Below are 44,675 nucleotides of genomic sequence, written 5' to 3' on the forward strand. Positions count from 1 at the left end.
CAATCAGCGTGATGCCAATGGCGATGCCAATCCCCATCGACATGCCGAGATAGCGCATGGTCAGGCCATAGTTGATATTACCGATACCCCACATGGCGCCGAACAGAAAGACCGGCAGCAGCGTGGAGGCGTTAAAGGAGCGGTAGTAGGCCCAGAAATCGGGTAACAGCGTGGCGCTGATTGCCCAGGGCAGGATCAGCCAGGAGACGATCCCCCCGACCGACCACATGGTTTCCCACGACCAGTGTTTTACTTTCTTGAACGGGGCATAGAAACAGGCGGCACTGGCGGCCCCTATCAAATGCCAAAAAATACCCATCGTAATCGCGTGGTTCATTGATTTTATCCTCATCTTTTTTTATCGGAGACGGCGGCTTCCGATGCGATGAGTGTAAAAATTAGCCGCTTTGGCCGCCTTCAGGACGTTGCCACAGGATGGCGAACTCTGGCAACCATGGGCTTAATTAGTTGTTCTACATCACAAAACGGCGGGTATTTCTTCTGGTTATATCCATATGAAAAATACGGCATTGATAAGCATTTTCAATACCATTTAATTAACTATAATGGACAAACTGCTTACGCGGCGTTAACACTTGAGCCGCTCGACAATAATGGAGATGATTATGAGCTATACCCTGCCATCCCTGCCGTACGCTTACGATGCTCTGGAACCGCACTTCGACAAGCAGACGATGGAGATCCATCACACCAAACACCATCAGACCTACGTGAACAATGCCAACGCCGCGCTGGAAAGCCTGCCGGAGTTCGCTAACCTGTCCGCTGAAGAGCTGATCACCAAGCTGGATCAACTGCCGGCTGACAAAAAAACCGTACTGCGTAACAACGCCGGCGGCCACGCGAACCACAGCCTGTTCTGGAAAGGCCTGAAAACCGGTACAACCCTGCAGGGCGACCTGAAAGCGGCTATCGAGCGCGATTTCGGCTCTGTGGACAACTTCAAAGCGGAATTTGAAAAAGCCGCTGCTACCCGTTTCGGTTCCGGCTGGGCGTGGCTGGTCCTGAAAGGTGACAAACTGGCCGTTGTCTCCACCGCTAACCAGGATTCCCCGCTGATGGGCGAAGCCATTTCCGGCGCTTCCGGCTTCCCGATCCTGGGTCTGGACGTGTGGGAACACGCTTACTACCTGAAATTCCAGAACCGTCGCCCGGACTACATCAAAGCCTTCTGGGATGTGGTGAACTGGGACGAAGCTGCAGCGCGTTTTGCCGCCAAAAAATAAGGTTGCAATGTGCTAAGAGAGAAGCGAGTCTGATGGCTCGCTTTTTTTATATCGGTAGCAAGGAGAGCAGAGATGCATTATCCGGTGAATGTCTTTGTTGGCAAAATCAGGGACTACACGGGCAGTCGTCCCAGCGCGATCGGCAAAATCCAGGTTGACGGCGAGTTGCAGCTCGGCGATCTCGGTCTCGAAGGGGATGAGCAGGCGGAGAAGAAAATCCACGGCGGGCCGGACCGCGCGCTGTGTCACTATCCGCGCGAACACTATGCCGACTGGATCCGTGAATTCCCCCAGCAGGCCGATCGGTTCTGCGCCCCGGCGTTCGGCGAAAACCTCTCCACCACCGGGCTCACCGAACAAAACGTCTACATTGGCGATATCTTTCGCTGGGGCGAGGCGCTGATCCAGGTCACCCAGCCGCGCTCTCCGTGCTTCAAGCTCAACTTTCATTTTTCGATCAATGACATGGCTCAGCTGATGCAAAACAGCGGGAAGACCGGCTGGTTGTATCGGGTGATCGCCGGGGGGAAAGCCTCCAGCGATGCGCCGCTCGAGCTGGTCTCTCGCCTGAGTGAGGTCAGCGTCCATGAGGCCGGGGCGATTGCCTGGCATATGCCGTTTGATGACGATCAGTACCACCGCTTATTGTCGGCCGCGGGCCTGTCGGTGAGCTGGAGCAGAACCATGCAGAAGCGCCGTTTAAGCGGTAAGATCGAGGATAGTTCGCGGAGATTATGGGGGAAATAATTCCCCCATATTGAGTATTTCCGGGGATGCTCCCGGCTTAGCGTAGCGCAAGCCGGGATAGCATCAGGTGCGCTTATACAGCGGCAGCCAGAGGGTTAAGCGCAGACCGCCCAGCGGGCTGTCGTCGGCCTTCACCCAGCCACGGTGCTGCTGAATAGCGGTTTCGACAATCGCCAGCCCCAGGCCGGTGCCGCCGGACTCGCGGTCGCGCGCCTCGTCGGTCCGGTAGAATGGCCGGAAAATCTGCTCGCGATCCTCCGGACTGACTCCCGGGCCGTCGTCATCGACGTTAACCGTAATCCCGTCTTTATCCACCGAGAAGCTGACGGAAATCTTCGTGTGCGAGTAGCGCAGGGCGTTGCGGACGATGTTCTCCAGCGCGCTTTCCAGCGCATTGGGGTTACCGTACAGCGGCCACGGGCCCGGAGGATACTCAACGGTGAAGGATTTACCCATCTGCTCGGCTTCAAACGCCGCGTTGTCCAGCACTTCACTCCACAGCTGATTGGCTTTGACCGTCTCGCTCACCAGGGCATTTTTCGCCTGATTGCGCGACATCACCAGCAGGTCGTTGATCATGCTGTCCAGCCGGTGCGCTTCAGTTTCGATTCGCTCCAGCTCTTTGCTCTCACCGCTGCGGCGGCGCAGCAGGGCGGTGCCCAGCTGCAGGCGCGTAAGCGGCGTGCGCAGCTCGTGCGAGATATCGGACAGTAGCCGTTGCTGGCTGGTCATCATCCGCTCCAGGGCCGTCACCATTTGGTTAAAGCTGGCGCCGGCGGCTAAAAACTCCTGCGGTCCAGCTTCCAGCTCCGGATGCTGCCGCAGGTTGCCCTGGGCGACCTCGTCGGCGGCATTTTTCAGCTTACGCGCTGGTTTCGCCAGGCTCCACGCCAGCCACAGCAGCAGCGGGGCGCTAACCAGCATTGTGACGATCAGCAGCAGCAGCGGCCGGTCAAACAGCAGGTTGATAAAGTCGGATTGTGAGGTGCTGGCGGGACGGATCAGATACAGCTGATAGTTATCCTCCCCATCCCTGACGGAGAACGGGCCCACCATTTCCAGGCGGCCATAGCGTTTTTTCTGCGGATGATCGGCGTTATCGGCCTGGCCGATAAAGTTGCGAATGATCTGCATCTCGTTGCGTTCTGCGCCGATCACGCGGCCTTCGCTGGTCACCAGCAGCAGGCGTTGCCCAGGAGGCGCCCATTTATCGATGGCGCGAAACAGACGACGCCACCACATCAGGTCGTTCGGCGGATCGTTGGCCAGCTCGGCCTCAACGTGCTGCTCGATCATGATGCCTTGACGCTGCTCGCTTTCCAGCAGCTCGGTCATCTGCCGGGAGTCCAGTTTGGGCAACATCAGCACCAGCATCAACACCAGCGCCAGCGTGAGCCAGAAGATGGCGAAGATGCGTGCAGTCAAACTTCCAATCATGAAGCGGAAACCATCAGATACCCGCGGCCACGCAGCGTTTTAAACCACGGATGGCCATCTTTGCGCTCCGGCAGCTTACGCCGCAGGTTGGAAATATGCATATCGATAGCGCGGTCGAACGGCGTCAGGCGCTTGCCTAACACTTCCTGGCTTAAATGTTCGCGTGACACCACCTGGCCGAGATGCTGCGCTAACAGATAGAGCAGGGTGAACTCGGTGCCGGTGAGCTCCAGCGTCTGGCCATCGAAATTGGCTTCCTGACGGCCCGGATTGAGGCTTAAGGCATCCACTTCCAGGGTCGGCGAACCGGCTTCGGTCGTCTGCTGCTGTTCGCTCCAGTGGGAACGGCGCAGAATCGCGCGTATACGCGCCACCAGTTCACGATCGTTGAACGGCTTAGGCAAATAGTCATCTGCGCCCAGCTCGAGGCCGAGAACGCGATCCAGCTCGCTCCCGCGCGCTGTTAGCATGATAACCGGTGTCTGGTGTGTCTGACGCAGCTCTTTCAGCGTATCGATACCGTTTTTCTTCGGCATCATTACGTCGAGCAGCAATAAATCAATGCTGTCGTCCAGAAGGGCCAGCGCCTGTTCCCCATCATGGGCCACCAGCACGTTAAAACCTTCCATATCGAGCAGCTCTTTTAACAGGGAGGTGAGCTCCCGGTCATCATCAACTAACAGGATTTTATTCATTGTTTAAATACCTCCGAGGCAGAAATTACGTCATCAAGGCCCGCTAATCCATGACTTTACGTTGTTTTACACCCCCTGACGCATGTTTGCAGCCTGAATCGTAGACTGTCTCTCGTTGAATCGCGACACAAACGTTTTGGGAGTATGTGATGCGCAATGTTATCGCTGCCGTCATGGCCTCAACGCTGGCGCTAAGTGCAATTAGCCAGGCCGCTGAAGTCGTTACCAGCGTTAACTGGCTCCCCGGAGACGAAGGGGGACAGCGCGGTAGCCAGAGCCATATGTTTGACGGCATAAGTTTAACCGAGCAGCAACGTCAGCAGTTACGGGATCTTATGCAACGGGCACGCCACGACAGGCTCCCCGTTAATGTTAGCGAAATGGAGACAATGCATCGCCTTGTCACCGCAGAAAATTTTGATGAAAACGCTGTGCGCGCTCAGGCAGAAAAGATGGCGCAGGAACAGGTTGCTCGCCAGGTCGAGATGGCTAAGGTCCGCAACCAGATGTACCACCTGCTTACGCCAGAGCAGCAAGCGGTTTTAAATGCTAAGCACCAGCAACGTATGGATCAGTTGCGTGAGGTTGCAAGGATGCAGAAAGGCTCAGCGATGATGCTTTCGAGTAGTAGCAACACCCTGCAACCCCAGTAACAAACCCTGTTTTCCTTGCCATAGACACCATCCCTGTCTTCCCCCCTCATGATGAGGGGGTTTTTTTTGCCCTTTTTTCGGCAAATCAACTTCTTCGCCTTTCCCGTGAGCGTCACAAGTTCAGGTTATACTAAGCGCAGTGCAGGAGAAGGAGCCTATATGAATCAATCTTATGGCCGGTTGGTCAGCCGCGCCGCTATCGCTGCGACAGCGATGGCCTCTGCGTTACTTTTGATCAAAATTTTTGCGTGGTGGTATACCGGTTCAGTCAGTATTCTGGCTGCGCTGGTGGATTCGCTGGTGGATATTGCCGCCTCGCTGACCAACCTGCTGGTGGTTCGCTATTCGCTGCAACCGGCTGATGAAGAACACACCTTTGGCCACGGCAAAGCGGAGTCGCTGGCGGCGCTGGCGCAAAGCATGTTTATCTCCGGCTCGGCGCTGTTCCTGTTTCTCACCGGTATTCAGCACCTGGTGCGTCCGGAGCCGCTGCAGGCCGCCGGCGTCGGGGTCGTTGTGACGCTGATCGCTCTCGTCAGCACGCTGGCGCTGGTGACTTTCCAGCGCTGGGTGGTGCGAAAAACCCAGAGCCAGGCGGTGCGGGCGGATATGCTTCATTATCAGTCTGATGTTATGATGAACGGCGCCATTCTGGTGGCGCTGGGCCTATCCTGGTACGGCTGGCATCGCGCCGATGCGTTGTTTGCCTTAGGAATTGGCATCTATATTTTATATAGCGCGCTGCGGATGGGCTATGAGGCGGTTCAGTCGTTACTCGACCGCGCTTTGCCTGACGAGGAGCGTCAGGACATTATCACCATCGTGACCGCATGGCCCGGCATCCGCGGGGCGCACGATCTACGAACGCGGCAGTCAGGGCCGACCCGCTTTATTCAGATTCATTTGGAAATGGAAGATAACCTCCCGCTGGTGCAAGCCCACGTGATTGCAGACCAAGTGGAGCAGGCGATTCTGCGCCGTTTCCCGGGATCCGATGTCATTATCCATCAGGATCCCAGTTCTGTGGTGCCAGCGGCGCAGCAGGGCTTTTTTGAGCGTTAGGTTATAGTCTGTAAATTCGATGTAAAAATGTGGGTCAGCTCGGCATTTTTGTATAAATTACCGCCGTTTGGTCTGACCTGAATCAATTCAGCTTGAGGCGTTTGATATACTATTGTCATTAGCGTCGTGCACTCCTGGTGAGGGAGCGCTTCAGGCAACAGAATTATTTTTTGCTTCCTAAGTTCAGAGGTAGTCATGATTAAGAAAATCGGTGTGTTGACAAGTGGCGGTGATGCGCCGGGCATGAACGCAGCAATTCGTGGCGTTGTGCGCGCGGCATTAACGGAAGGTCTGGAAGTTTTTGGAATCTATGACGGTTACCTCGGCTTGTACGAAGACCGTATGGTTCAGCTCGACCGTTACAGCGTTTCCGACATGATCAACCGCGGCGGCACCTTCCTGGGCTCCGCTCGCTTCCCGGAATTCCGCGAAGAACACATCCGCGCTGTGGCTATCGAAAACATGAAGAAGCGCGGCCTGGACGCGCTGGTGGTTATCGGTGGTGACGGGTCCTATATGGGGGCGATGCGCCTGACCGAGATGGGCTTCCCGTGCATCGGCCTGCCGGGCACCATCGACAACGATATCAAAGGCACTGACTACACCATCGGCTTCTTCACCGCTCTGAGCACCGTGGTGGAAGCGATTGACCGTCTGCGCGACACCTCCTCTTCGCACCAGCGTATCTCCGTGGTGGAAGTGATGGGCCGTTACTGCGGCGACCTGACTCTGGCGGCGGCGATTGCTGGCGGCTGTGAGTTCATCATGGTGCCGGAAGTGGAATATACCCGCGACGATCTGGTGGCTGAAATCAAAGCCGGCATCGCGAAAGGGAAAAAACACGCTATCGTGGCGATCACCGAGCACATGTGCGACGTTGACGAGCTGGCAAGCTACATCGAGAAAGAGACCGGCCGTGAAACCCGCGCCACCGTCCTCGGCCACATTCAGCGCGGTGGTTCCCCGGTTCCTTACGACCGTATCCTGGCTTCCCGCATGGGCGCCTATGCGATTGAGCTGCTGCTGCAGGGCCATGGCGGCCGTTGCGTCGGCATCCAGAACGAGAAGCTGGTGCACCACGACATCATCGATGCCATCGAGAACATGAAGCGTCCGTTCAAGAACGACTGGCTGGATTGCGCGAAGAAACTGTACTAAGTTACGCGCCGGATAAACAAAAGGCCTTCTCATGGAGAAGGCCTTTTTTATGGCGCAAGGTTTATTCGATATCCAGCGGGTCTTCCGACAGGATCATCCCGGTGTTATCGGCATACAGATGGTCGCCGCTGAAGAAGGTCACGCCGCCGAAATTGACGCGCACGTCGCTTTCGCCGATGCCTTCGCCAGCCGCGCCGACCGGAATGGCCGCCAGCGCCTGGATGCCGATATCCAGTTCCTCAAGGTCGTCAACCTGGCGCACCGCGCCATAGACCACCAACCCTTCCCATTCATTCTGTACGGCCAGACGCGCCAGGTCAGCGTCAATTAACGCGCGTCGTACTGAGCCGCCGCCGTCGATCAGGAGAATATGACCACGGCCATTCTGCTCGAGCAGATCGTAGAGCAACCCGTTATCCTCGAAACATTTTACCGTAATGATCTGTCCACCAAACGACGACCGTCCTCCAAAGTTAGAGAACAGCGGTTCCACGACGTTGACATCTTCCTGGTAGATGTCACAAAGCTCGGAAGTATCGTATTTCATAGGCTTAACGTTCAGTTGCTGCGAGAGTTTTTAGTATATCCCGCGAATCGCATTGTTGGCAAAATCATCAATTGTTAATTGATATTTGTCAGTTAAGCAGCCAGCTTACTGGCAATAATCCCGATAACAAACAGCAGGTTGGTCAGTAAAGCCCCTTTGACCGTCTTTTCGAGCATCGGCCGCATCGCCAGCGGATCGGATTCGCGCAGGACGTAACGCGCCTGTTTGACCAGCAGCGGCGTGGCGAGAATAAACAGCCAGCCCCAGGCTGAATGCAGCGCCAGCAGGTTAAACAGCGCCAGACACAGCAGGGCGCCGAGCAGCAGGCAGGCATGATAGCGGCGGGCATTCACCGGCCCCAGGCGCACGGCGAGGGTGTTCTTCCCGTTCTGCCGGTCGCTGTCGATATCACGCAGGTTATTGATATTCAGCACGGCGGTCGCCAGCAGACCGCAGGCCGTTGCCGGCAGAAAGATGGCCGCTTCCACATTATGCGCTTGCAGATACCAGCTGCCGAGGACGCTCAGCCAGCCGAAGAAAACGAGTACCGAAATATCACCAAGGCCGATATAACCATACGGGCGGGTGCCCACCGTGTAGGTGATGGCGGCCACGATCGACAAGCCACCCAGCGCGAGGAAGCCGATGAAATCGCCGACGCTCTGCCAGGCGACGCACAGCAGCGCCAGACCAAACAGACAGATCAGCGCGACGGTGACAATCAGGGCGCGCTTCATCTGCTGGGGGGTAATCACCCCTTTCTGCATCCCGCGCAGCGGCCCGATGCGGTCCGGTTTATCGCTCCCCTTGACCGCGTCGCCGTAGTCATTGGCGAGGTTGGAAAGAATTTGCAGCAAGCCGGCGGTGATCAGAGCCAGCAGGGCGACCCAGGGATCAAAATGTCCCTGCTCCCAGGCAAGGACGGTGCCAACAATAATCGCGGCAAATGCCAGCGGTAACGTTTTAGGACGCAGGCTTTCCAGCCACGCCTGAGAACGGCTGATATCAGTCATAGTTATTCTAGCCAATAAAAATGGGGGCGATAGCCCCCATCAACAGTGATGAAAATGCATTGCACCGGATTATAGGATAAAACGGCTCAGATCTTCATCTGCCACCAGAACATCCAGGTGCTTACTCACATATTCGGCATCGATAGTGACGGTCTGGCCGTTCATCTCGCTGGCATCATAGGAGATATCTTCCACCAGGCGCTCCAGCACGGTGTGCAGACGGCGCGCACCGATGTTCTCGGTGGTTTCGTTTACCTGCCATGCGGCCTGAGCGATACGCTTGATACCGTCTTCGGTAAATTCGATATTCACCCCTTCGGTCGCCATCAGCGCCTTGTACTGCACGGTGATGGAGGCGTTCGGTTCAGTCAGGATGCGCTCAAAGTCGTGGGTGGTCAGCGCCTTCAACTCAACGCGGATCGGCAGACGCCCCTGCAGTTCCGGGATCAGATCGGACGGGCTGGCCACCTGGAACGCGCCCGAGGCGATGAACAGGATGTGGTCGGTCTTGACCATCCCGTGCTTAGTGGAGACGGTGCAGCCTTCCACCAGCGGCAGCAGGTCGCGCTGTACGCCTTCACGGGAGACGTCCGGGCCGGAGGTGTTGCCGCCGCGCTTACAGATTTTGTCGATTTCGTCGATAAAGACGATACCGTGCTGCTCTACAGCGTCGATGGCCTCCTGCTTCAGCTCTTCCGGATTGACCAGTTTGGCCGCTTCTTCTTCAATCAGCAGCTTCATTGCGTCTTTGATTTTCAGCTTACGCGGTTTCTGCTTCTGGCCGCCGAGGTTCTGGAACATGGACTGCAGCTGGCTGGTCATCTCTTCCATGCCCGGAGGGGACATGATTTCAACGCCCATCGGCGCCGCGGCGAGATCGATTTCAATCTCTTTATCGTCCAGCTGGCCTTCACGCAGTTTCTTACGGAACGCCTGGCGCGCCGCAGACGGTTCCTGCGACGGCTCAGTCTGGCCCCAGTTGTTCTTCGCCGGTGGGATCAGCACGTCAAGTACGCGCTCTTCAGCCAGCTCTTCCGCGCGGTAACGGTTCTTTTCAATGGACTGCATACGAACCATTTTGATCGCCGCATCGGTCAGATCGCGGATGATAGAATCCACTTCTTTACCGACATAGCCCACTTCGGTGAACTTCGTCGCTTCAACTTTAATAAACGGCGCGTTGGCCAGTTTCGCCAGACGACGAGCGATTTCGGTTTTACCGACGCCGGTTGGGCCGATCATCAGAATGTTTTTCGGCGTGACTTCATGACGCAGCTCTTCGTTAAGCTGCATCCGGCGCCAGCGGTTACGCAGGGCGATAGCAACAGAACGCTTGGCGGCGTCCTGGCCGATAATGTGTTTGTCCAGTTCGCTGACAATTTCGCGTGGGGTCATTTCAGACATGGGAGATCCTTACGCTTTAGAAGGTAATTCTTCGATGGTGTGGAAATGGTTGGTATAGATGCAGATATCACCTGCAATATCCAACGCTTTCTCGGCGATATCGCGCGCGCCCATATCGGTGTTTTCCAGCAGCGCGCGGGCCGCGGCCTGGGCGTAAGGACCGCCGGAGCCGATAGCAATCAAATCGTTTTCCGGCTGTACCACATCACCGTTACCGGTGATGATAAGCGACGCGTTTTCGTCCGCGACGGCCAGCAGCGCTTCCAGCTTGCGCAACATCCGATCGGTTCGCCAGTCTTTAGCCAGCTCAACGGCGGCCTTCACCAGATGGCCCTGGTGCATTTCCAGTTTACGTTCAAACAGTTCGAACAGCGTGAAGGCGTCGGCGGTGCCACCAGCGAAACCGGCAATCACTTTGTCGTTGTACAGACGACGCACTTTTTTCACGTTGCCCTTCATTACGGTGTTGCCCAGCGTGGCCTGGCCATCACCGGCAATAACAACATGGCCGTTACGGCGAACACTTACAATTGTAGTCACGAGCAGACCCCTTGGTTGCAAAAGCGGAACAGGGGCCCCGCGCTGTCCGCGGGGCCGAATGCAATTATAGATGGGGGGGTTTTTGAGGGTTTCAACCCCTGGCGGCGAGACGAATGCAGTTCGCGTGTCCAGCCATCTTCAGGCGGGTGATCATCTCGTTGGCGCTTTCTTTGCCTTTCAGCGGGCCAATGACCACGCGGTTCCAGCCGTTGTTGGTGGTGATGTGCGAAGCAAACCCTTCGAAAGCCAGCTGAGCGCGGACGGTTTCGGCCTGCTCGGCGCCTTTAAAGGAGCCGCACTGGATCATCCAGCTACGATCGTCTTTCTTCTCGGCGGTGGTTTTCGGCGCTTCTTCCACCCGAGTTACCGGCGCCGCGGCCTGGGTACGCGGCTGCGTGGTATTGGTATGCGCTGGCGTCTGCAGCAGATCCTGGTACGGCTGCTGGTTTGACGCGGTCTGCTTCGGCTGTTGCTGCTGGACCGGCTTCGGCTGCTGAACGCGCGGCGGCTGCTGCACGGTCTGCGGCTGAGTTTGCGCCCACTGTTGCTGTTGCGCCTGCTGCTGTTGCTGCGCTAAACGCTGGCGCTGTAGCGTCTGCTGGCGCTGGGCCGGCGTTTGTTCGTTCCACGGCACTTCGGTCAGCTGAGTCGGCTGTTGACGCATATCGGCCTGCATCTGGGCCAGCAGCTGGCGCTGTTCGTCAGTCAGCTGCTCCGGTTTCATCACTTCGCCGCCGGCGGTCGGTTCGGTCGGCGCGCGAACGCCCGGCTGTCGGCTTTCCAGCTCTTTAATATAGCGCCAACGCTCTTCCGGTTTTGGCGGCAAGCCGTTGCCGGCGGCCTGGCGATTTTGCATCGCTTCCGCTTCTTCTTTCTTATGGTGCGTAATGAAATAGAGTCCACCGATAAAGGCCACCAGCACAGCCGCCGCGATCGCCACCATAGCCGGTGAAATTGCCGGAAGGCTGCTTTGCTTATTCCTTGAGCTTCGGGTAGTGCTCTTTTTGCGCCGCGAAGAAGCCGGTTGGCTGCGGCGTACATAATCTCGTTGTGCCACTATCGTTTCGCTGTCTTATATTCGTTCGTCAGCCCGCCATGTTACTTAAGCGGCGGGCCTTTGACCAGAAGAGCAGGCCCGAAAGCCTGATGGTTATCGTCTGATTTTTTGCGTACTGCCGCGAACTATCAGTTCGCAATCGAGCAGGCGCGAGCCGCTGTTCACGTTATGACCCTGCATTTGCTCAAGTAATAGCAGCATTCCTTCACGGCCGATATCAAAACGCGGCTGTGACACGGTGGTCAATGGCGGATCGCAAAATTCAGACAACGCGATGTTATCGAAGCCGACAATCGACAGGTCGTCCGGCACTTTCAGACCGCGGCGTTTCGCCAGCGATAAGGCGCCCAGCGCCATCACATCGCTATGGCAAAAGACCGCGGTGGGCGGTACCGGCTGCGACAGCAGCTGCTCCAGCGCATTGGCGCCAGCTTCGAAGGTAAAGTTGCCGCGAGCGATATAGTGCGGATCAACGGTGATACCGCTGCGGCGCAGCGCCTGCACGTAACCCTGCAGGCGATAATGGCACAGCGGCATATCTTCCGGGCCGGCGATGCAGCCGATACGCTGGTGTCCCAGCTCGTGAAGGTAGTTTACCGCGTTAAAGGCCGCCGTCAGGTTATCGATGTGGACGGTGGGCAGCTCCAGCTCCGGCGCGAACTCGTTCGACATGACCATCGGTGGCAAATTGCGCTGCTCTTCCACGCTGGCGTCAAACGGCAGGCGCGAGCTGAGCAGCACCATGCCGTCAATCTGCTTGGTGATGATAAGGTCGATAAAGGTTTTTTCTTTCTGATTCTGGTGGGCGCAATCGCCGATTAACACCAGATATCCATGCTCGGCGGCAGTGACTTCAATACCGCGGATCACTTCGCTAAAAAAGGGATCGCAGATATCCGGAACGATCACGAGGATCGTCCGCGATTCGTTGCGCTTCATATTGCGTCCGAGCGACTGCGGTAAATAGCCGACTTCCAGCGCCGCCTGCTCGACCCGGTTACGGGTGGCTTGCGACACCTTATCAGGGTTCATCAACGCTCGGGACACGGTTGCCGTGGAAACGTTTGCCTTTAAGGCGACGTCTTTCATGGTGGCGGCAACCACTTGTTTTTTGGGCTTCACCTGGTTTCTCCTCGCTGAATGGCGCTGGCATTTCCCTTGCGCGCTAACTGCTGCATCTTTTTTATCAGATAGTCGCGGCAGTGAGTTACAGAATTTTCATGAAAAACGTGATGCTTGTTGAATTTTTCGATCCGGCTCGCAAGAGAAGGCTTACCCTTCAATAGGATCGACATCCAGCACCCACTTCACTTTTTTCGCCTCCGGCAGCGTATTGATCAGCGCCAGCGTACCGCTGACGATATGCTGCAGGCGCACCCGCGAAGGATGCTGCAGCAATATCTGCCACCGCCAGCGGCCGCCGCGCTTCGGCGCCAGCGCCGGAACCGGACCGAGCACCCATAGCTTGTCGTCGGCCAGCGGACTGGCCTGCAGCAGATTGCGCAGCTGCTGTAAAAACAGCGGCGCCTGCTGGTTGTTATGGTCTTCCGCACGAATCAGCACATGGCTGGTCCACGGCGGTAGCTGCATTGTCTGCCGCTCTGCCAGCGCCTGTTCGGCGAAAGCGTCGTAGCCTTTATACAGCAGGGTCTGCAGCAGAGGGTGTTCCGGATGGTGGGTTTGCAGGATCACTTCGCCCTGTTTTCCTGCCCGCCCCGCTCGCCCGGAGACCTGGGTATAGAGCTGAGCGAAACGCTCGGCGGAGCGGAAATCCGCGGAAAACAGCGCCCCGTCGACGTCCAGCAGGGAGACGAGGGTGACGTCCGGAAAGTGGTGGCCTTTGGCCAGCATCTGGGTGCCAATTAAAATACGCGCCCCACCGCGATGGACGGCGGCGAGATGCTCTTCCAGCGCCCCTTTGCGGCTGGTGGTATCGCGGTCGATACGCGAAATAGGCACGTCAGGAAACAGCGGCGCCAGGGCCTGCTCCAGCTGTTCGGTGCCGATACCCACCGGCACCAGGTGCGTGGAGCCGCAGGAGGGGCACTGGCGCGGGATAGGGCGCTGACTGTCGCAATGGTGGCAGCGCAGATGGTGCTGCGCCTGGTGCAACGTATAGTAGCTGTCGCAGCGCGGACATTCCGCTATCCAGCCGCAGTCGTGGCACAGCAGCGCTGGCGCAAAGCCGCGGCGGTTAAGAAACAGGATCACCTGGTTATCCGCCTGCAGATGCTGACGCATACGGCCAATCAGCGCGGGAGACAGACCCGCCTGCAGCGGTTGCCCTTTGAGATCGAGCACGTGCTGCTGGGCAGGGCGCGCATTGCCCGCGCGTTTGCTTAAGGTTAACTGGCGGTATTTGCCCTGGCGGACGTTATGCAGGGTCTCCAGCGCCGGCGTCGCCGAGCCGAGAATTATCGGGATCTGTTCGCTGTGGGCGCGCCATACCGCCAGGTCGCGGGCATGGTAGCGCCAGCCCTCCTGCTGCTTGTAGGAGCTGTCATGCTCTTCGTCGATGACGATGACGCCGAGGTCTTTAAACGGGGTAAACAGCGAGGAGCGGGTGCCGATCACAATGGCCGCTTCGCCGTTTTTCGCCTTCAGCCAGGCCGAGAGACGTTCGCTGTCATTGAGCCCGGAGTGCAGGACTTCCACCGGCGCGTTAAAGCGCTGGCGAAAACGGGCGATGGTTTGCGGCGTCAGGCCGATCTCTGGCACCATCACCAGCGCCTGGCGCCCCTGCGCCAGCACATTCTCCAGCACGCTCAAATACACTTCCGTTTTCCCGGAGCCGGTAATACCCGCCAGCAGCCAGGCGGAGAAGCGATCGGCGGCGCTGTGGATCGCGCCGACGGCGGTGGCCTGCTCGGTATTAAGACGCAGGCGTTCGCCAGCCACCGAATACGCGCTGCGCCAGTCGGTGAGGGTGGGCGCTTCGCAGGCCAGCTCCGCCAGCCCTTTGCCGCGCAGCGCCTGCAGCGCCGCTTCATTAAATTCCAGTTCGCCGACCTGATGACGCCAGATTTTGCCCTGGCGCAGCGCCGCCAGCGCCTGCTGCTGCTTCGGCGAGCGTTTCAGACCGTTAAGATCGACGGCCTGCCCCTGCTCGGTGGCGAACCAGTACCACAGCGGCGTAGCGCTGGCGGGTTTACCCTGGCGCAGCAGAATGGGCAACGCATGGAACAGCACATCGCCGATCGGGTGATGGTAGTACTCAGCCGCCCACATCAGCAACCGCCAGACGGTACCGGAGAAGACCGGTTCGTCGTCCAGCGCTTCCGCGACCGGTTTTAGCTCGTCCAGCGGCAGCTCGCTGCGCTCGCTGACCGCCGCGACAATGCCGATCCGCTCCTGTTTGCCGAACGGCACCCGCACCCGACAGCCCGCTTTGACCGCCATGCCGTCAGGCAGCAGATAGTCAAAGGTGCGCGGTAGCGGAACGGGTAGGGCAACGTGGGCGACGGGCATGTCATCTTCCTGACTTGAAATCTGGCGGGATAGTATACACATTACGATAAGGCGGCGCGGATCAGTTTGCATATGCTGGTCAAATTCTGTATGATTCGCCGCCTTTGATGCGCTTTATATCGCATTGAAGATTGACCATTACCGTGTGCTTCACGCTGTCAGCAGCGTAGAGGGCGACGGGAAATTACTAATATCGCGTGGTGTCTGGCGTTAGGGCTGGAAGAGCGACGCGGCCTTAACTGAGGTTCTCCCATGAAAAAAGGTATTCACCCAAATTACGACGAAATTACTGCTACCTGTTCTTGCGGTAATGTCATGAAAATCCGCTCCACTGTAGGTCATGACCTGAACCTCGACGTGTGCGGCAAATGCCACCCGTTCTTCACCGGCAAACAGCGTGATGTTGCTACCGGTGGCCGTGTTGACCGCTTCAACAAGCGCTTCAGCATCCCGGGCAGCAAGTAAGTTGCCAGAAGAAGCCGCCTCAGGGCGGCTTTTTTGTGTCTCTCGCCTGCCTGGGCGAGAAAGAAAAAGGGCGGAAGAGTGCTTCCGCCCTTTTTATTGTCTCAGTATTCCCACGTATCCGGGTCGATACCCAGTTCACGCATAATCGCTTTCGCCGCTTCCGGGATCTCATCGCTGCGCTCTTTACGCAGGTCTTCATCGTTAGGCAACGGTTGTCCGGTAAAGGCGTGCAGGAACGCTTCGCACAGCAGCTCGCTGTTGGTCGCGTGACGCAGGTTATTCACCTGACGACGCGTACGTTCATCGGTGAGGATTTTTAACACCTTCAGAGGAATGGAAACCGTAATTTTCTTTACTTGCTCACTCTTCTTACCGTGCTCAGCGTATGGGCTGATATATTCGCCGCTCCATTCAGCCATGAGATACCTTAATCCTCTGTTTATTAGTGAAGGGCCAGAATATTCCGCCCGGGCTATAATTGCGCGTAGTTTACCGTAAGCGCAGGCTTTCTGACATGAGATAAGCCGCCGCCGACGTGCGCTAATGCATATAATTTTAACGGCTATTTGCACTTTGCTCAATCTATACGCAAAGAAGTTTAGATGTCCAGATGTATTGACGTCTATTGTGACAATGATTACTCTGGAGCCTGACTTTTCACCGATTCAGCCCAGGAACTTCCCAACATGACGCGTAAACAGGCCACCATCGCAGTGCGTAGCGGTTTAAATGACGACGAGCAGTACGGTTGCGTTGTCCCGCCGATCCACCTCTCCAGTACCTATAACTTCACCGACTTTAATGAACCTCGCGCTCACGACTACTCCCGCCGCGGCAACCCGACGCGTGATGTGGTGCAGCGTGCCTTAGCGGAGCTGGAGGGCGGCGCTGGCGCGGTGCTGACCAATACCGGTATGTCGGCGATCCTGCTGGTGACGACGGTGTTCCTTAAGCCTGGCGATCTGCTGGTGGCGCCGCATGACTGCTACGGCGGCAGCTACCGTCTGTTCGATAGCCTGGCGAAGCGCGGCTGCTATCGCGTTCAGTTCGTCGATCAAAACGATGAGCAGGCGCTGCGGGCGGCGCTGGCGGAAAAACCGAAGCTGGTGCTGGTCGAAAGCCCAAGTAATCCATTGCTGCGGGTAGTGGATATTGCGAAAATCTGTGGTCTGGCGCGCGAAGCCGGGGCGATCAGCGTGGTCGATAACACCTTCCTGAGTCCGGCGCTGCAAAACCCGCTGGCGCTGGGCGCCGATCTGGTGTTGCACTCCTGTACTAAATACCTTAATGGTCACTCTGATGTGGTGGCCGGGGTGGTGATTGCCAACGATCCGGCGACTGTCACCGAACTGGCATGGTGGGCGAATAATATTGGCGTCACCGGCAGCGCCTTCGACAGCTATCTGCTGTTGCGCGGGCTGCGGACGCTTTCTCCACGCATGGAAGTGGCGCAGCGTAATGCCCTGGCGATTGTCGAGTATCTGAAAACCCAGCCACTGGTGAAAAAGCTGTATCATCCGTCGCTGCCGGAAAACCAGGGGCATGAAATTGCGGCGCGTCAGCAAAAAGGTTTTGGCGCAATGTTAAGCTTCGAGCTGGACGGTGACGAGCAGACGCTGCGCCGTTTCCTGAGCGGGCTGTCGCTGTTTACACTGGCGGAATCGCTGGGGGGCGTTGAAAGCCTGATTTCCCATGCGGCAACGATGACGCATGCCGGCATGGCGCCTGAAGCGCGTGCCGCCGCCGGAATTTCAGAAACGCTCCTGCGTATTTCGACCGGTATTGAAGATGGTGAAGATTTAATTGCCGACCTGGAAAATGGCTTCCGGGCAGCAAACGAGGAATAAAGATGAGTGTGATTGCGCAGGCAGGGGCGAAGGGTCGTCAGCTGCACAAATTTGGTGGGAGTAGTTTAGCGGATGCGAAATGTTACCTGCGCGTCGCGGGGATCATGAAGGAGTATTCGCAGGCGGGGGACATGATGGTCGTCTCCGCCGCTGGCAGCACCACCAACCAGCTGATCAGCTGGCTTAAGCTTAGCCAGAGCGATCGCCTTGCTGCGCATCAGGTTCAGCAGTCGCTTCGCCGCTATCACACCGAACTGATTGGTGGTCTGGTGGAGCCTGCGGCGGCGGATACGCTGATAGCCGCCTTTATCCACGACCTTGAGCGTCTGGCTGGTCTGCTGGACGGCGGGGTTTCCGAAGCGGTCTATGCGGAAGTGGTCGGCCATGGGGAAGTGTGGTCCGCGCGCCTGATGGCGGCGGTTCTCAACCAGCTGGGAATGGAAGCCGCCTGGCTTGACGCGCGCGCGTTCCTGCGCGCGGAACGTGCCGCGCAGCCGCAGGTGGATGAAGGATTATCCTATCCACTGCTGCAGCAGCTGATGGCGCAGCATCCTAACAAACGTCTGGTGGTGACCGGCTTTATCTCCCGCAACCAGGCCGGTGAAACCGTCCTGCTGGGCCGTAACGGGTCTGACTACTCCGCCACCCAGATCGGCGCGCTGGCGGGCGCTTCCCGCGTCACTATCTGGAGCGACGTCGCCGGGGTGTACAGCGCGGATCCGCGCAAGGTGAAAGACGCCTGTCTGCTGCCGCTGCTGCGTCTGGACGAAGCCAGCGAGCTGGCGCGTCTGGCCGCGCCGGTGCTCCATGCCCGCACGCTACAGCCGGTTTCCGCCAGCGATATCGATCTGCAGTTACGCTGCAGCTATACGCCGGAACAGGGTTCCACGCGCATTGAGCGCGTGCTGGCCTCCGGTACTGGCGCCCGGATTGTCACCAGCCATGACGACGTCTGCCTGGTGGAGTTCCAGGTGCCGGGCGGTCACGATTTCAAACTGGCGCATAAAGAGCTGGACGCCCTGCTCAAACGCGCCCAGCTGCGCCCGTTAGCCGTTGGCGTCCATGCCGACCGCAAGCTGCTGCAATTTTGCTATACCTCCGAGGTGGCCGACAGCGCGCTGAAGCTGCTCGATGAAGCGGGTCTGCCGGGCGAGCTGCGTCTGCGTCAGAAGCTGGCGCTGGTGGCGATGGTGGGCGCTGGCGTCACCCGTAACCCCCTGCACTGCCACCGTTTCTGGCAGCAGCTGAAAGGGCAGCCAGTGGAGTTCACCTGGCAGTCGGAAGAAGGAATCAGCCTGGTGGCCGTACTGCGCGCCGGGCCGACGGAAAGCCTGATCCAGGGGCTGCACCAGTCCTTGTTTCGTGCCGAAAAGCGTATTGGCCTGATGCTGTTCGGCAAAGGAAACATCGGTTCCCGCTGGCTGGAGCTGTTCGCCCGTGAACAAACCACGCTCTCGGCGCGCACCGGCTTTGAGTTTGTTCTCGCCGGCGTGGTCGACAGTAAACGCAGTCTGCTGAACTATGACGGGCTGGACGCCAGCCGGGCGCTAGCTTTCTTCAACGATGAAGCGGTGGAGCAGGATGAAGAGTCGCTGTTCCTGTGGATGCGCGCGCACCCGTACGATGATTTAGTGGTGCTGGACGTCACCGCCAGCGAACAGCTGGCCGACCAGTATCTTGATTTCGCCAGCCATGGCTTCCACGTGATCAGCGCCAACAAGCTGGCGGGGGCCAGCAGCAGCGATAAGTATCGCCAGATCCACGACGCGTTTGAGAAGACGGGGCGCCACTGGCTGTATAACGCCACCGTGGGCGCCGGCTTGCCGGTGAACCATACGGTGCGCGACCTGATCGACAGCGGCGATACCATCCTCGGCCTGAGCGGTATCTTCTCGGGAACGCTCTCCTGGCTGTTCCTGCAGTTCGATGGCACCGTGCCGTTCACCGACCTGGTGGATCAGGCGTGGCAGCAGGGGCTGACCGAGCCGGATCCGCGCGTCGATCTGTCCGGTAAAGATGTGATGCGCAAGCTGGTGATCCTCGCGCGGGAAGCGGGCTATGACATCGAACCGGATCAGGTGCGCGTGGAATCACTGGTCCCGGCGCACTGTGAAGAGGGTTCGGTTGATCACTTCTTTGAGAATGGCGAAGAGCTGAACGAGCAGATGCTGCAGCGCCTGGAGGCGGCCCGCGAGATGGGGCTGGTGCTCCGCTACGTGGCGCGCTTTGATGCCAACGGCAAAGCTCGCGTCGGCGTGGAAGCGGTACGCGAAGAGCACCCGCTGGCGGCGCTGCTGCCGTGCGATAACGTGTTTGCTATCGAAAGCCGCTGGTATCGTGATAATCCGTTGGTGATCCGCGGGCCCGGCGCCGGGCGTGACGTGACCGCCGGGGCGATCCAGTCGGATATTAACCGTCTGGCGCAGCTGCTGTAATCCCGAGAAAAAGACCAGGCCAGGCCTGGTCTTTTTTGTTAGTGCGCCGCAAAAACCGCTTTAGCGGCAAACAGGCCGTTTAGCGCCGCCGGGAATCCGGCGTAGACCGCCATCTGCATGATCACTTCCGTAATTTCCTCTTGCGTCAGACCAACATTTAATCCCGCGGCAATATGCACTTTCAGCTGCGGCTCGGCGTTACCCAGCGCGGTGAGCGCGGCGATGGTGGCGATTTCCCGGCTGCGCAAATCAAGCCCTGGCCGGGCGTAAATATCGCCGAAGGGGAACTCAATCAGATAGCGGGCGAAGTCGGGGGCGATATCCCGCAGGCTGTCGACGACGGCTTCCCCGCCGTGACCGTCCACGCGCTGAAGCATTTCCTGACCGGTGATATAACGTTCGCTGGACATCGTTTTTTCCTCTCTGTGATGAAGCGTTGAGAGGAAGGGTAGGGAAGTTTGCCGGACTTGAGTAATACCCTTTTCGTGATACCTTTTCAGTATGACAACTTCGCGATTGCATTCTCTCGATATCCGCCTGCTGCGCGCCTTTGCGGTGGTGGCGGAGGAAAATAACATCAGCCGGGCGGCGCAGCGGTTATTTATCTCGCAGCCGCCGCTGAGTCGCCATATACGCCATCTGGAAGCGCAGCTGGGGGTGACGCTGTTTCAGCGCCATAGCAAAGGCCTGATCCTTACCGACGCGGGCAGAGAGGTGCTGGCGATGATTCGGCCCATGCTGGCGCTCCAGGAACGCACGCTGGCGGCATTGAGTGAGCTCTCCGTTCACTCACCGCCGTCTCTGCGTCTGGGCATGACTACCGCCTTCGAACAAGGCATTTTCGCCGCTGTTGAATCTGCGCTGAGCGAACATACCCGCGCGTTGCATATCACCCGCCACGCTTCACCGGGGCTGGCTCAGCAGGTGCGCAAAGGCAAACTCGATGCGGCGCTGGTTGCGCTGCCGCTCAATACTGAAGGGCTGCACCTGCACCCATTGCCGTATCAGGAGCCGCTCATCGCGGCAGTGCCAGCCTCCTGGCCGGAAGCCGCCACACCAGCGTTAACGCTAAGCGCGCTCAATCACCGGCCGCTGTTCTGGTTTAAACGTGAGCGTAACCCCGATTTCTTTGACTACACGCGACGCATTTTCGACCGGGCTGGCTATACCCCCGCTTATGTGGAAGAGCCTGCCGAACATGATGTGCTGCTGGCGAGAATTGCGCGTGGGGAAGGCATGATCCTCCTGCCGGCGTCCTTTTCCGCAATCCAGCGTCAGGGGGTGGTGTTCTGTCCTGTCGCTGAAGGCGACAGCATGCCGTTAAGCCTTGGGGTGATCTATGCGCCTCACCAGGCAGAATCCGTGCAGCAATGGCTCTCACTGCTGGATGAGCACCTGACGACTGGCTAGCCTCAGGCTGACTCTCGAGCCACCAGCTGTCCGGAAAGGGTAATGCGCTGGGTCGGCAGGGCAGGTTCTTTGATTTTGCGGATAATGAGCGAGGCTACCTGACGTCCTGTCTCTTCGCTGGCGGAAGAGACATAAGTGAAGGATGGCGAGGTCAAATTCACGTGCATCATGTCTTCAAAACCCACCAGCGCCACCTGTTGAGTGAGAAAGACATCTTTTCCCACCGTGCGTCCAACCTGATGAATGCCGCTGAGGCAGCCAATCATTGCATCCGGTGAGTGGCACAGCAGGGCGGTAATGGCATTATTTTTTTCCAGCAACTGGCGGGTAGCGATACTGGCAGCCTGCGTATTGTCGCTGCAGGCAGGAGCAAATTCCTCCCGTACGGTCATGCCGTTTTTCTCCAGCGTACTGTATAAGCCAAGCAGCCGCTGCTGACGAATCAGGTCATTATCCTGTCCGCCAATATAGGCGATGTAGCGATGGCCGCGTTCAATCAAATAGCGGGCGGCGATACTGGCGGCCTGGCGATTATCGCGGACCACCTGGTCATGATGGCCGGCGAGCGGCGTTTGCGAGACGGCGACCAGCGGCAGAGGACATGCTTGTAACGCCGCAGGCAGCGCATTGCTGGTGGTATCGGCATCCAGATATATCACGCCGGCGACGCCCTGCTGTTTAAACGACAGCAGGCAGCGGGCCAGATAGTCATGATCGTCGCGCGGCTGGCCGAGGATCACCATATAGCCTTGCTTCTCCAGCTCCTGGACGATATTCGCCATCACTTTAATGGAAAAACTGTCGTTGAAGTCGCGCAGGATCAGGCCGATCAAATTGGTGGTATTGGCGCGAAGGTTAGCGGCGGCGACGTTATGTACATAGCCAAGTTCCTGGATGGCCGCGTTGACTTTTTCGATGGTGGCGTCGGAGATCTTTCCTTTCTGGCGTAATACCAGCGACACCGTCGAAACGGAGACGCCGGCCAGTTTCGCCACATCTATAATGCTGACTTTCTTCAAAATCGCTCCATGACAACGCGTGTATTACCGTCAGATCGCAGACATAGGCTTACCCACGGTAAGCCTACTTCCACACCATAACACCTTCTTGTTATTTGCCAATCATCCCCGACATGGTTTGCGCGATAAATTGCGCCCTGGCGCCAAAAATAATCTGGATGCCGTTATCGCCGACGAAGACCACCCCGCGTGCGCCGATGCCGTTGAGGCCATCTTTATCAACCGCATCGCGCTCAGCCACTTCCAGGCGCAAGCGGGTGATACAAGCCCCGACGGAATCGATATTTTGTGCACCACCGAGAAGATTGACGATCTCCGTTGCCAGCTCCGCGTCGGTTTTATCATCGGCGGTGACAGTGATATCGGTACGGCCTGGTGTTTTCACATCAAAGCGACGGATAACGAACCGGAAGGTGAAATAATAAATCAGCCCCATCGGCACGCCAACGATAACCGCGTTGAGGAAGTGGGTTTGATAGCCGTTCAGCGACGGCAGAATACCGAAGGAGATATAGTCAATAAGCCCCGCCGAGAAGGATTTAGCGATATGCGCATGCAGCAGATACATTGTCATGTACGAGAGCCCCGCCATGATGGCGTTGAAGACGTACAGGATCGGCGCCACGAAGATAAAGGTAAATTCTACGGGTTCGGTAATGCCGGTCAGGAAGCAGGTCAGCGCGGCAGAGAAGAGAATACCGGCCGCGATTTTTTTATTCTTAGTATGCGCTTCGTGATACATCGCCAGACAGGCAGCTGGAAGCGCGAACAGCATAAGCGGGAATTCCCCCTGCATAAACTTCCCAGCGTTTTGGTAGCTATCGGAGCTAAAAGATTTCACCCCTTCTTCCAGCATTTTAAACCAGATGGTCTGGTCGCCGTGGATCACCTGGCCTGCCTGAGTGGTGTAATCGCCGAAAGAGTACCAGAAGGAGGGATACCATATGTGGTGCAGTCCCAGTGGGATCAGCGCCCGTTCAACGAGGCCGAAAATAAAGGTCGATGCGGCCTGGTTGTCGCCGTTTACCACCATCGACAGTGAGTCAATACCAGCCTGGATATGTTGCCAGACATAAGGCAACAGCAGGCCGAGGATAAATGAGAGAAATGCTGTGGCGATCGCCACGAAACGCTTACCCGAGAAGAAGCCAAGGAACTCAGGCAACTGCATCGCATGGAAGCGGTTATAGCACCACGCCGCGAGAATACCGCAGATGAGACCGCCAAAAACCCCCATCTGCAGCGTCGGGATGCCGACGACCATGGCATATTTTCCGCCCTGAGAGGCCATCTCCGGCGTAATGCCGAGCACAGTGCTAATGGTGATATTAGTGATGAAGACGGAGACGGCTGCCGACAGCGCAGCGATACCCGATTCTGATGCCAGCCCCACGGCTGAACCAATTGCAAACAGCATTGGCAGGTTATCAAAAATGATACCGCCGGCGTTCATCATCAAGGGCATATGGAATTTATCCCCGAAGGCCAACAGTAAGCCGGCGGCCGGGAGGAGCGAAATCGGCAGCATCAAGGCGCGGCCGATCATCGACAGTTTTGATAATGATTTTATGAACCCTGACCACAGACTCATGGTGATATCCCCGAATAGATTTTATAAGCATTATTGCGTAAGTAGAACGTTCTAGTAGAACGTTCTACTTACTCTGAACCAAGCGATAAGCGGCTGCAATAACAATCGCTACGGCCAACATGGGGAGATGCTGGTTTTTTGAACTGCTTCAAATTTCATCGGATCGAATTCTTCCTGCGCGGCATCCATTCTGGCCGGAAGATGAATTTTTTTCATATTGGCGGCCTTTTCCTCACTCTTTACGCAGATTTTTCTATTGACGCCCGCGCGCTTTTCCGTCATTTTTACATCTGGACGTCTAAACGTATAGAAGTTCGCAATACAACAGCCATTACATGCGATTGATGAGGTAAGGTATGAGCTTTTTTCACGCCAATCAGCGGGAAGCCCTGAATCAGAGCCTGGCGGAAGTCCAGGGCCAGATTAATGTGTCCTTTGAATTCTTTCCGCCGCGCACCAGTGAAATGGAGCAAACCCTGTGGAAATCCATCGATCGCCTGAGCAGTCTGAAACCGAAGTTTGTCTCGGTGACCTATGGCGCGAACTCCGGCGAGCGCGATCGCACCCACAGCATCATCAAGGGCATTAAAGAGCGAACCGGTCTGGAAGCGGCGCCGCACCTGACCTGTATCGATGCGACTCGCGATGAGCTGCGCACTATCGCCCAGGATTACTGGAACAACGGCATCCGCCATATCGTCGCGCTGCGCGGCGACCTGCCGCCGGGCAGCGGTAAACCGGAGATGTATGCCGCCGATCTGGTCAGCCTGCTGAAAGAGGTGGGGGATTTCGATATCTCTGTTGCCGCGTATCCGGAAGTGCATCCGGAAGCGAAAAGCGCGCAGGCGGATTTACTCAACCTGAAACGCAAAGTCGAGGCAGGCGCCAACCGCGCGATCACCCAGTTCTTCTTCGATGTGGAAAGCTACCTGCGTTTTCGCGATCGCTGCGTCTCAGCGGGCATCGACGTGGAAATTATTCCGGGTATCCTGCCGGTATCCAACTTTAAACAGGCGAAAAAGTTTGCGGATATGACCAACGTTCGTATCCCGGTGTGGATGTCGAAAATGTTCGAAGGTCTGGATAACGATGCCGAAACCCGTCAGCTGGTGGGGGCTAACATCGCTATGGACATGGTGAAGATTTTAAGTCGGGAAGGGGTAAAAGATTTCCACTTCTACACCCTGAACCGCGCCGAAATGAGCTACGCCATCTGCCATACGCTGGGCGTGCGTCCGGCCTGAGTGCTTGCCGTTTCCGCCGCCAGTGGGCGACACGTCCGGCAGATAAACATAAAAAACACCCGGCTGACGCCGGGTGTTTTATTTTGCTCTGGATTATTCCCATTCCTGCAGGAAGCGCTGGCCATATTGGTCGGCGACCAGCAGCGCGGCGTAGACCTGGTCGGAGTTAACCCCGCCCGGCATATTGTGAATGGTTTCGCCTTCAGCGCAGGCGGCTTCCGCCACCAGGCGCATCTTGGTCGGGATGTCGCCTTTGATATCCAGCTGCGCCAGGGTGATCGGCAGCCCAACGCTGTGACATAGCGCGGCGACGGTCTCGATCTCTTCCACCGGCGCGTTTTCCAGCACCAGCTGCGTCAGGGTGCCGAACGCCACTTTTTCACCGTGATAATAGTGGTGAGCGTCAGGGATGGCCGTCATGCCGTTATGAATTGCGTGGGCTGCCGCCAGGCCACCGCTTTCAAAACCGACGCCGCTCAGATAGGTGTTGGCTTCCACCACCCGCTCCAGCGCCGGAGTGACCACGTGCTGTTCGGCGGCCAGCATCGCTTTTTCACCCTCTTCGAGTAAGGTGTTGTAGCACAGCTCGGCCAGCGCCAGCGCCGCCTGGGTGCATTTCCCGCCCGCCATGGTGGTGGCGCCGCTGCGTGAGCAGGCGCGGGCTTCGAACCAGGTGGCCAGCGCATCGCCAATTCCGGCTGCCAGCAGGCGAGCCGGCGCGCCGGCAACGATCTGCGTATCGACAATGACCATGTTAGGGTTATGCGGCAGCATCAGATAGCTGTCGAACTCCCCTTCGTCGGTGTAAATCACCGACAGCGCGCTGCACGGCGCATCGGTGGAGGCGATGGTAGGGGCGATCGCCACCGGCACCTTCATAAAATGGGCCAGCGCTTTCGCGGTATCCAGGGTTTTACCACCGCCGATCCCCAGCACGGCGGTGCATTTCGCACTGCCGGCGATATCGCGCAGGCGATTGATTTCATTATGCGAACATTCACCGCCAAACGGCGCGATTTCCGCCGCCAGGCCGGCATCGGCCAGGCTTTTGCGTAGCATCTCTTCCGCGAATCCCAGCACGAATTTATCGCCAACGACCAGCCAGCGTTCGGCCAGCGGTTTCAGATAGTCGCCAAGGCGCTTGATGGCGCCTGCGCCCTGAATGTATTTGCCTGGTGATTGAATAATGCGATCCATTACGATTCCTCCTCGATGACCGTGATGCCGCCCACAGGCGGCGCGCGGGTCCGGTTACAGGTTCAGCGTGCCAAAGGCGTTATTCCAGTCCTGTTCAAACTTCTCTATGGCTGACTCTACCGCAGGGGTGCCGAGCATTTGTTGCGCTACATCTAGTGGAAGGGTGATTGCTTCGCAGCCAGCCAGCAGGCAATCCAGCGCCTGACGGGGCGTTTTGAAGCTTGCCGCCAGCACTTTGCTTTCGGGCGCATGCATTTCCAGCAGGGATTGCAGTTCCTGCACCATGCGGATGCCGTCTCCGCCCTGAGCGTCGACGCGGTTAACGTAAGGCGCGACGTACTTTGCGCCGGCCAGCGCGGCCAGCAGACCCTGTGAAGCGCTGTAGACGGCGGTGCCAAGGGTCGGGATGCCTTCTTTCTTCAGCAGCTTGATAGCGGCGAGGCCTTCGGCGGTGACCGGGATTTTGACCACGATGCCCGGCACGGCGTTGCTCAGGCGTTTGGCTTCTGCCACCATGCCCTGCGCATCGCGGCTCATGGTCTGTGCGAACAGAATTCCTTCCGGGCCAACGGCTTTTTGCAGGCGCGGCAGTACATCCCAGACCGGGGTTTTACCGGCGGCGATAATGCTCGGGTTGGTGGTCACCCCGGCCAGCGGGTAGATGCGGGCCAGGCGTTCCACTTCGGCGACGTTGGCGGTATCCAGATAGAGTTCCATAATGTTTTCCTCAATGCTTAATTCGGTGCTGTCGTTGAGGTAAGCATACGGCTTTCGTTCGAAGGATCGCCAGATGACAAATTTGCCAAAAACTGGATAAATGTACGCATCGCGATTAAGGATGATTTAGATCACATTTATCGACGCTGGCTGGGATGGCAGGAAACTATAGCGCGCACAAAAGTCAGGTTTAACACACAAAAATCTAGTTTTTTGCCGCGGACGATTTTTCCGTCAGCTGGCTATGGTACTGACGGCGGTATTCAGACGGCGAGCGTTCCGTGGTTTTGCGGAACAGGCGGCAGAAGTAGTTGCTGTCGGCGAAGCCGCAGGCGTGGGCGATGTCTTTCACTTTCATATCGTGGCCCTTCAGCAGCATACGGGCCTGTTCGAGACGAATGTGGTTTAGATATTCATTGAAGCCCATTGGCCCACATTTCTGGAACAGATGGGAAAGATAGTTGGGAGAGAGATAGAACGCCTGGGCGACCGATTCCCGGCTCAGCGGCTCCGCGTAATGGACCTCGATGTACTGACGGATTGCCTCGAACAGCGCCTGGCTGCGCGAGGAGGTTTGCGCCTGGCTGCCGAGAAGATCATGGCAGTGGCTGAGCAGGCTGATGACGATGCTGCGGGCGGTTTGCTGCTCCTGCGGCTGCATCCGGATCTCGTTGAGCGCCTGCAGCAGGAAGGAACCGACGCGCGGCCCTCGACGCAGCGCCTGTAGCTTTTCAACAACGGCGATCGTCTTGCCATTCCAGCGCTGCAGCGAGCACTCCAGCTGCTGCTTAGCGAACAGGATGCTTAACAGCAGGCAGGGCGCCTGCCACTGTGGGCAGTTCCAGCTATCGCCAGGAATATAGAGCACGTCATGGGCCTCCAGGAGCGGGGCGTTATTGCCGAGCGCCTGGTCGCGCAGCTGCCCATTGAGGAGGATATTCAGACGGGGAAAATCAACCTGCACCACCGGTTTAGCAGGCGAGCGCGTCTCGCCGGCGAAATAAACCCGTCCGAGGCTGGTCTGCTTTTTTAGCAATGCATCAATAAGTTGATTGATATCGTTGTCCATCATTGTTCCGCCCCGCGCATCACCCTTTTCATCATACCGGACATTATTCCAGCGGTAAAAGCGCCAGCCTGTCGCTATTGCTTCTCAGTTACGATATGTTATATCGTAACAATTTGTCACCATTGATAGCAAACTCAGGAGAGAGTAATGACCAGAAAGATCCCCCTGCTGGCCTTGGGACTCGGCATGGCGCTAGCCAGCGCCCAGGCGTTCGCCCACGGCAACCATAGCCATGGGCCGGCGCTAACCGAAGTGGAGCGTCAGGCCAGCGAAGGCATTTTTGCGGATAAAGATGTGCAGGACCGCGCGCTGAGCGACTGGGAGGGCGTCTGGCAGTCGGTGAACCCGTATCTGCTCAACGGCGATCTCGATCCGGTGCTGGAGCAGAAGGCGAAAAAGCCCGGCGGCAAGAGCGTGGAGGAGTATCGCGCCTATTATAAGAAGGGCTACGCCACCGATGTGGAACAGATTGGCATTGAAGATGACGTGATTGAGTTCCACGTCGGCGAGACCGTCAACAGCTGCAAATACCGCTATTCAGGCTACAAAATTCTGCATTACGCCTCCGGTAAGAAGGGCGTACGTTATCTGTTCGAGTGCCAGCAGGGCGATGCCAACGCGCCAAAATATGTCCAGTTCAGCGACCATATCATTGGTCCGCGTAAATCGCAGCATTTCCATATTTTCATGGGCAATGAATCACAGGAAGCGTTGTTGAAAGAGATGGATAACTGGCCGACCTATTATCCGTATGCGCTGCATAAAGAACAGATCGTTGATGAGATGTTGCACCACTAGAACGGGTGAGAAATCCCCCGGCCGGGTGGCCGGGGGAAGACATCGATTAGCCGGTGTTACGCATACCGGCGGCGACGCCGGCGATGGTGACCATCAGCGCTTGTTCAACGCGCGGATCCGGGTCTTTGCCCTCTTCTTCAGCCTGGCGTGAACGGTGCAGCAGTTCCGCCTGCAGGACGTTCAGCGGGTCGGTATAGATATTACGCAGCTGGATAGACTCGGCGATCCACGGCAGGTCAGCCATCAGATGGGAGTCGTTGGCGATGGCCAGCACGACGTTGATATCGGCAGCCAGCAGCTTGCGCAGCTCGGTACCCAGCGCCCACAGCTCCGGTTTCACCAGGCGCTGATCGTAATACTCTGCCAGCCACAGGTCGGCCTTCGAGTAAACCATCTCCAGCATGCCGAGGCGGGTGGAGAAGAACGGCCAGTCGCGACACATCGCTTCCAGTTCACTCTGTTTTCCGCCTTCGACTACCTTCTGCAGCGCAGCGCCAGCGCCCAGCCAGGCCGGAAGCATCAGGCGGTTCTGGGTCCAGGCGAAGATCCACGGAATGGCGCGCAGCGACTCGACGCCGCCGGTCGGGCGACGTTTTGCCGGACGCGAACCCAGCGGCAGTTTGCCCAGCTCCTGCTCCGGAGTGGCGGAGCGGAAGTAAGGCACGAAATCTTTGTTTTCACGCACATAGCCGCGATACATCTTGCACGACACGTCGGACAGCTCGGCCATGATGTCGCGCCACTGCGGTTTGGGTTCCGGCGGCGGCAGCAGGTTGGCTTCGAGGATCGCGCTGGTATAGAGCGACAGGCTGCTGATGGTGACTTCCGGCAGGCCGTACTTAAAGCGGATCATCTCACCCTGCTCGGTAACGCGCAGGCCGCCTTTCAGGCTTCCCGGCGGCTGTGAGAGGAGCGCGGCGTGGGCCGGCGCGCCGCCGCGGCCAATGGAGCCACCGCGACCGTGGAACAGCGTCAGTTCGATCCCGGCTTTCTCACAGGTTTTGATCAACGCATCCTGCGCCTGGTACTGCGCCCAGGAGGCGGCCATCACCCCTGCGTCTTTCGCGGAATCAGAGTAGCCGATCATGACCATCTGTTTGCCCTGGATAAAGCCGCGGTACCAGTCGATATTCAGCAACTGGGTCATGACGTCGTTGGCATTGTTCAGGTCGTCCAGCGTTTCGAACAGCGGAGCCACCGGCAGGGCGAATCCAATCCCGGCCTCTTTCAGCAGCAGGTGAACCGCCAGCACGTCGGACGGCGTTTTGGCCATCGAGATCACGTAGGCGGCGATCGATCCGCGCGGCGCCTCGGCGATCACTCTGCAGGTGTCGAGAACTTCGCGGGTCTCTTCGCTGGGCTCCCACTGGCGCGGCAGCAGCGGACGTTTGGAATTCAGTTCGCGGATCAGGAAAGCCTGTTTGTCGGCTTCTGACCAGCTTTCGTAATCGCCGATCCCGAGGTAACGGGTCATTTCGCCCAGCGCTTCGGTATGGCGAGTGCTTTCCTGACGGATATCAATACGCACCAGCGGTACGCCGAAAGACTTCACGCGGCGCAGGGTGTCGAGCAGCTCGCCGTTGGCGATAATGCCCATGCCGCAGGCCTGCAGCGATTTATAGCAGGCGTACAGCGGCTCCCACAGCTGCTCGTTCTGCGTGATCAGTCCCGCCGGTTTCGGCAGCTTCTGACCTTTCAGGCGCGCTTCCAGCCAGGCCTGGGTCTCCATCAGCTGAGTGCGCAGTTTTTTCATCAGGTAACGGTACGGTTCCTGAGCGCCCTCGGCGCCGGCCAAGGCACGCAATTCGTCGGTACACTCCACCATCGACAGCTCGGAGATCAGCACCTGCACATCTTTAAGGAACAGATCGGTCGCTTTCCAGCGGCTGAGCAGCAGCACGTGGCGGGTGATATCGGCGGTCACGTTCGGGTTGCCGTCGCGGTCGCCGCCCATCCACGAAGTGAAACGCACCGGGACAAAGTCCACCGGCAGCTGATAGCCGAGGTTGGCTTCCAGCTGTTCGTTCAGCTCGCGCAGGTAGTTAGGCACCCCTTCCCACAGGCTGTTTTCCACCACCGCGAAGCCCCATTTGGCTTCATCGACCGGGGAAGGGCGGTGCTTACGAATTTCATCGGTATGCCAGGACTGGGCGATCAGCTGGCGCAGACGGCGCATCAGCTGGTGGTGCTCGTAGTCCGCGATATCTTTGTTATCCAGCTGCTTGAGGCAGTTGTTCACCTCCACCATTTTATGGATCAGCGTCCGGCGGGTGATCTCGGTCGGGTGGGCGGTTAACACCAGCTCCAGGGACAGAGATTCCACCGCTTTTTTGATGGTCTCTTCGTTGAGATTGGGTTGGTCTTTGAGCTTTCTCAGGGTACGCGCAATGACTTCCGGATTGCTGGCTGCTTCGCCATTCGGCGAAATGCTGTGGTACTGCTCAGCGGTGTTAGCCAGATTCAGGAACTGGCTGAAGGCACGGGCTACCGGCAGCAGTTCGTCGTTAGACAAATTCTGCAGCGTGGTCAGCAGCTCCTGGCGGTTAGCTTCGTTGCCGGCGCGTGAAGATTTGGACAACTTACGGATAGTTTCGACACGATCAAGAATATTTTCTCCCAATGCATCCTTGATGGTATCGCCCAGCACCTTGCCGAGCATACTGACATTACTACGCAATGCGGAATATTGTTCGTTCATGTTACCCCAGACACCCCATCTCATTTTATTTTGTTATATCCGCTGCGCTGGAACGTGAGCAACGGATAAGCAACCCGTCTTTTATAAAGCCACGTAAATACCCCCACGTCAATTACTGCGAAATCGCTTCAGCAAACGAGTAAATACCCGTAATTTGCGAAATTTAACTCAGGGGGCGCTGGATAAGCATCGCTTATGGAAATGTGACGATCGTCACCGTTCCGCCCCGGGAGAACGGGGCGGAAAAAGAGGGCGATTTTAGTGCCAGCAGAAGTGGTGGACCACCTGGCTAATCAGCTCCCGCGTCGGCTTGATAAAGCGCGTCTCCAGAAACTCGTCAGGCTGATGGGCCTGGTTGATCGAGCCCGGGCCGAGAACCAGCGTTGGGCACAGCGTCTGGATAAACGGCGCTTCGGTACAGTAGTTCACCACGTCGGTCTGGGCGCCAAGCAGTTTCTCAACCACCTGCACCAGCTTATGGTCCGGTGGGCACTCATAGCCGGGGATCGGCGGATGCAGCTCCGAGACCGTCAGGCGGCCTGGCCAGCGTTCGCTGACCGGGGCCAGCGCCTCGCCCAGCAGACCATTAAGGTCGTTGAGGGTCATCCCCGGCAGCGGGCGGATGTCCATATGCAGTTCACAGCAGGCGCAGATACGGTTTGAGGCATCGCCGCCATGGATGGCGCCGAGGTTGAGGGTCGGGTAAGGGACCGTGAACGCCTCGAAGTGGTAGCGCTCTTTTAGCAGATCGCGCAGCTGCATAATCCGGCCGATGGCGTCGTGCATCAGCTCGATCGCGTTGACCCCGCGCGCCGGATCGCTGGAGTGGCCGGACTGGCCCTGAATACGGATCGCGTTGGACATATGTCCTTTATGGGCGCGGATTGGCTGCAGGGAGGTGGGCTCGCCGATGATGGCGCAGTCCGGGCGCAGCTGGGTGGTTTCGGCAAAATAGCGCGCGCCAGCCATGCTGGTCTCTTCGTCGGCGGTGGCCAGAATATACAGCGGTTTTTTCAGCGTGGTGACGTCGACATCGCGCAGGGCGTCGAGAATAAAGGCGAAAAAGCCTTTCATATCGGCCGTGCCGAGGCCGTAGAGCTTGTTATCGTGTTCGGTGAGGGTGAACGGGTCGCGCGTCCAGCGGCCATCATCGAACGGCACGGTATCGGTATGCCCTGCGAGCAGCAGGCCGCCGGCGCCGTGTCCGGTGCTGGCCAGCAGATTGAATTTATGGCGCGTATCCGGCACTGGCTGTACCTCGACGTTGAAGCCGAGATCGCGGAACCAGCCGGCCAGCAAATTGATTAAAGACTCATTGCTTTGATCGAGAGCCTCTTCGGTCGCGCTGATGGACGGTGTGGCGATCAACGCGCGGTAGATCTCGATAAAGAGCGGTAAATTGTTTTTCATTGTTGACACACCTTGGGTCGTGATAGTATCAATATTCATGCATTTATTGTGAATAAAAATACAATATCGTTGAGCGTAAGAAAACCCATCGAATGTAAGGAGATGCGCTTCCAATGTTAAATACGCTGATTGTGGGTGCCAGTGGTTATGCCGGCGCAGAGCTGGTGACCTATATCAATCGTCATCCGCATATGAACATAACCGCTTTGACGGTCTCCGCGCAAAGCAATGATGCGGGAAAATTAATTTCCGACCTGCATCCGCAGCTCAAAGGCATTGTCGATATGCCGCTGCAGCCGATGTCCGATATCAGCGAATTCAGCGCTGGCGTGGACGTGGTGTTTCTCGCCACCGCGCACGAAGTGAGTCACGATCTGGCGCCACAGTTCCTTGCCGCCGGCTGCGTGGTGTTCGATCTCTCCGGTGCCTTCCGCGTTAACGATGGGGCGTTCTACGAAAAATATTATGGTTTCACTCATCAGCATCCCGACCTGCTCAAACAGGCGGTGTATGGTCTGGCGGAGTGGAGCGCGGATGCGCTTAAAGAAGCGCAGTTAATCGCGGTGCCTGGCTGCTACCCAACGGCGGCGCAGCTGTCGCTGAAGCCGCTGATCGATGCCGGTCTGCTGGATCTCAACCAGTGGCCAGTGATCAACGCCACCAGCGGGGTGAGCGGCGCGGGTCGTAAGGCCGCGATCGGCAACAGCTTCTGTGAAGTTAGCCTGCAGCCGTACGGCATATTTAACCATCGCCATCAGCCGGAGATTGCCAGCCACCTCGGGGCAAAGGTAATTTTTACCCCGCACCTGGGTAATTTTAAGCGCGGCATCCTGGAAACCATTACCTGCCGTCTGAAGCCGGGCGTCGGCCATGCGCAGATCGCGGCGGTTTACCAGCAGGCTTACGCCGATAAACCACTGGTACGTTTATATGATAAAGGCGTGCCCGCTTTGAAAAGCGTCGAAGGCCTGCCATTCTGTGATATCGGTTTTGCCGTGCAGGACGATCATCTCATCGTCGTCGCGGCAGAAGATAATCTGCTGAAAGGCGCCGCAGCGCAGGCGGTGCAGTGCGCGAATATTCGTTTCGGCTTCGCTGAGACGCAGTCTCTTATTTAAGGTGTGATGATGAACCCATTAATTATCAAACTCGGCGGCGTATTACTCGATAGCGAAGAAGCGCTGGAGCGTCTGTTTACCGCGCTGGTCAATTACCGTGAAGCGCACCAGCGTCCGCTGATTATCGTCCACGGCGGCGGCTGCGTGGTGGATGAGCTGATGAAGCAGCTCAATCTGCCGGTGCAGAAGAAAAATGGTCTGCGGGTGACGCCGGCTGAGCAAATCGACATCATAACCGGCGCGCTGGCGGGAACCGCTAACAAGACGCTGCTGGCGTGGGCGAAAAAGCACGGTCTGGCCTCTGTCGGCCTGTTCCTCGGCGATGGCGATAGCGTGAAGGTGACGCAGCTGGATGCTGAGCTGGGCCATGTCGGGCTGGCGCAGCCGGGCTCTCCGACGCTGATCAACACCCTGCTGGCGGGCGGTTACCTGCCGGTGGTGAGCTCTATCGGCGTGACCGATGAGGGCCAGCTGATGAACGTCAATGCTGACCAGGCGGCGACGGCGCTGGCGGCTACCCTGGGGGCGGATCTGATTCTGCTGTCTGACGTCAGCGGTATCCTCGACGGTAAAGGGCAGCGGATTGCCGAGATGACCGCCGAGAAAGCGGAGCAGCTGATCGAGCAGGGGATTATCACCGACGGCATGATTGTCAAAGTGAATGCGGCTCTCGACGCCGCGCGCGCTCTGGGCCGTCCGGTGGACATCGCCTCCTGGCGTCACGCCGAGCAGCTGCCGGCGTTGTTTAACGGCACGCCAATCGGCACACGTATTCTGGCTTAAGATTTCATGCCCGGTGGCGCGTTGTCTGCCGGGCTTACAAGACCGTAGGCCGGGGAGGCACAACGCCACCGGCGGAACTAATGAATAAAGGAAGCATGTTATGGCACTTTGGGGCGGGCGTTTTACACAGGCAGCAGATCAACGGTTTAAACAGTTCAACGACTCGTTGCGCTTCGACTATCGTCTGGCGGAGCAGGATATCGTTGGCTCTGTCGCCTGGTCGAAAGCGCTGGTAACGGTCGGCGTTCTGAGTGCCGCTGAACAGCAGCAGCTGGAAGAAGCGCTGAACGTGCTACTGGAAGAGGTGCGCGCCAATCCGCAGCAAATCCTCGCCAGCGATGCCGAAGATATTCACAGCTGGGTGGAAGGCAAACTGATCGACAAAGTGGGCCAGTTGGGCAAGAAACTGCATACCGGCCGCAGCCGTAACGACCAGGTCGCTACCGATCTTAAACTGTGGTGCAAAGATACCGTTGTCGAACTGCTGTCGGCGAACCGCCAGCTGCAGAGCGCGCTGGTGGAGACGGCCCAGCAGAACCAGGACGCGGTGATGCCGGGGTACACCCACCTGCAGCGCGCCCAACCGGTGACGTTCGCGCACTGGTGTCTGGCTTATGTCGAAATGCTGGCGCGCGACGAAAGCCGCCTGCAGGACGCGCTGAAGCGCCTCGACGTTAGCCCGCTGGGCTGCGGCGCGCTGGCGGGAACGGCGTATGAGATCGACCGCGAGCAGCTGGCCGGCTGGCTGGGCTTTGCCTCCGCCACCCGCAACAGCCTCGACAGCGTGTCCGACCGTGACCATGTTCTGGAGCTGCTTTCCGATGCCTCTATCGGCATGGTGCATCTGTCGCGCTTTGCGGAAGATCTGATTTTCTTTAACTCCGGCGAGGCGAATTTCGTCGAGCTTTCCGACCGCGTAACCTCAGGCTCCTCGCTGATGCCGCAGAAGAAAAACCCGGACGCCCTGGAGCTTATCCGTGGCAAATGCGGTCGCGTGCAGGGCGCGCTGACCGGCATGATGATGACCCTGAAAGGGCTGCCGCTGGCCTACAACAAAGATATGCAGGAGGATAAAGAGGGGCTTTTCGACGCCCTGGATACCTGGCTCGACTGCCTGCATATGGCGACCCTGGTGCTGGATGGCATCCAGGTAAAACGTCCGCGCTGTGCGGAAGCGGCGCAGCAGGGCTATGCCAACGCCACGGAGCTGGCGGATTATCTGGTGGCGAAAGGCGTACCGTTCCGCGAGGCGCACCATATTGTCGGTGAAGCGGTGGTGGAAGCCATTGCGCAAGGGAAACCGCTGGAAGCGCTGGCCCTGGCCGATCTGCAGAAATTCAGCCCGGTGATTGTGGACGATGTTTATCCGATCCTGTCGCTGCAGTCCTGCCTGGATAAACGCGCGGCAAAAGGCGGCGTCTCGCCGCAGCAGGTGGCGCAGGCTATCGGCGAGGCGAAGGCCCGTCTGAGCTAATCCTTAGATATCTGCCCCCCCTGATCCGGCCGAGCCCAGCGACGCCGGGTTTTTTATGCAAAAAAAAAGCGGACGCAAGGTCCGCAAAAGTTCACGTTGGCTTTAGTTGTTCGGGTAGAGAAACAGTGTGACGGGCCAGTGGTTTTCAGAGGTTCACCGTCTTTATGGGTGTATTATTGAACAGAAAACTTGATAGGGATAATCGTTCGTTGCTATGCTATCTATCGCCATGGACTATCGTGGCGATGGAGGATGAATAATGAATATTCGCGATCTTGAATACCTGGTAGCGCTCGCCGAACACCGCCACTTCCGGCGGGCGGCTGACTCATGCCATGTGAGCCAACCGACGCTCAGCGGACAGATCCGCAAGCTGGAGGATGAGCTTGGCGTCATGCTGCTGGAGCGCACCAGCCGTAAGGTTCTGTTTACCCAGGCGGGGCTGTTGCTGGTGGATCAGGCGCGTACCGTGTTACGCGAAGTAAAAGTGCTCAAGGAGATGGCAAGCCAACAAGGGGAAACCATGTCCGGGCCGCTGCATATCGGCCTGATCCCGACAATTGGCCCGTACCTGCTGCCGCACATCATTCCGATGCTGCATCAGACCTTCCCGAAGCTGGAAATGTATCTGCACGAAGCGCAGACCCATCAGCTGCTGGCTCAGCTCGACAGCGGTAAGCTCGACTGCGCCATCCTGGCGCTGGTCAAAGAGAGCGAGGCCTTTATCGAGGTGCCGCTGTTCGATGAGCCGATGATGCTGGCTATCTATGAGGATCATCCGTGGGCAAACCGCGATCGGGTGCCGATGTCGGATCTGGCCGGTGAAAAGCTGCTGATGCTGGAGGATGGGCACTGCCTGCGCGATCAGGCGATGGGCTTCTGCTTTGAAGCGGGGGCGGATGAGGATACCCACTTCCGCGCGACCAGCCTGGAAACGCTGCGCAATATGGTAGCGGCAGGCAGCGGTATTACCCTGCTGCCTGCGCTGGCGGTGCCGCAGGAAAGAAAACGCGATGGCGTGGTCTACCTGCCGTGCATTAAGCCAGAGCCAAGACGCACCATCGGTCTGGTTTACCGTCCGGGCTCACCGCTGCGCAGCCGCTACGAACATCTGGCGGAGGCCATCCGCGGCACGATGGATGGCCATTTCGACAAGGCGTTAAAACAGGCGGTTTAAGCCGTTCAGCGCGGCAACCCGGTACGCTTCCGCCATGGTCGGGTAGTTAAAGGTGGTGTTGACGAAGTACTCAATGGTGTTACCACCACCTTTCTGCTCCATGATTGCCTGGCCGATGTGAATGATTTCGGCTGCGCGTTCGCCAAAGCAGTGAATGCCGAGGATCTCCTTGGTCTCCCGATGGAACAGGATCTTCAGGGTTCCCACGCTCATGCCAACGATTTGCGCCCGCGCCAGGTGTTTAAACTGAGCGCGACCCACCTCATACGGCACTTTCATCGCCGTCAGCTGCTGCTCGGTTTTCCCGACGGAGCTGATTTCCGGAATGGTGTAGATCCCGGTCGGGATATCTTCAATCAGATGCGCTGAGGCTTCGCCTTTCACCAGCGCCTGGGCGGCAATGCGTCCCTGATCGTACGCCGCGGAGGCGAGGCTCGGATAGCCGATGACATCCCCAACCGCATAGATGTGCGGAAGGGCGGTCTGATACATGCTGTTGACCTTCAGCTGACCGCGGCTATCGGTCTGCAGACCGATATTTTCCAGCGCCAGAGTGTCGGTATTGCCGGTGCGGCCGTTGGCGTACAGCAGGCAATCGGCTTTCAGTTTTTTACCGGACTTCAGGTGCATGATCACCCCGTCATCCACCCCCTCAATTTTCTCATACTCCTCGTTGTGGCGAATGACCACGCCGCTGTTCCAGAAGTGATAAGAGAGCGAATCTGACATCTCCTGATCGAGGAAGGCCAGCAGACGATCGCGGGTGTTGATCAGATCGACCTTCACCTCCATGCCGCGGAAGATCGACGCATATTCACAACCGATTACCCCGGCGCCGTAAATGATCACATGGCGCGGCTCATGCTGCAGGCTGAGAATCGAATCGCTGTCATAGATGCGCGGGTGGTGGAAATCGACATCCGCCGGATGGTAGGGGCGAGATCCGCAGGCGATAACGAATTTCTCCGCGGTCACCGTCTCAACCGTGCCGTCATGACACTCCAGCGCCAGAGTATGCTCATCAACGAAGTGGGCATTGCCCTGCAGAATTTCACAGTGGTTGCGCTCATAGAATCCCTGGCGCATATGAGTCTGCTGGTTGATGACGCTGTCGGCATGGTTAAGGATGTCGGCGAAAGAAGAGCGAAGAAGGCGGGAGTGGTCGCTGTAGAGGGGGTTTTGGTTAAACTCGATAATACGGCTGACGGCATGGCGGAGGGCTTTCGACGGGATGGTGCCCCAGTGGGTGCAACCGCCGCCGACATTATGGTAGCGCTCGATGACGGCAACGCGTGCTCCCTGTTTCACCAGTCCCATGGCGGCGCCTTCGCCGCCAGGACCGGAACCAATCACTATTGCATCATAATCCCAAGAGTGTGACATGGCATTACTCACCTGTTTTATACATAAAATAAACACGATGATAACATTCGCTGCGCTTTAACCCAATTATCGTTGTGCTTTTTTGCGGCATAAAAGCAGAAACGGCTCGTAAACAATCATTCACAATCCAGGGCAAACCGATTAGTTTTAATCTCTGGTATAGTGCCAGCAGGGCTATTGGAAGGATTCATACATCGTGATGGGCGTAAGAGCACAACAAAAAGAAAAAACCCGCCGTTCGCTGGTGGAAGCGGCATTCAGCCAACTTAGCGCTGAGCGGAGTTTCGCCAGCCTGAGCTTGCGTGAAGTGGCGCGGGAAGCAGGGATCGCGCCGACGTCCTTTTATCGTCATTTTCGCGATGTCGATGAGTTAGGCCTGACGATGGTCGATGAGAGCGGACTGATGCTGCGCCAGCTGATGCGCCAGGCGCGCCAGCGGATTGCCAAAGGCGGCAGCGTGATCCGCACCTCGGTCTCGACCTTTATGGAGTTTATCGGTAACAACCCGAACGCCTTCCGCCTGCTGCTGCGCGAGCGCTCGGGAACTTCTGCGGCGTTTCGCGCCGCCGTCGCACGCGAGATCCAGCACTTTATTGCGGAACTCGCCGACTATTTAGAACTCGAAAACCATATGCCGCGCGCCTTTACCGAAGCGCAGGCTGAAGCTATGGTCACCATCGTTTTTAGCGCTGGCGCGGAAGCGCTGGATGTCGGCCCTGAACAGCGCCGACAGCTGGAAGAACGGTTGGTACTGCAGCTCAGAATGATCTCGAAAGGCGCGTATTACTGGTATCGCCGTGAACAAGAAAAAATGTCACATCATTCCGAATAACGTGAAGGACGAGCAATGAAACACTCAGTTCAAGATAAAGGTACGCTGCTGCTGGCGCTGATTGCCGGGTTATCTATTAATGGCGCCTTTGCGGCGCTGTTCAGTTCGATAGTTCCGTTTTCCGTCTTCCCCATCTTATCCCTGCTGCTGACGGTCTACTGTCTGCATCAGCGCTATCAGAATCGCAGTATGCCCGTCGGGCTACCGGGCCTCGCCGCCGCCTTTTTTATTCTCGGGGTGCTGTTGTACAGCACCGTCGTGCGTGCGGAGTACCCTGATATCGGCTCTAACTTCTTCCCGGCCGTTCTGTCCGTCGCGATGGTCTTCTGGATCGGCTACAAGATGCGTAACCGCAAAAATACGGCAGCCGAATAAGCCGCCAGTGATAAAAAACCGGCAATATGACGTTGCCGGTTTTTTTTGGCCTATTTCCGGGTCAACAGCACGCCGCATTCCATGTGATGGGTATACGGGAACTGGTCGAACAGCGCCAGCCGGGTAACATTATGCGTCTGGCTTAGCGTTTCCAGATTGCGGCACAGCGTTTCCGGGTTGCACGAAATGTACAGAATACGCGGATAGGCCTGCACCATTTTTTCCGTTTCACTGTCCAGCCCGCTACGCGGCGGATCAACGAAAATCGTCTCGCACTGATAGCTTTGCAGATCGATACCCTGCAGCCGGTTAAACTCACGCACGCCGTTCATCGCCTGAGTAAACTCTTCCGCCGCCATGCGGATAATCTGCACGTTGTCGATATGGTTGGCGGCGATGTTGTACTGCGCCGCCGCCACCGACGGTTTGGCGATTTCGGTGGCCAGGACGCGATCGAAATTACGCGCCAGCGCCAGCGAGAAGTTACCGTTGCCGCAGTACAATTCCAGCAGGTCGCCGGTCGCTCCTTTGGTGACATCCAGCGCCCACTCCAGCATTTGAATGTTCATTGCCGCGTTCGGTTGGGTAAAGCTGTTTTCCACCTGACGGTAGATCATCTCCCGACCGCCAACCGGCAGACGTTCATCTATATAATCCTGATCGAGCTCGATTTTAGTTTTGGTCGCCCGACCAATCAGATGCACATTGAGCCCCTGGGCTCGCAGGGCGTCACGCAGCGCCTCCGCTTGCTCACGCCAGGCATCATCGAGTTTTTTATGATACAGCAGCGAGACGACCGCCTGATTGCTGAGGGTGGTCAGATAGTCAATCTGGAACAGCTTATGGCGCAGCACGGGATTGTTGCGTACGCCCTCCAGCATGGCGGTCATCAGCTGATTGATGAGCGCGCTGGCGGCCGGGAAGCTGTCAACGCGAATCCGCGACCGGGTCTGCTGATCGAAAATTATATGGTACAGGTCGTCGCCATCGTGCCACAGACGGAACTCGGCGCGCATACGGTAGTGGCTGACCGGCGAACGAAACACTTCCGGAACCGGCGCGGCAAAAGGCGCCATCATGGTTTGCAAACGGACGACTTTTTCTGCCAGTTGCGCTTCGTATTGTTCGGTAGGAAGGTGTTCGGGGGTCATGATGTATCCTGAATAAAATAAGTACGCGGGGATTGTAGGGAAAGCGCCGGGGATGTCCAGCCTCGAATGCCGCGGGAAATATAATTAGCAGTCTGGACATCTATATGATTCTGATTGTAGCATTCGCCTACCGGTCCTGTGAGTTAAAAGGGAACCCAGTGGAAATCTGGGGCTGACGCGCAGCGGTAAGGAAGGTGAGAAATGAGCGCACTCGGTGCAGACACTGCGGTTAGCCGTGGGAAGTCATTATTTCTTGAAACAGCCTCCAAGCCCGAAGACCTGCCGGAATACGTCGCACTGGGTTTTATCGTCGCGAGCAACTGATAAAACCTGCGGCATCCTTTTTCTGTTTCGGATGCTTTTACAATGATTAAAAAAGCTTCGCTGATGACGGCCTTATCCGTCACGGCATTTTCCGGCTGGGCGCAGGATAGCAATTCAGATACGTTGGTGGTGACAGCAAACCGTTTTCAACAGCCGGTCAATACCGTGCTGGCGCCGACCGATATAGTGACGCGTGATGACATCGATCGCTGGCAGTCCAAAGATTTAAACGATGTCATGCGTCGTCTTCCCGGGGTCGATATTGCCCGCAACGGCGGCATGGGGCAGAGCGCTTCGCTGTATGTTCGGGGGACGGAGGCTCGCCACGTGCTGGTGCTGATCGATGGTGTGCCGATGGCGCGTCCGGGGATCTCCAATGGCGTGGATATCAGTCAGATCCCTATCTCGCTGGTCCAGCGGGTGGAATATATCCGCGGCCCGCGCTCCGCGGTGTACGGCTCCGGAGCGATCGGCGGGGTGGTGAACATTATCACCATGACCGACGCTGAGCGTTCGCAGATCAACGCCGGCGCGGGAACGAACGGCTATCAGTCCTATGATGGCGCCTTCAACAAGCGGTTTGGCGATACGCTGGTTACCGCTGCCGGCGCCTATCAGACCACCAAAGGGTTTAACGTCCAGCCGAACTCCTCTTATAGCGGCGACAGCGATCGCGACGGCTACCGCAATAAAATGCTGTGGGGCGGGGTACAGCATCAGTTCGATGATAACTTCTCGGGATTCTTCCGCGGCTATGGTTATTCCGCCAATGCTGACTATGACCAGGGTAACTGGGGCTACGCAGGTGGAAACGATGAAAATCAGTCCTATACCCAATCCTGGGATACCGGTCTGCACTACCACTCCGGAATTTACTCCTCCCAGCTGATTGCGAACTATCAGCGTATTAAAGATTACAACTACAGCAGCGACGCTGGCCGCTATGCCGCGGGCACCACCCTGGATGATATGGAACAGCGCTATATCCAGTGGGGAAATAATGTTGTGGTGGGCCATGGCGCGGTGAGCGGCGGCGTAGACTGGAAACAGGAGAAGCTGAAATCCAGCGGAACGACCAGTACCGACGTGTATAAGCGCGATACCACCGGTCTTTATCTGACGGGCCAGCAGCAGATTGACAGCGTGACGCTGGAAGCTTCCGGCCGTGAGGATCATGACGAGCAGTTTGGCTGGCACGGTACCTGGCAGACGGCGGCAGGCTGGGAATTTATCGACGGTTATCGGACAACGCTCTCGTACGGCACAGGATTCCTCGCCCCCTCCCTCGGGCAGCAGTACGGCGCAGAACGCTTTGGCATCGCCTCTAACCCGAACCTGAAGCCAGAGGAGTCGAAGCAGTGGGAAGCGGGCCTTGAAGGGTTAACGGGGCCGGTCGACTGGCGTCTCTCCGCGTATCGCTATGAGATTCAAAACCTCATCGATTACGACAACAACGCCTATTACAACGTCAAGTCGGCGACGATCAAGGGGCTGGAGTGGACGGGAAATGTCACCACAGGGCCGGTGGAGCACCATCTGACGCTGCAGTATGTTGACCCTCGCGATGATGAAACTAACAAGATCCTCTATCGCCGGGCGAAGCAGCAGGTGAAATACGAGCTGAACGGCCAGGTCTACGATCTGGGGTGGGATGTGACGTATCACTACATCGGCAAGCGCTACGATTATGATTACGACAATTCGCGTACCGTCAATATGGGTGGGTTGAGCCTCTGGGATGTCGGTTTATCGTATCCCGTCACCTCACACCTGACAGTTCGTGGTAAAATAGCCAACCTGTTCGATAAAGATTACGAGACAGTTTATGGCTACCAATCTGCAGGACGGGAATACACCTTGTCTGGCAGCTACACCTTCTGATCCACGTCCCACCGTGCTGGTGTTTGATTCCGGCGTCGGTGGGTTGTCGGTTTATAATGAGATTCGGCAGCTGCTGCCGAATCTGCATTACATCTATGCTTTCGATAACGTTGCCTTCCCCTATGGCGAGAAGAGCGAGGAGTTTATCGTTGAGCGCGTTGTGGAAATCGTCACCGCTGTCCAGCAGCGTTATCCCCTGGCGCTGGCGGTGATCGCCTGCAATACCGCCAGTACCGTCTCCCTGCCTGCCCTGCGTGAAAAGTTCGCCTTCCCCGTTGTTGGCGTGGTGCCGGCGATCAAGCCCGCCGCCCGCTTAACGGCGAACGGCATTGTTGGTCTGCTGGCGACGCGCGGTACCGTAAAGCGTCCTTATACCCGTGAGCTGATCGATCGCTTTGCCAATGAATGTCGGATTGAGATGCTGGGGTCGGCGGAGCTGGTGGAGCTGGCGGAAGCGAAGCTGCACGGCGAGCCTGTGCCGTTAGAAGAGCTGCGCCGTATCCTGCGCCCGTGGCTGCGGATGCAGGAGCCGCCGGATACGGTGGTGCTGGGCTGCACCCATTTTCCTCTTTTACAGGAGGAGCTGCAGCGCGTTCTGCCGGAAGGCACGCGGCTGATTGATTCCGGCGCGGCGATTGCCCGTCGCACCGCCTGGCTGTTAGAGCATGAAGCGCCGGATGCGAAGTCCAGCGACGAGAATAAAGCATTCTGCATGGCGTTGACGGCAGAAACGGAACAACTTTTACCCGTTTTGCATCGCTATGGCTTCTCGACGCTGGAAAAATTACCGCTTTAACGGCGTTTTGCACAAAAAAGAGACGGTTGAATAATTTTTTGAAAACAGGGCTTGTCAACGTCTCAGAACTCCCTATAATGCGCCTCCACTGACACGGAACAACGGCAAGCGAGCCGCCGGGTCAGCAGGGTTTCGGCGATGAAGTTCAGCGCTGAAAACCGACAGAGAAAAGCAAAATAAGGGCTTGACTCTGAATGAGGAAAACGTATTATACGGGACCTCGCAACGGTGAGCTGAAAGCCGCGTTGCAACTGCTCTTTAACAATTTATCAGACAATCTGTGTGGGCACTCAAAGTGACATGGATTCTTAACGTCCCCGGACGAAAAATGAATACCAAGTCTCAAGAGTGAACACGTAATTCATTACGAAGTTTAATTCTTTGAGCATCAAACTTAAATTGAAGAGTTTGATCATGGCTCAGATTGAACGCTGGCGGCAGGCCTAACACATG

General features: G+C 57.4%; 41 protein-coding genes and 1 riboswitch (1 of these 42 running past the window's edge). Of the genes, 19 read left to right on the top strand and 22 right to left on the bottom strand.

The window, feature by feature from the left end; translation table 11 throughout:
• Positions 1-337 carry the 5' portion of an L-rhamnose/proton symporter RhaT gene (gene rhaT / locus GT756_RS24045; RefSeq protein WP_004203667.1) on the bottom strand. Its footprint begins 698 nt before the window's first position, so the window shows 337 of its 1,035 coding nt (coding positions 1-337); its start codon is at positions 335-337; its stop codon lies beyond the left edge, outside the window.
• A 289-nt stretch (positions 338-626) separates the two neighbouring features.
• Between rhaT and sodA the strand changes: the two genes are divergently transcribed.
• The gene (gene sodA / locus GT756_RS24050; RefSeq protein ID WP_004203668.1) at positions 627-1,247 is read left to right on the top strand and encodes a superoxide dismutase [Mn]; all 621 of its coding nucleotides are present in this window, start codon (positions 627-629) and stop codon (positions 1,245-1,247) included.
• Between the two features lie 72 nt (positions 1,248-1,319).
• On the top strand, positions 1,320-1,994 hold the full coding sequence (yiiM, locus tag GT756_RS24055) for a 6-hydroxyaminopurine reductase (protein WP_032455462.1): 675 nt from the start codon (positions 1,320-1,322) through the stop codon (positions 1,992-1,994).
• A 63-nt stretch (positions 1,995-2,057) separates the two neighbouring features.
• On the opposite strand, the gene cpxA is transcribed toward yiiM, so the two are convergent.
• A complete protein-coding gene (gene cpxA, locus GT756_RS24060; RefSeq protein ID WP_004203670.1) occupies positions 2,058-3,431 on the bottom strand; it encodes an envelope stress sensor histidine kinase CpxA in 1,374 nt (457 codons plus the stop codon).
• Positions 3,428-4,126, bottom strand: a complete 699-nt coding sequence (gene cpxR, locus GT756_RS24065) for an envelope stress response regulator transcription factor CpxR (protein WP_004203671.1) — start codon at positions 4,124-4,126, stop codon at positions 3,428-3,430. Before cpxR ends, cpxA begins: the two co-directional genes overlap by 4 nt.
• 149 nt (positions 4,127-4,275) lie before the next feature.
• Here cpxR and cpxP point away from each other — a divergent pair, with 149 nt between their 5' ends.
• The 3 genes from cpxP (at position 4,276) to pfkA (ending at position 6,999) form a co-directional block, all read left to right on the top strand.
• Positions 4,276-4,779: a cell-envelope stress modulator CpxP gene (cpxP, locus tag GT756_RS24070; protein WP_004203672.1), complete on the top strand. Its 504-nt coding sequence runs from the start codon at positions 4,276-4,278 to the stop codon at positions 4,777-4,779.
• Positions 4,780-4,938: 159 nt separating this feature from the next.
• Entirely contained in the window at positions 4,939-5,841 is a 903-nt protein-coding gene (gene fieF, locus GT756_RS24075) for a CDF family cation-efflux transporter FieF (protein ID WP_002882907.1), read from the top strand.
• A 195-nt stretch (positions 5,842-6,036) separates the two neighbouring features.
• Complete coding sequence (pfkA, locus tag GT756_RS24080) at positions 6,037-6,999, top strand: 6-phosphofructokinase (protein WP_002882911.1); 963 nt, start codon at positions 6,037-6,039, stop codon at positions 6,997-6,999.
• A 61-nt stretch (positions 7,000-7,060) separates the two neighbouring features.
• On the opposite strand, the gene rraA is transcribed toward pfkA, so the two are convergent.
• The 7 genes from rraA to priA all read right to left on the bottom strand — a co-directional run bounded on the left by rraA (position 7,061) and on the right by priA (position 15,028).
• Entirely contained in the window at positions 7,061-7,546 is a 486-nt protein-coding gene (gene rraA, locus GT756_RS24085) for a ribonuclease E activity regulator RraA (RefSeq protein WP_002882913.1), read from the bottom strand.
• Between the two features lie 92 nt (positions 7,547-7,638).
• Entirely contained in the window at positions 7,639-8,559 is a 921-nt protein-coding gene (gene menA / locus GT756_RS24090; RefSeq protein ID WP_004203673.1) for a 1,4-dihydroxy-2-naphthoate polyprenyltransferase, read from the bottom strand.
• Between the two features lie 69 nt (positions 8,560-8,628).
• Positions 8,629-9,963 (bottom strand): HslU--HslV peptidase ATPase subunit, encoded by a 1,335-nt coding sequence (hslU, locus tag GT756_RS24095; protein ID WP_004203674.1) that lies wholly within the window; start codon positions 9,961-9,963, stop codon positions 8,629-8,631.
• Positions 9,964-9,972: 9 nt separating this feature from the next.
• Complete coding sequence (gene hslV, locus GT756_RS24100; RefSeq protein WP_002882918.1) at positions 9,973-10,503, bottom strand: ATP-dependent protease subunit HslV; 531 nt, start codon at positions 10,501-10,503, stop codon at positions 9,973-9,975.
• A 91-nt stretch (positions 10,504-10,594) separates the two neighbouring features.
• Positions 10,595-11,560 (bottom strand): cell division protein FtsN, encoded by a 966-nt coding sequence (ftsN, locus tag GT756_RS24105; protein ID WP_004203675.1) that lies wholly within the window; start codon positions 11,558-11,560, stop codon positions 10,595-10,597.
• 93 nt (positions 11,561-11,653) lie between these two features.
• Entirely contained in the window at positions 11,654-12,682 is a 1,029-nt protein-coding gene (gene cytR, locus GT756_RS24110) for a DNA-binding transcriptional regulator CytR (RefSeq protein ID WP_004203676.1), read from the bottom strand.
• 150 nt (positions 12,683-12,832) lie between these two features.
• On the bottom strand, positions 12,833-15,028 hold the full coding sequence (gene priA, locus GT756_RS24115; protein ID WP_032455464.1) for a primosomal protein N': 2,196 nt from the start codon (positions 15,026-15,028) through the stop codon (positions 12,833-12,835).
• Positions 15,029-15,280: 252 nt separating this feature from the next.
• On the opposite strand from priA, the gene rpmE reads away from it, so the two are divergent.
• Positions 15,281-15,493: a 50S ribosomal protein L31 gene (rpmE, locus tag GT756_RS24120; protein WP_002882922.1), complete on the top strand. Its 213-nt coding sequence runs from the start codon at positions 15,281-15,283 to the stop codon at positions 15,491-15,493.
• A 101-nt stretch (positions 15,494-15,594) separates the two neighbouring features.
• Here rpmE and metJ read toward each other — a convergent pair whose 3' ends face one another.
• Positions 15,595-15,912 (bottom strand): met regulon transcriptional regulator MetJ, encoded by a 318-nt coding sequence (gene metJ / locus GT756_RS24125; protein ID WP_002882924.1) that lies wholly within the window; start codon positions 15,910-15,912, stop codon positions 15,595-15,597.
• Positions 15,913-16,179: 267 nt separating this feature from the next.
• On the opposite strand from metJ, the gene metB reads away from it, so the two are divergent.
• Together metB and GT756_RS24135 are read left to right on the top strand one after the other, a co-directional pair.
• On the top strand, positions 16,180-17,340 hold the full coding sequence (metB, locus tag GT756_RS24130; RefSeq protein WP_004203678.1) for a cystathionine gamma-synthase: 1,161 nt from the start codon (positions 16,180-16,182) through the stop codon (positions 17,338-17,340).
• Between the two features lie 2 nt (positions 17,341-17,342).
• Complete coding sequence (locus GT756_RS24135) at positions 17,343-19,775, top strand: bifunctional aspartate kinase/homoserine dehydrogenase II (RefSeq protein ID WP_023319429.1); 2,433 nt, start codon at positions 17,343-17,345, stop codon at positions 19,773-19,775.
• Positions 19,776-19,813: 38 nt separating this feature from the next.
• On the opposite strand, the gene GT756_RS24140 is transcribed toward GT756_RS24135, so the two are convergent.
• Positions 19,814-20,185, bottom strand: a complete 372-nt coding sequence (locus GT756_RS24140) for a carboxymuconolactone decarboxylase family protein (RefSeq protein ID WP_004203680.1) — start codon at positions 20,183-20,185, stop codon at positions 19,814-19,816.
• 91 nt (positions 20,186-20,276) lie between these two features.
• Between GT756_RS24140 and GT756_RS24145 the strand changes: the two genes are divergently transcribed.
• Positions 20,277-21,185 carry a LysR family transcriptional regulator gene (locus tag GT756_RS24145; RefSeq protein WP_064189997.1) on the top strand — a complete coding sequence of 303 codons (909 nt, stop codon included), beginning with the start codon at positions 20,277-20,279 and terminating at the stop codon, positions 21,183-21,185.
• A gap of 2 nt (positions 21,186-21,187) precedes the next feature.
• Here the strand turns inward: GT756_RS24145 and GT756_RS24150 are convergent, their stop codons facing one another.
• From GT756_RS24150 to GT756_RS24160, 3 genes are all read right to left on the bottom strand, one after another.
• A complete protein-coding gene (locus GT756_RS24150; RefSeq protein WP_064189998.1) occupies positions 21,188-22,204 on the bottom strand; it encodes a substrate-binding domain-containing protein in 1,017 nt (338 codons plus the stop codon).
• A 91-nt stretch (positions 22,205-22,295) separates the two neighbouring features.
• Complete coding sequence (locus GT756_RS24155) at positions 22,296-23,795, bottom strand: PTS transporter subunit EIIC (RefSeq protein WP_032455467.1); 1,500 nt, start codon at positions 23,793-23,795, stop codon at positions 22,296-22,298.
• A gap of 108 nt (positions 23,796-23,903) precedes the next feature.
• Positions 23,904-24,077: a hypothetical protein gene (locus GT756_RS24160; protein ID WP_017899816.1), complete on the bottom strand. Its 174-nt coding sequence runs from the start codon at positions 24,075-24,077 to the stop codon at positions 23,904-23,906.
• A gap of 74 nt (positions 24,078-24,151) precedes the next feature.
• On the opposite strand from GT756_RS24160, the gene metF reads away from it, so the two are divergent.
• Positions 24,152-25,039 (top strand): methylenetetrahydrofolate reductase, encoded by an 888-nt coding sequence (gene metF / locus GT756_RS24165; RefSeq protein WP_004203682.1) that lies wholly within the window; start codon positions 24,152-24,154, stop codon positions 25,037-25,039.
• Between the two features lie 93 nt (positions 25,040-25,132).
• On the opposite strand, the gene GT756_RS24170 is transcribed toward metF, so the two are convergent.
• From GT756_RS24170 to GT756_RS24180, 3 genes are all read right to left on the bottom strand, one after another.
• A complete protein-coding gene (locus tag GT756_RS24170; protein ID WP_004203683.1) occupies positions 25,133-26,236 on the bottom strand; it encodes a glycerol dehydrogenase in 1,104 nt (367 codons plus the stop codon).
• Between the two features lie 54 nt (positions 26,237-26,290).
• Entirely contained in the window at positions 26,291-26,953 is a 663-nt protein-coding gene (gene fsa / locus GT756_RS24175; RefSeq protein ID WP_004203684.1) for a fructose-6-phosphate aldolase, read from the bottom strand.
• Between the two features lie 205 nt (positions 26,954-27,158).
• The gene (locus GT756_RS24180; RefSeq protein ID WP_227543151.1) at positions 27,159-28,100 is read right to left on the bottom strand and encodes an AraC family transcriptional regulator; all 942 of its coding nucleotides are present in this window, start codon (positions 28,098-28,100) and stop codon (positions 27,159-27,161) included.
• Between the two features lie 69 nt (positions 28,101-28,169).
• On the opposite strand from GT756_RS24180, the gene zinT reads away from it, so the two are divergent.
• On the top strand, positions 28,170-28,820 hold the full coding sequence (gene zinT, locus GT756_RS24185) for a metal-binding protein ZinT (RefSeq protein WP_004203686.1): 651 nt from the start codon (positions 28,170-28,172) through the stop codon (positions 28,818-28,820).
• Positions 28,821-28,866: 46 nt separating this feature from the next.
• Here zinT and ppc read toward each other — a convergent pair whose 3' ends face one another.
• Positions 28,867-31,518, bottom strand: a complete 2,652-nt coding sequence (gene ppc / locus GT756_RS24190; RefSeq protein ID WP_017899812.1) for a phosphoenolpyruvate carboxylase — start codon at positions 31,516-31,518, stop codon at positions 28,867-28,869.
• 258 nt (positions 31,519-31,776) lie between these two features.
• Positions 31,777-32,928, bottom strand: coding sequence for an acetylornithine deacetylase (argE, locus tag GT756_RS24195; RefSeq protein WP_160125108.1), 1,152 nt, complete (start codon positions 32,926-32,928; stop codon positions 31,777-31,779).
• A gap of 113 nt (positions 32,929-33,041) precedes the next feature.
• Between argE and argC the strand changes: the two genes are divergently transcribed.
• From argC to oxyR, 4 genes are all read left to right on the top strand, one after another.
• Entirely contained in the window at positions 33,042-34,046 is a 1,005-nt protein-coding gene (argC, locus tag GT756_RS24200) for an N-acetyl-gamma-glutamyl-phosphate reductase (protein WP_048293960.1), read from the top strand.
• Between the two features lie 6 nt (positions 34,047-34,052).
• Positions 34,053-34,829, top strand: a complete 777-nt coding sequence (gene argB, locus GT756_RS24205) for an acetylglutamate kinase (RefSeq protein ID WP_085955164.1) — start codon at positions 34,053-34,055, stop codon at positions 34,827-34,829.
• Positions 34,830-34,929: 100 nt separating this feature from the next.
• Positions 34,930-36,303 carry an argininosuccinate lyase gene (argH, locus tag GT756_RS24210; protein ID WP_017899811.1) on the top strand — a complete coding sequence of 458 codons (1,374 nt, stop codon included), beginning with the start codon at positions 34,930-34,932 and terminating at the stop codon, positions 36,301-36,303.
• A 259-nt stretch (positions 36,304-36,562) separates the two neighbouring features.
• Positions 36,563-37,480 (top strand): DNA-binding transcriptional regulator OxyR, encoded by a 918-nt coding sequence (oxyR, locus tag GT756_RS24215; protein WP_002883015.1) that lies wholly within the window; start codon positions 36,563-36,565, stop codon positions 37,478-37,480.
• Here the strand turns inward: oxyR and sthA are convergent.
• A complete protein-coding gene (gene sthA, locus GT756_RS24220) occupies positions 37,463-38,863 on the bottom strand; it encodes a Si-specific NAD(P)(+) transhydrogenase (protein ID WP_002883016.1) in 1,401 nt (466 codons plus the stop codon). The two genes, oxyR and sthA, sit on opposite strands and share 18 nt — an antisense overlap.
• Positions 38,864-39,059: 196 nt before the next feature.
• Here sthA and fabR point away from each other — a divergent pair, with 196 nt between their 5' ends.
• Both fabR and GT756_RS24230 read left to right on the top strand, forming a co-directional pair.
• Positions 39,060-39,695: an HTH-type transcriptional repressor FabR gene (gene fabR / locus GT756_RS24225; protein ID WP_004151856.1), complete on the top strand. Its 636-nt coding sequence runs from the start codon at positions 39,060-39,062 to the stop codon at positions 39,693-39,695.
• A gap of 15 nt (positions 39,696-39,710) precedes the next feature.
• Positions 39,711-40,070: a YijD family membrane protein gene (locus GT756_RS24230; protein WP_004203691.1), complete on the top strand. Its 360-nt coding sequence runs from the start codon at positions 39,711-39,713 to the stop codon at positions 40,068-40,070.
• A 50-nt stretch (positions 40,071-40,120) separates the two neighbouring features.
• Here GT756_RS24230 and trmA read toward each other — a convergent pair whose 3' ends face one another.
• Entirely contained in the window at positions 40,121-41,221 is a 1,101-nt protein-coding gene (gene trmA, locus GT756_RS24235; protein ID WP_004203692.1) for a tRNA (uridine(54)-C5)-methyltransferase TrmA, read from the bottom strand.
• Between the two features lie 114 nt (positions 41,222-41,335).
• A riboswitch (cobalamin riboswitch) is annotated at positions 41,336-41,523 on the top strand.
• Between the two features lie 64 nt (positions 41,524-41,587).
• Between trmA and btuB the strand changes: the two genes are divergently transcribed.
• Together btuB and murI are read left to right on the top strand one after the other, a co-directional pair.
• Positions 41,588-43,426, top strand: a complete 1,839-nt coding sequence (btuB, locus tag GT756_RS24240) for a TonB-dependent vitamin B12 receptor BtuB (protein ID WP_004203694.1) — start codon at positions 41,588-41,590, stop codon at positions 43,424-43,426.
• On the top strand, positions 43,371-44,222 hold the full coding sequence (gene murI, locus GT756_RS24245) for a glutamate racemase (RefSeq protein ID WP_023291541.1): 852 nt from the start codon (positions 43,371-43,373) through the stop codon (positions 44,220-44,222). Before btuB ends, murI begins: the two co-directional genes overlap by 56 nt.
• Positions 44,223-44,675: the final 453 nt, after the last annotated feature.

The sequence above is a fragment of the Klebsiella sp. Q2 genome, assembly GCF_009900705.1.
Classification (GTDB): Bacteria; Pseudomonadota; Gammaproteobacteria; order Enterobacterales; family Enterobacteriaceae; genus Klebsiella; species Klebsiella quasipneumoniae.

Excerpts from the sequence above, each read along its gene's own strand:
- metJ (WP_002882924.1), bottom strand. The coding sequence starts at position 15,912 with ATGGCTGAATGGAGCGGCGAATATATCAGCCCATACGCTGAGCACGGT.
- GT756_RS24230 (WP_004203691.1), top strand. The coding sequence starts at position 39,711 with ATGAAACACTCAGTTCAAGATAAAGGTACGCTGCTGCTGGCGCTGATT.
- sodA (WP_004203668.1), top strand. The coding sequence starts at position 627 with ATGAGCTATACCCTGCCATCCCTGCCGTACGCTTACGATGCTCTGGAA.
- priA (WP_032455464.1), bottom strand. The coding sequence starts at position 15,028 with ATGCCCGTCGCCCACGTTGCCCTACCCGTTCCGCTACCGCGCACCTTT.
- murI (WP_023291541.1), top strand. The coding sequence starts at position 43,371 with ATGGCTACCAATCTGCAGGACGGGAATACACCTTGTCTGGCAGCTACA.
- argE (WP_160125108.1), bottom strand. The coding sequence starts at position 32,928 with ATGAAAAACAATTTACCGCTCTTTATCGAGATCTACCGCGCGTTGATC.
- ppc (WP_017899812.1), bottom strand. The coding sequence starts at position 31,518 with ATGAACGAACAATATTCCGCATTGCGTAGTAATGTCAGTATGCTCGGC.
- argB (WP_085955164.1), top strand. The coding sequence starts at position 34,053 with ATGATGAACCCATTAATTATCAAACTCGGCGGCGTATTACTCGATAGC.
- argH (WP_017899811.1), top strand. The coding sequence starts at position 34,930 with ATGGCACTTTGGGGCGGGCGTTTTACACAGGCAGCAGATCAACGGTTT.
- hslU (WP_004203674.1), bottom strand. The coding sequence starts at position 9,963 with ATGTCTGAAATGACCCCACGCGAAATTGTCAGCGAACTGGACAAACAC.
- GT756_RS24145 (WP_064189997.1), top strand. The coding sequence starts at position 20,277 with ATGACAACTTCGCGATTGCATTCTCTCGATATCCGCCTGCTGCGCGCC.
- yiiM (WP_032455462.1), top strand. The coding sequence starts at position 1,320 with ATGCATTATCCGGTGAATGTCTTTGTTGGCAAAATCAGGGACTACACG.
- GT756_RS24140 (WP_004203680.1), bottom strand. The coding sequence starts at position 20,185 with ATGTCCAGCGAACGTTATATCACCGGTCAGGAAATGCTTCAGCGCGTG.
- GT756_RS24155 (WP_032455467.1), bottom strand. The coding sequence starts at position 23,795 with ATGAGTCTGTGGTCAGGGTTCATAAAATCATTATCAAAACTGTCGATG.
- rpmE (WP_002882922.1), top strand. The coding sequence starts at position 15,281 with ATGAAAAAAGGTATTCACCCAAATTACGACGAAATTACTGCTACCTGT.
- trmA (WP_004203692.1), bottom strand. The coding sequence starts at position 41,221 with ATGACCCCCGAACACCTTCCTACCGAACAATACGAAGCGCAACTGGCA.
- rraA (WP_002882913.1), bottom strand. The coding sequence starts at position 7,546 with ATGAAATACGATACTTCCGAGCTTTGTGACATCTACCAGGAAGATGTC.
- cpxP (WP_004203672.1), top strand. The coding sequence starts at position 4,276 with ATGCGCAATGTTATCGCTGCCGTCATGGCCTCAACGCTGGCGCTAAGT.
- sthA (WP_002883016.1), bottom strand. The coding sequence starts at position 38,863 with ATGTCACACTCTTGGGATTATGATGCAATAGTGATTGGTTCCGGTCCT.
- metF (WP_004203682.1), top strand. The coding sequence starts at position 24,152 with ATGAGCTTTTTTCACGCCAATCAGCGGGAAGCCCTGAATCAGAGCCTG.
- pfkA (WP_002882911.1), top strand. The coding sequence starts at position 6,037 with ATGATTAAGAAAATCGGTGTGTTGACAAGTGGCGGTGATGCGCCGGGC.
- metB (WP_004203678.1), top strand. The coding sequence starts at position 16,180 with ATGACGCGTAAACAGGCCACCATCGCAGTGCGTAGCGGTTTAAATGAC.
- btuB (WP_004203694.1), top strand. The coding sequence starts at position 41,588 with ATGATTAAAAAAGCTTCGCTGATGACGGCCTTATCCGTCACGGCATTT.
- fsa (WP_004203684.1), bottom strand. The coding sequence starts at position 26,953 with ATGGAACTCTATCTGGATACCGCCAACGTCGCCGAAGTGGAACGCCTG.
- zinT (WP_004203686.1), top strand. The coding sequence starts at position 28,170 with ATGACCAGAAAGATCCCCCTGCTGGCCTTGGGACTCGGCATGGCGCTA.
- cpxR (WP_004203671.1), bottom strand. The coding sequence starts at position 4,126 with ATGAATAAAATCCTGTTAGTTGATGATGACCGGGAGCTCACCTCCCTG.
- menA (WP_004203673.1), bottom strand. The coding sequence starts at position 8,559 with ATGACTGATATCAGCCGTTCTCAGGCGTGGCTGGAAAGCCTGCGTCCT.
- GT756_RS24170 (WP_004203683.1), bottom strand. The coding sequence starts at position 26,236 with ATGGATCGCATTATTCAATCACCAGGCAAATACATTCAGGGCGCAGGC.
- GT756_RS24160 (WP_017899816.1), bottom strand. The coding sequence starts at position 24,077 with ATGACGGAAAAGCGCGCGGGCGTCAATAGAAAAATCTGCGTAAAGAGT.
- GT756_RS24135 (WP_023319429.1), top strand. The coding sequence starts at position 17,343 with ATGAGTGTGATTGCGCAGGCAGGGGCGAAGGGTCGTCAGCTGCACAAA.
- oxyR (WP_002883015.1), top strand. The coding sequence starts at position 36,563 with ATGAATATTCGCGATCTTGAATACCTGGTAGCGCTCGCCGAACACCGC.
- cpxA (WP_004203670.1), bottom strand. The coding sequence starts at position 3,431 with ATGATTGGAAGTTTGACTGCACGCATCTTCGCCATCTTCTGGCTCACG.
- fieF (WP_002882907.1), top strand. The coding sequence starts at position 4,939 with ATGAATCAATCTTATGGCCGGTTGGTCAGCCGCGCCGCTATCGCTGCG.
- argC (WP_048293960.1), top strand. The coding sequence starts at position 33,042 with ATGTTAAATACGCTGATTGTGGGTGCCAGTGGTTATGCCGGCGCAGAG.